The 57671-nt window shown below is 72.0% G+C and carries 43 protein-coding genes and 7 pseudogenes (2 of these 50 only partly in view); 19 read left to right on the top strand and 31 right to left on the bottom strand.

The annotated features are described in order from the left end of the window. Both E4N62_RS30410 and E4N62_RS30405 read left to right on the top strand, forming a co-directional pair. Positions 1-155, top strand: the final stretch of a protein-coding gene (locus E4N62_RS30410) for an alpha/beta hydrolase (RefSeq protein ID WP_230219630.1). Its footprint begins 751 nt before the window's first position; the window shows 155 of its 906 coding nt (coding positions 752-906); the start codon falls outside the window, past its left edge; the stop codon is at positions 153-155. A gap of 5 nt (positions 156-160) precedes the next feature. Further along, entirely contained in the window at positions 161-2359 is a 2199-nt protein-coding gene (locus tag E4N62_RS30405) for a glycosyltransferase family 4 protein (protein ID WP_230219629.1), read from the top strand. 28 nt (positions 2360-2387) lie between these two features. On the opposite strand, the gene E4N62_RS30400 is transcribed toward E4N62_RS30405, so the two are convergent. The 7 genes and pseudogenes from E4N62_RS30400 to E4N62_RS30370 form a co-directional block, all read right to left on the bottom strand. Next, the gene (locus tag E4N62_RS30400) at positions 2388-4190 is read right to left on the bottom strand and encodes a serine/threonine-protein kinase (RefSeq protein WP_230219628.1); all 1803 of its coding nucleotides are present in this window, start codon (positions 4188-4190) and stop codon (positions 2388-2390) included. Positions 4191-4282: 92 nt separating this feature from the next. Further along, the gene (locus tag E4N62_RS48880; RefSeq protein ID WP_230220343.1) at positions 4283-5050 is read right to left on the bottom strand and encodes a hypothetical protein; all 768 of its coding nucleotides are present in this window, start codon (positions 5048-5050) and stop codon (positions 4283-4285) included. A gap of 337 nt (positions 5051-5387) precedes the next feature. Beyond that, positions 5388-6050 (bottom strand): annotated as a pseudogene (locus E4N62_RS48875) (serine/threonine-protein kinase); the annotation flags it as partial. A 462-nt stretch (positions 6051-6512) separates the two neighbouring features. Next, positions 6513-8256: pseudogene (locus E4N62_RS30385) on the bottom strand (serine/threonine-protein kinase). Between the two features lie 218 nt (positions 8257-8474). After that, positions 8475-11297, bottom strand: coding sequence for a protein kinase (locus E4N62_RS30380; RefSeq protein WP_230219627.1), 2823 nt, complete (start codon positions 11295-11297; stop codon positions 8475-8477). 373 nt (positions 11298-11670) lie between these two features. Continuing rightward, the gene (locus tag E4N62_RS30375; RefSeq protein ID WP_230219626.1) at positions 11671-13863 is read right to left on the bottom strand and encodes a serine/threonine-protein kinase; all 2193 of its coding nucleotides are present in this window, start codon (positions 13861-13863) and stop codon (positions 11671-11673) included. A 181-nt stretch (positions 13864-14044) separates the two neighbouring features. Beyond that, positions 14045-15751: a glycerol-3-phosphate dehydrogenase/oxidase gene (locus E4N62_RS30370; RefSeq protein ID WP_230219625.1), complete on the bottom strand. Its 1707-nt coding sequence runs from the start codon at positions 15749-15751 to the stop codon at positions 14045-14047. A 291-nt stretch (positions 15752-16042) separates the two neighbouring features. On the opposite strand from E4N62_RS30370, the pseudogene E4N62_RS30365 reads away from it, so the two are divergent. Continuing rightward, positions 16043-17250 (top strand): annotated as a pseudogene (locus E4N62_RS30365) (nucleotide sugar dehydrogenase). A gap of 551 nt (positions 17251-17801) precedes the next feature. Here the strand turns inward: E4N62_RS30365 and E4N62_RS30360 are convergent. From E4N62_RS30360 to E4N62_RS30345, 4 genes are all read right to left on the bottom strand, one after another. Continuing rightward, positions 17802-18926: a GuaB3 family IMP dehydrogenase-related protein gene (locus E4N62_RS30360; protein WP_230219624.1), complete on the bottom strand. Its 1125-nt coding sequence runs from the start codon at positions 18924-18926 to the stop codon at positions 17802-17804. Between the two features lie 117 nt (positions 18927-19043). Beyond that, positions 19044-20546, bottom strand: coding sequence for an IMP dehydrogenase (guaB, locus tag E4N62_RS30355; RefSeq protein WP_230219623.1), 1503 nt, complete (start codon positions 20544-20546; stop codon positions 19044-19046). 162 nt (positions 20547-20708) lie between these two features. After that, a complete protein-coding gene (locus tag E4N62_RS30350; protein WP_005481141.1) occupies positions 20709-21284 on the bottom strand; it encodes a sigma-70 family RNA polymerase sigma factor in 576 nt (191 codons plus the stop codon). Between the two features lie 268 nt (positions 21285-21552). Further along, the gene (locus E4N62_RS30345) at positions 21553-22164 is read right to left on the bottom strand and encodes a response regulator transcription factor (RefSeq protein WP_003948568.1); all 612 of its coding nucleotides are present in this window, start codon (positions 22162-22164) and stop codon (positions 21553-21555) included. 392 nt (positions 22165-22556) lie between these two features. Here E4N62_RS30345 and E4N62_RS30340 point away from each other — a divergent pair, with 392 nt between their 5' ends. Continuing rightward, the gene (locus E4N62_RS30340; RefSeq protein ID WP_184904558.1) at positions 22557-22886 is read left to right on the top strand and encodes a WhiB family transcriptional regulator; all 330 of its coding nucleotides are present in this window, start codon (positions 22557-22559) and stop codon (positions 22884-22886) included. Positions 22887-22911: 25 nt separating this feature from the next. On the opposite strand, the gene E4N62_RS30335 is transcribed toward E4N62_RS30340, so the two are convergent. Then, positions 22912-23814 (bottom strand): LysR family transcriptional regulator, encoded by a 903-nt coding sequence (locus E4N62_RS30335; protein ID WP_230219622.1) that lies wholly within the window; start codon positions 23812-23814, stop codon positions 22912-22914. Positions 23815-23894: 80 nt separating this feature from the next. Between E4N62_RS30335 and E4N62_RS30330 the strand changes: the two genes are divergently transcribed. The 3 genes from E4N62_RS30330 (at position 23895) to E4N62_RS30320 (ending at position 26277) form a co-directional block, all read left to right on the top strand. Further along, positions 23895-24650: an MOSC domain-containing protein gene (locus tag E4N62_RS30330; RefSeq protein WP_230219621.1), complete on the top strand. Its 756-nt coding sequence runs from the start codon at positions 23895-23897 to the stop codon at positions 24648-24650. Between the two features lie 52 nt (positions 24651-24702). Continuing rightward, on the top strand, positions 24703-25476 hold the full coding sequence (locus tag E4N62_RS30325; RefSeq protein WP_230219620.1) for an SDR family oxidoreductase: 774 nt from the start codon (positions 24703-24705) through the stop codon (positions 25474-25476). 93 nt (positions 25477-25569) lie between these two features. Continuing rightward, positions 25570-26277 (top strand): ester cyclase, encoded by a 708-nt coding sequence (locus tag E4N62_RS30320; protein WP_230219619.1) that lies wholly within the window; start codon positions 25570-25572, stop codon positions 26275-26277. A 96-nt stretch (positions 26278-26373) separates the two neighbouring features. Here E4N62_RS30320 and groL read toward each other — a convergent pair whose 3' ends face one another. The 4 genes from groL to E4N62_RS30300 all read right to left on the bottom strand — a co-directional run bounded on the left by groL (position 26374) and on the right by E4N62_RS30300 (position 30894). After that, a complete protein-coding gene (gene groL / locus E4N62_RS30315; protein WP_184904568.1) occupies positions 26374-27999 on the bottom strand; it encodes a chaperonin GroEL in 1626 nt (541 codons plus the stop codon). A gap of 137 nt (positions 28000-28136) precedes the next feature. Further along, positions 28137-28445 carry a co-chaperone GroES gene (groES, locus tag E4N62_RS30310; protein WP_033527131.1) on the bottom strand — a complete coding sequence of 103 codons (309 nt, stop codon included), beginning with the start codon at positions 28443-28445 and terminating at the stop codon, positions 28137-28139. Between the two features lie 206 nt (positions 28446-28651). Beyond that, positions 28652-29413, bottom strand: coding sequence for a polysaccharide deacetylase family protein (locus E4N62_RS30305; protein ID WP_374117089.1), 762 nt, complete (start codon positions 29411-29413; stop codon positions 28652-28654). A gap of 443 nt (positions 29414-29856) precedes the next feature. After that, positions 29857-30894, bottom strand: coding sequence for a polysaccharide deacetylase family protein (locus tag E4N62_RS30300; RefSeq protein WP_374117088.1), 1038 nt, complete (start codon positions 30892-30894; stop codon positions 29857-29859). A 240-nt stretch (positions 30895-31134) separates the two neighbouring features. On the opposite strand from E4N62_RS30300, the gene E4N62_RS30295 reads away from it, so the two are divergent. Then, entirely contained in the window at positions 31135-32259 is a 1125-nt protein-coding gene (locus E4N62_RS30295) for a methyltransferase domain-containing protein (protein ID WP_374117087.1), read from the top strand. Between the two features lie 158 nt (positions 32260-32417). On the opposite strand, the gene E4N62_RS30290 is transcribed toward E4N62_RS30295, so the two are convergent. The 5 genes and pseudogenes from E4N62_RS30290 to E4N62_RS30270 all read right to left on the bottom strand — a co-directional run bounded on the left by E4N62_RS30290 (position 32418) and on the right by E4N62_RS30270 (position 37208). Then, complete coding sequence (locus E4N62_RS30290; protein WP_374117086.1) at positions 32418-33833, bottom strand: DUF6596 domain-containing protein; 1416 nt, start codon at positions 33831-33833, stop codon at positions 32418-32420. Between the two features lie 146 nt (positions 33834-33979). Further along, a complete protein-coding gene (locus E4N62_RS30285) occupies positions 33980-34336 on the bottom strand; it encodes a YciI family protein (protein WP_230219618.1) in 357 nt (118 codons plus the stop codon). Between the two features lie 136 nt (positions 34337-34472). Further along, positions 34473-35527, bottom strand: a pseudogene (locus tag E4N62_RS30280) (LCP family protein). 77 nt (positions 35528-35604) lie between these two features. Further along, positions 35605-35808: pseudogene (locus E4N62_RS30275) on the bottom strand (cellulose binding domain-containing protein); the annotation flags it as partial. Positions 35809-36143: 335 nt separating this feature from the next. Beyond that, the gene (locus tag E4N62_RS30270) at positions 36144-37208 is read right to left on the bottom strand and encodes a LacI family DNA-binding transcriptional regulator (RefSeq protein WP_230219617.1); all 1065 of its coding nucleotides are present in this window, start codon (positions 37206-37208) and stop codon (positions 36144-36146) included. A 121-nt stretch (positions 37209-37329) separates the two neighbouring features. Here E4N62_RS30270 and E4N62_RS30265 point away from each other — a divergent pair, with 121 nt between their 5' ends. From E4N62_RS30265 to E4N62_RS30250, 4 genes are read left to right on the top strand one after another with little or no spacing between them, the layout of a single operon-like run. Further along, positions 37330-38742, top strand: coding sequence for an ABC transporter substrate-binding protein (locus E4N62_RS30265; protein WP_230219616.1), 1413 nt, complete (start codon positions 37330-37332; stop codon positions 38740-38742). Next, positions 38739-39662, top strand: coding sequence for a carbohydrate ABC transporter permease (locus tag E4N62_RS30260; RefSeq protein WP_374117085.1), 924 nt, complete (start codon positions 38739-38741; stop codon positions 39660-39662). The genes E4N62_RS30265 and E4N62_RS30260 overlap by 4 nt, the downstream gene beginning before the upstream one ends. Before the next feature lie 4 nt (positions 39663-39666). Continuing rightward, positions 39667-40572: a carbohydrate ABC transporter permease gene (locus E4N62_RS30255; RefSeq protein ID WP_374117084.1), complete on the top strand. Its 906-nt coding sequence runs from the start codon at positions 39667-39669 to the stop codon at positions 40570-40572. A gap of 57 nt (positions 40573-40629) precedes the next feature. After that, complete coding sequence (locus tag E4N62_RS30250) at positions 40630-42915, top strand: glycoside hydrolase family 3 N-terminal domain-containing protein (protein ID WP_230219615.1); 2286 nt, start codon at positions 40630-40632, stop codon at positions 42913-42915. Positions 42916-42926: 11 nt separating this feature from the next. Here E4N62_RS30250 and E4N62_RS30245 read toward each other — a convergent pair whose 3' ends face one another. Further along, a complete protein-coding gene (locus E4N62_RS30245) occupies positions 42927-43178 on the bottom strand; it encodes a DUF397 domain-containing protein (RefSeq protein ID WP_230219614.1) in 252 nt (83 codons plus the stop codon). Continuing rightward, positions 43175-44023, bottom strand: a complete 849-nt coding sequence (locus tag E4N62_RS30240; protein ID WP_230219613.1) for a helix-turn-helix transcriptional regulator — start codon at positions 44021-44023, stop codon at positions 43175-43177. Before E4N62_RS30240 ends, E4N62_RS30245 begins: the two co-directional genes overlap by 4 nt. A 116-nt stretch (positions 44024-44139) precedes the next feature. Here E4N62_RS30240 and E4N62_RS30235 point away from each other — a divergent pair, with 116 nt between their 5' ends. Together E4N62_RS30235 and E4N62_RS30230 are read left to right on the top strand one after the other, a co-directional pair. Then, positions 44140-44277 (top strand): hypothetical protein, encoded by a 138-nt coding sequence (locus E4N62_RS30235; protein WP_230219612.1) that lies wholly within the window; start codon positions 44140-44142, stop codon positions 44275-44277. A gap of 4 nt (positions 44278-44281) precedes the next feature. Next, the gene (locus E4N62_RS30230; protein WP_230219610.1) at positions 44282-44881 is read left to right on the top strand and encodes a PH domain-containing protein; all 600 of its coding nucleotides are present in this window, start codon (positions 44282-44284) and stop codon (positions 44879-44881) included. Here the strand turns inward: E4N62_RS30230 and E4N62_RS30225 are convergent. Genes E4N62_RS30225 through tsaB form a run of 4 tightly spaced genes read right to left on the bottom strand, consistent with a single transcriptional unit; the run spans position 44835 to position 47396 of the window. After that, entirely contained in the window at positions 44835-45095 is a 261-nt protein-coding gene (locus tag E4N62_RS30225) for a hypothetical protein (RefSeq protein WP_230219608.1), read from the bottom strand. The two genes, E4N62_RS30230 and E4N62_RS30225, sit on opposite strands and share 47 nt — an antisense overlap. Further along, the gene (gene tsaD / locus E4N62_RS30220) at positions 45092-46207 is read right to left on the bottom strand and encodes a tRNA (adenosine(37)-N6)-threonylcarbamoyltransferase complex transferase subunit TsaD (RefSeq protein ID WP_374117083.1); all 1116 of its coding nucleotides are present in this window, start codon (positions 46205-46207) and stop codon (positions 45092-45094) included. Before tsaD ends, E4N62_RS30225 begins: the two co-directional genes overlap by 4 nt. A 14-nt stretch (positions 46208-46221) precedes the next feature. Next, positions 46222-46710, bottom strand: coding sequence for a ribosomal protein S18-alanine N-acetyltransferase (gene rimI / locus E4N62_RS30215; protein ID WP_230220261.1), 489 nt, complete (start codon positions 46708-46710; stop codon positions 46222-46224). A 20-nt stretch (positions 46711-46730) separates the two neighbouring features. After that, positions 46731-47396, bottom strand: coding sequence for a tRNA (adenosine(37)-N6)-threonylcarbamoyltransferase complex dimerization subunit type 1 TsaB (gene tsaB / locus E4N62_RS30210; RefSeq protein WP_230219604.1), 666 nt, complete (start codon positions 47394-47396; stop codon positions 46731-46733). A gap of 124 nt (positions 47397-47520) precedes the next feature. On the opposite strand from tsaB, the pseudogene E4N62_RS30205 reads away from it, so the two are divergent. After that, a pseudogene (locus tag E4N62_RS30205) lies at positions 47521-48080 on the top strand (hypothetical protein). A 428-nt stretch (positions 48081-48508) separates the two neighbouring features. Here the strand turns inward: E4N62_RS30205 and tsaE are convergent. The 3 genes from tsaE to alr form a co-directional block, all read right to left on the bottom strand. Beyond that, positions 48509-49033, bottom strand: a complete 525-nt coding sequence (tsaE, locus tag E4N62_RS30200; RefSeq protein ID WP_230219602.1) for a tRNA (adenosine(37)-N6)-threonylcarbamoyltransferase complex ATPase subunit type 1 TsaE — start codon at positions 49031-49033, stop codon at positions 48509-48511. Further along, on the bottom strand, positions 48999-50246 hold the full coding sequence (locus E4N62_RS30195) for an alpha/beta fold hydrolase (RefSeq protein ID WP_230219601.1): 1248 nt from the start codon (positions 50244-50246) through the stop codon (positions 48999-49001). Before E4N62_RS30195 ends, tsaE begins: the two co-directional genes overlap by 35 nt. 193 nt (positions 50247-50439) lie before the next feature. Beyond that, complete coding sequence (gene alr / locus E4N62_RS30190) at positions 50440-51600, bottom strand: alanine racemase (RefSeq protein ID WP_230219600.1); 1161 nt, start codon at positions 51598-51600, stop codon at positions 50440-50442. 233 nt (positions 51601-51833) lie between these two features. Between alr and glmS the strand changes: the two genes are divergently transcribed. From glmS to coaA, 4 genes and pseudogenes are all read left to right on the top strand, one after another. Continuing rightward, complete coding sequence (gene glmS, locus E4N62_RS30185) at positions 51834-53681, top strand: glutamine--fructose-6-phosphate transaminase (isomerizing) (protein ID WP_230219599.1); 1848 nt, start codon at positions 51834-51836, stop codon at positions 53679-53681. 39 nt (positions 53682-53720) lie between these two features. Continuing rightward, entirely contained in the window at positions 53721-54092 is a 372-nt protein-coding gene (locus E4N62_RS30180; RefSeq protein ID WP_230219598.1) for a holo-ACP synthase, read from the top strand. A gap of 110 nt (positions 54093-54202) precedes the next feature. Next, a pseudogene (locus E4N62_RS30175) lies at positions 54203-55637 on the top strand (NAD(P)H-hydrate dehydratase). Positions 55638-56118: 481 nt separating this feature from the next. Then, on the top strand, positions 56119-57108 hold the full coding sequence (gene coaA, locus E4N62_RS30170; RefSeq protein WP_230219597.1) for a type I pantothenate kinase: 990 nt from the start codon (positions 56119-56121) through the stop codon (positions 57106-57108). Between the two features lie 304 nt (positions 57109-57412). On the opposite strand, the gene glmM is transcribed toward coaA, so the two are convergent. Beyond that, positions 57413-57671, bottom strand: partial view of a phosphoglucosamine mutase gene (glmM, locus tag E4N62_RS30165; RefSeq protein ID WP_230219596.1) — the 3' portion only. Its footprint extends 1100 nt past the window's final position; 259 of the gene's 1359 nt are visible here — the last part of the coding sequence; the start codon falls outside the window, past its right edge; it ends in the stop codon at positions 57413-57415.

Raw genomic sequence — 57671 nt, 5'->3', positions numbered from 1 at the left:
TCGACCTGGAGGCCGCCGAGGAGAACGCCCACAACATGCCCGCCAACGGGGTCACAGTGGAGACGGTGGCCGGTTCCTCGCACGGCGGAGCGCTGTTGAAGGAGCCGGGGGTCGCCGACCGGGTCCTGGGTTGGATCGCTGAGAGGACGCACTGAGCGCCATGAAGATCACCTTTCTGCTCCACAACGCGTACGCCATCGGCGGCACCGTCCGCTCGACGCTGAACCTCGCCGGAGCCCTGGCGGCCCGTCACGACGTGGAGGTGGTCTCCGTCTTACGCACCGAGGACCGCCCTCTGCTCGGGGTGAGCGGCAAGGTCCGCCTGGTCCCGCTCGTCGACGAGCGCCCCGACGCCGAGTCCTACGACGGCGGCCACGAGCTGATGTCCCGGCCCTCCGCCGTGGTGCCGCCCTCAGAGGTGCTCGCCCACCGCTACACCGCCCTCACCGACGAACGTCTGCGCGCCTTCCTCGACACCACCGACGCCGATGTCGTCGTCGCGACCCGCCCGGCGCTCGTGGTGGCCCTGGCCGGACACGGCGCCGTCGGCTCGCGCCGCCCACCCGTCGCGTCCGGCGCTTCCGGTACGACCGGCGCGTCCCGCCGGGGCCCGCTGCTCATCGGGCAGGAGCACCTGTCGTACGACAACCACGTGCCCGGCGTACGCGAGGCGCAGAACGCGGCGATCAAGCGTCTGCACGCCTTCGTCACCGTCTCCGCGCGGGACGCCGCCGACCACCGTCTGCACCTGCCCGGCCTGCGCACCCGCATCACCGACATCGCCAACGCCGCGCCCCGGCCCGAGGCCGAACCCTCCGACCTGCGCGCGCCGTTGGTGGTCGCCGCCGGGCGTCTGTTCCCGGTCAAGCGGTACGACCTGCTCATCGAGGCCTTCGCCAAGGTCGTCGCCGAACGCCCCGAGTGGCGGCTGCGGATCTACGGCAAGGGCCCGGAGCGCGCGGACCTGCGCGCCACGATCGACAGACTCGGGCTGGGCGACCACGTCTTCCTCATGGGCGCCCGGGCCACGCTGGAGACCGAGTGGGCGAAGGCCTCCGTCGCCGCCGTCAGCTCCGAGTGGGAGTCCTTCGGCATGACCATCCTGGAGGCCATGCACGCCGGTGTCCCCGTGGTGGCCACCGACTGTCCGCACGGCCCCGGTGAGATCGTCACCGACGGCACCGACGGCCTCCTCGTCACCCCGGGCGACCCGAACGCCCTGGCCACGGGCCTGCTCCGGCTCATCGACGACGCGGACTTACGGCAGCGCGTCGGCACCGCCGGCCGCACGACCGTCCAGCGGTACGCCCCCCGCACGATCGCCGCGGAGTACGAACAGCTGATCGCCGGCCTCCAGGAGGCCCGCACCCCGGCCCCGGTGAAACTGGGCCGCCGCTTACGCCGGGCACTGGGGTGGCTCCCTTCGACCCCGGCCGAGCAGCCCGGGGCGACCGAGCCGACGACCAGGAACGCGAAGGCCGGGGCGGCGAAACCCTTACGTCCGAAGGCCGGCTGCCGCGTCGACCGGCATGGCGGTGTGCGGATCGCCGTCGCCGCGTCCGGCGTGTCGGGGACGGGCCTGACGCTCGTACTGCGCCGACGCCACGCCGGCGACGAGGTGCGCGTCCCCCTGCGGCAGGACACGCCGGACGACCCCAGGAGCCCGTGGACCGCCGCACTGAGCCGCGACGAGCCGGCCCTCGCGGAGGGCCGCTGGGACCTGCACGTCGAGCGGGGCGGGGACGGAGCCCGCCGCCGCGTGCGGGCGGGACTGGTCGAGCAGCGGGGCCTGTTGACCGCCGAGCTCCCGGACCGGTCGCCGGTCGCCTGGAGGATCCCGTACGCCACCAAGGACGGCTACCTGGCGCTGCGCACCTTCCACCGCACCGCGCATTCCGAGGTCACCGCACTGCCCGTCGACGACGGGTCGCTCGCCGTCGAGGGCGTCCTGCACGGGGCCGTGCTCGGCGAGGGCGCGACGCTGGTGGGCGTCGCCCGGGGCGAGGACGTGGCGGACTTCGAGACACCGGCGACACGCGCGGAGGAGACGGGCGCGGAGGGGAGAGGCACGGAAGGCACAGGCCCGGAAGGGACACGCGCGACCGGGCGACCCGGATTCCGCGCGCGGCTGACATCCCTCCCGGACCCCGCCGGCCCGGACAAGGTGATCTGGGACCTGTTCCTGCGCCCCGCCCCCGACGCCGAACTCATCCGGCTCGGCCGGTTGTTCGACGACATCGTGGACCGCAAGGACACCGACAAGTACCCGGCGGTCACCATGACCACACCGAACGGATCCGTGCCACAGGCCCGCTTCTTCTTCACCGTCACCAACGACCTGGCCCTCGCGCTGTCATGAGGTCCACGCATCAGGGGCGGAGGCGCGTCTACATCGTGTCGATCTTCAGGTTCGCGATGACCGTACGGGCGATCTCGCGGCCCTGCCCGGTGAAGTGCCCCTTGCCCGGATAGTCGATCCACAGCCGGTACATGTCACCGTTGCCGGCCCGGTAGTACAGGACCCGCGCCTCCCGCAGACGCGGGTCCTGGCTGTCGGTGGTCGTGTACCGGATGGTGTTCTCGGCGGCCTCGTGGTCCTGGAACCGGGCCTCCTGCGGCCGCCCCTTGGGCGCGGGGTCGTAGGCGACGTCCAGCGAGTACTCGCCGTCCTTGACCAGCTCCCAGTCGGCGTACGCCCTGTCCAGCGCGACGCCCGGGATCTCGTTCTTCTTGTCGTCCTTCTTGATGTCCCGGTCGACGTTGATCCGGATCAGCCCGCTCGGGTCGCTGTACTGCGCGAACGTTCCGTCGGTCTCGTCCGGCTCGAACCGGTCCTTCACGAAGTCGCCGGGCACGCCCACGCTCGCGGCGACCTTCGTACCGAGGTCCCGCTGCTTCCAGCCGTCCGGCAGCGGCCCCGCGAAGGGGTCGGCGATCACCACGTAGGCCGTCACCGCCGCCGCTACGACCGCCGCGCCGACCCCGGCGAGGGTCTTGGCGCCGATCCTGATGCCCTTGGGCTCCCCCGCCCGGGTCCCGGCGGTCGTCCGGACCACCTGGGTGAGCACGGGGGCCGGCGGGTTCGCGGCCGTCTCCAGCAACTCGCGGACACGGGCGGCGCTCGGACGGCGCGCCGGGTCCTTCTGCAGCAGGCCGTTGATGGCCTCGGCGAGCGGACCGGTGGCCGAGGCGGGCGCCGCGGGCGTGGCGTTGAGCACGGACTGCAGCGTCGCGGGCGTGTTGCTGCGCCGGAAGGGCGACACGCCCTCCGTGGCGGCGTAGAGGACGACGCCGAGCGACCAGAGGTCCGAGGCGGGCCCGGGGCGCTGGCCGAGCACGCGCTCGGGGGCGATGTACTCGGGCGAGCCGACGAAGCCGCCGGTGTCCGTCAGATTGGTCTCGCCCTCGATCTGGGCGATACCGAAGTCGGTGAGGACGACCCGGTCGTGCCGGCCGAGGAGGACGTTGTCGGGCTTGACGTCCCGGTGCAGGATGCCCGCCGCGTGCGCGGCCTCCAGCGCGCCGAGCACGTCGAGGCCGATTCTCGCCGCCTCACGGGTGCCGAGGGTGCCCTCCTGCAGCGCGTCGCCCAGCGAGCGCCCCCGCACCAGCTCCATGACGATCCACGGCCGGTCGTCGACGACCGCCACGTCGTGCACGTTGACGACCGACGGATGATCGAGCCGGGCGGCCGCGCGGGCCTCGCGGCGCATCCGCTCGAAGGCGTTGGCCCGTTCACGCTCGGGAAGGTGGTCGGGTACGCGGGGCTCCTTGACGGCGACCTCCCGGTCCACCGTCTCGTCCTGCGCCCGCCACACCGTGCCCATACCGCCGTGCCCGAGCTTGGCGAGCAGCCGATAGCGACCGGCGATCAGCCGCCCGGTACCGGGATCCTGCGCGGCGGGCGCGGGTTGCGCCGCGTGCGAGGGCGGTACGGGCCTAGCCTCCTGCGCGTGCTGCGCCTGCTGGTGTGACTGCGGCTGCGCCTGCGGTTGTGACTGGGCCTGCGGTTGTGACTGCGGCGCCGAGGGCGGCGCGGGCCGGTCCGCGGCCCGGGTCGGCTGCGCGTACGGGTTCCCGGGGTACGGCGCGCTCGGCTGCGGCGGTTGCAGTCCGAAACTCGTCGGCTCGTCGGCTCCGTAGCCGGGCCCAGGCCCTGTTCCGTAAGGGGCGCCCCCGTTGCTGCTCATACGTTCATCTGTATCGCGGCAAGCGCTTCGGCAGCCAGCCCCGCCGCTTTCCGGTCACAGACCCGTGACGCGGAACACCACTTATCTCCGCATTAGTTACGTACGAACGTGTCCACCGCCACGTCGAAGTACTCCTTCGCCTCGCTCACCCTCCCGACCGGCGCCGACACCCACACGTCGTACAGCCGCCCGTCCCGCTCCCAGCACAGGTCGTACGTGTGCCGGGATCCCTCCGCCGCGCTGAAACCGTCCCAGGTGAACTCCCAGAGCGCGGCCGGCCGCCCGTCGTGCGTGGTCTCGGTGACCCGGCCGTCGCGGTAACCGGGGTTCGTGGAGGGCCCCTTCGCATGGGCGCGCCGCATCACCCCGGTGGGCCCGCCCTCCTCCGGGTCGTCGACCTTGACGCCGATCCGGACCACCTGCCCCGGCGACATGTAGAAGACCCGCTCCCCCTGCGGCTCCCGGGTGAAGTCGTCCGGCACCGCGAGGCTGAAGCCCCGCTGGTCCCGGGCGAGCCGGTACCCCGAGGGCACGGTCGGCGCGGTGGCCGCCCGGGAGCGTGTCACGGTGGGTGTGGCGTCGCCCGACGGACCGGCTGTGCCGCCGGGCCCCCCGGACCCGCCCGAGGAGCTCGACGCGCCCGGCGTGTGCGGAGTACCGGGCGAGCCGGACTGTCCCGACTCGCCCGCCGACCCGGGCTCCCCTCGCCTCCCGAATCCCCGGCCGTGCTCGACACGCCCGGGGTCCGCGGTGCCGAACTGCCGGGCGTGCCGCCCCCACCGCCCCTCGCGCATCAGCAGTGCCGCCGCCGAGACGCCGGCCCCGGCCATCGCCGCCACCAGCGCGGCCGCGACGAGCACGCTCCGCGTGTGTGGCGGGCGCCCCTCCCGGGCCGCTCCCCGGAGCCACCGCACCGGGTCCGCCCGGGTCCGAGGGCGACTGTCCGCCCCCAGCGGCCGTCACATCCTGGGCGGCAGCACCTGCGTGCCCCGCGCCACCGGCGGCGGCCGTACGCCGCGCGTCGCGGCCCGGCCGAGGCACGTCACGCCGCGTCGGGGTGTAACCGTGCGACGCCCTCGGGTTCTTGGTCGTCCGCGGTGTCCGGCCCGTCTCCCGGAACGCCCGCAGCAGCCGCTCGGCCTCCGCCGCGTCGAGCCGCAGGTCCGGATCACGCTCCAGCAGCCCCCGTACGACGGGAAGCAGCGGCGTGGCCTGCGCGGGCGGCCGGATCTCGTCGACGACGACCGCGTGCAGGATCCCGCCCAACGAGTCACGCCGGAACGGCGATTCCCCGCTGAGCACGGCGCACAGCAGCGCGCCCAGCGACCACAGGTCGGACTCCGGGCCGGTGCGGACCCCGGACATCCGCTCCGGGGCGGTGTACTCGGGCGAGCCGACGAAGGACCCGCTCTCGGTGAGCGTGGTCGCGCCTGCTACCTGGGCGATACCGAAGTCGGTGAGGACGACCCGGTCGGTGCCGGTCTCGATCAGGACGTTCGCGGGCTTGAGGTCCCGGTGCAGAACTCCGGCGTCGTGCGCCCGGCGCAACGCGCCCAGCAGGGCGATCCCGATCCGCGCCGCCTCCCGCGCGTCGACGGGCCCTCGCTCCTCGATCCGCTCCGCGAGCGAGCTGCCGTCGATCAACTCCATGACGATGTACGGGCGTTCGTCCTGCTCGACGACGTCGTGCACGACGATGATGTGCGGGTGCCCGAGCCGGGCGACCGCGCGTGCCTCCCGCAGGGTGCGCTCGCGCCGCTCCCGGGACCGGTCCTCGGGGAGCGAGTCGTCCAGGGGGAGTTCCTTGACCGCCACCTGCCGACCGAGGAGCTGGTCGGTGGCGCGCCACACGATCCCCATACCGCCGCGGCCGATCCTGGCCTCCAGCCGGTAACGCCCGGCTATGACACGGACGCTCTCCCCCTCGGTCCCCATGCGCCCCATCATGCCGCACCGGACCCGAACCCTCCGGTGCCGTGCGACGGGCTGGCCGACAAGCGCCGCACACACGTCTCACGAGCACCTTGCGAGCGGCGCGCGAAGACCGAGAGCCGGCGGATTCAGGGAAGGGAAGGGGCACTGGGCCGGAGCGGCCCCGCCCTCGACGCGCTTCCGAGGGCCCGCGCTGACACCGCCACAGAGACCACGCCGGGCACCTACGCAGAGCCCGCTCCGGCGCTTACGCGGGCCCCCGCCGCACTTCCGTGGGGCCCTCGTGCGACCCGTCAACAGCCGGGGGCTGGTGTTTCCGGGCGCGAGTGTCCGCGGGTCAGGAGGGAGCGCCCCCGGCAGACTCGCTCGGTCGTGCCCGGTGGGTCGGGCTCACCGCCCCGTCGGCCGCCAGCTGCGCAGCACCGCGTAGAACTGCTCCTCGGCCGCCTTCCAGTCCCCCGCCGGCGCGGACATGTAGATCGTGTACTCGACGCCGTCCCGGGAGAGGTACATCTGCTCGATCGCCCGGCGCGGCCCGGGGAACTCCGCGTCCTTCGCCGACGCGGTCCACGTGAAGTCCCACAGCGCGCCCGGCCGGTCGCGGAAGATGTTCTCCTCCAGGCGCACCTGCCGGTAGTCCGACCGCGTCCGCACCTGCTCCTCCAGGTCGAGCTGGTGGTGGTACGGGCTGTCGAAGTCCGGCGAGTCGTCCACGGCGACGCGGAGGAAGTGCTCACCGCCGTCGGGCGTGTAGTCGATCTGCGAGCCCTCGACCTGCCGCTTCCACCCCTTGGGCAGCGCGAGGCTGAAACCCTCCGGGTCCTCGACCCGCTCCCACCCCTCGGGCACCCCGTCGGCCGACTGGTCCCCGTCCTCCGACCCGCCCGAACCGTCCGATCCGGCAGAGGTGCCGCTCCCGGCCCACCATCCGTCCGCGTACTGCAGCGCGACGGCCCCGCCGCCACCGGCCAGCACGGCCAGCGCCAGCACGAGCGCGACCGTACGGCCCCGACGGCGCCGCTTGCCGCTGGACGCGACGGGCGCCCCGGCGGAACCCGGCTGATAGGCCCCCGCGACCGGGGCCCCGGGTCCTCCGAACCCACCGGACCCGTCGCCCCAGCCGACCTGGGCGCCGGTGGTGTACTCCCGCGCGGGCGCACCGTGCGCGCCCAGCCCGCCCGCCATTCGTTCCACTCGCCCCATGAACGTGCGCGCGCCCCGAGCCCTCATCCCCGGCAGCCGCACCCCCCGTCTGCTGCCGATGCTCCCGATCCTCCCCATGCTCCCGAGTCGCCAGATACGCCTGCGCCTCCCGGGGCCGCCGCCCCTCCGCCGCCTCGGCGAGCATCTGCTCGGCCTCGTCGGGGCCGGGCCGTACGGCCGGGTCCTTGCACAGCAGCGCGGCGATGACGGGCCCCAACGCCCCGGCGCCCGCCGGTTCCTCGGCCTCCTCGCTCACCACGGCCTGCATCGTGGTGAGCGGAGTGGTGCGCCGGAACGGCGACTTGCCCTCCACCGCCGTGTACAGGGTGGCGCCCAGGGACCACAGGTCGGAGGCGGGTCCGGGCTCGTGCCCGCGCACCCGCTCGGGGGCGATGTAGTCGACGGAACCGACGATCTCCCCGGTGCGGGTGATGGTGGTGTCGCCCTCGACCTGCGCGATACCGAAGTCGGTCAGCATGACCCGACCGTCCTCGGCGAGCAGCACGTTCCCCGGCTTCACGTCGCGGTGCAGCACACCGGCACGGTGGGCGGCCCGCAGCGCGCGCAGCACCCACACACCGATCCGCGCCGCCTCGCGCGCCTCCACGCTGCCCCGGTCCCGCACGGCGTCGGCCAGCGAGACACCCTCGACCAACTCCATGACGATCCACGGCCGGTTGTCGTGCTCCAGCACGTCGTGCACGGTGACGACGGCCGAGTGGTTGATCCGCGCCGCCGCGCGTGCCTCGGCCCGGGTCCGCCGCAACAGGATGGCCTGCTCGCTCTCCGAGACGTAGAGCGCGGCCGTCAACTCCTTGACCGCGACCGCCCGGTGCAGCACCTCATCGTGCGCACGCCAGACCCGTCCCATGCCACCGCTGCCGATGGTGTCGACGAGCCGGTAGCGCCCCGCGAGGAGCTGGCCCTGCATCTGATTCACGTTGCCCCGCAATGCTCTTGACAGGGTCAGAGTAGGGAGCGGCCCACGGCCCGGGGAACCGGCCGGGCCGCACAGAGACCGCACTGTGACGGTTCTCGCTTCCGCGAACGGAGCGCAACCTTCCGCCGCCTTGCCGAACAGCGACCTCGCCGAACTCAGCCGGTCGCCTTGTACGTGGCCGCTCAGCCGCTCGTCTTGTACGTGGCCGCTCAGCCGGTCGCCTTGTACGTGGCCGCCGCCTGCTCGTACAGCCGGGTCACCTCGTCCCGCTCCGCCTCCGGCCCGCGCACCTGCACTACGTGGTACCGCCCGTCGAGCAGGATCGCGAGGTTCCGTACGAAGACACCGCGTCCCTCGGCGTCCTGCCAGGTGAACTGCCCCTCGGCCGACGTCACCCCGCCCACCTCGACCAGCCGCATACCGGTGGAGGTGGCCCAGGTCGAGTCACGGAAGGGCTGCAACTCGCGCTCGCCCTCCCGCTGGTACTTCAGCGGATCGCCGCCGTACGTCGCCGTGCTGTCCCGTCCGGGGACGACGATCAGCTCGAAGCCGCCCTGGGAGTAGACGATCTGGCCGCGCGCGTTCTTGCCGGCGCGGTTCCAACCGGTGGCGACGGCGACCTGGAACCCCTCGGGGTCCTTGCGCAGCGTGAACCCCTGGGCGACCTCGGGGTCACCGGTCTGCGTCTGCGTGGACCCGGACGACTCCGAGGGTGAGGGGCTCGCGTCGCTCTGGCCCTCCTCGCCTCCGTCGGGCGAACTCGAGTTCTGACCGGGCCGGGAGTCACCGCTCGCCTCCGGCGCAGAACTCGGCTGCCCGACACTGTCCGTACGGCTGCCGGTGTCACTGCCCTGGCTGCTCGGCGTGGCCTTCGGCATGAACACCATGGCGTACGTGATGGCGGCGGCCAGCGCGAGCAGGATCAGCAGGAGCAGGTTCCGGCCCAGTTTGCGGGGCTGGGGCCGCCTGTCCTGGCGGCTGCGCTTGTGGCGGGCGTGCGCGCTGGTCGCGGGCAACCCGGCCCGTCGTCTGCGGACGAGTTCGCCGCGCCGCCGTACGATCGGCAGCCGGCTCGCGTCGACGGGCGGGGCGGGCACCACGTGCGTACCGGCCTCGGGTTCGGGCGCCGACCGCACCAGGGAGCGCAGCCAGCCGCGCAGTTCCTCGAAGTCCAGCCGCTCGGTGGGGTCCTGCCGCAGCAGCGACTCCACGACCGGCCGCAGCGGTCCGCACTCCTCGGCGAACGCGGGCGGCTCGGCGCACACCATCTGCACCAGCTCGGCGGTGTTCTCCTCCGGGTACGGCGCGTGTCCCTGAACGGCCCGGAACAGCAGCGCGCCGAGCGCCCACAGGTCCGTGGCCGGTCCGATCGGCGCGGCCAACTGCCAGTTCTCATGCACCGGTCCGGCCTGCTCCGGCGCCCATCGCTCCGTGACCGGCCCCACCACGGCCATCCGCGCCTGCCGCGCGCGCTCGGCGGCGAGCGCGGTCGCGGGGCCTCGCCGAGGCGCGGTTCCGGCCCCGGCACCGCCCCACGGAACGGCATCCGTCACACCCACGGGAACCGGCGCGCCGGGCACGGCGTCGGAGTTGGCCCCACCGACCGTCGCCCCGCCGACCGACCCACCACCGTACGGCGCGTCGCTGGGAGCCCCGCCGCCGTACGACGCCTCACCGGCCGCGCTTCCGCCGGAACCGTCGGGGCCGCCAGAGCCGCCGGGGCCACCGGACGTGCCATGGGTGCCGCGAATGCCGCTGTCGTGCGTCCCGCCCGCGCCCGCGCCGGGCGTGGTCGTCCCGCCGCGCGGCAGGGCGCCGTGCCAGGCGCTCGTGGCGCCGCCGTTCGCGAGGACGCCGTAGGGGTCGGCGATCTGGTGGAGCGGCACCGGGCGCGTCGTCGCGCCGGACGTCGGACCGCTGTCCGGTCCTGCCGCGGGTGCCCGGTCCTGCGGCGCCGGCCGCTGGGCGGGCAACCCCGTGCCCGGCCCGCCGCGTTGGTCGTCCTGCACACGGGCCGCGGCCCGCGCACCGGCCCGGTACGCCGCGATGGCACCCGCCCGCGCCGCGCGCGCGTCCCCGCCTGCCTCCAGCGCGCGCTGTCCTCCGGAGGGATCCGCCCCCGGGGCCGCGCTCCCGGCCGCCCGCGCCTCTATCGCGGCCCGCCGAGCGGCCTCGGGATCCTCGACCGCGCCCCCGGGGACACCGCCCCGGGCACCGCCGAACGTACCGCCGCCGCTCCCGGGCAGCGCGCCACCACGGGCCCCGGGAACACCGCCGGGCGGCACCGGGCCACGCCGTGTGTCCCGCACCCCGCCGGGCGGCACCGGGACCTGTCGTGGCCCCTGTCCCGCACCGGACCCGGCGGGCGCTCCCGCGCCACCGCCGGGTGCCGGGGGCGGCCTGTCCTCGTACTCCCGCGCGGGCACCGGGTCGTACCCGCACAGTGCCTCTTCCGCCGCCCCGGCGGCCAGCCCGGTCAGCATCACCCGGCCGTCGTCGCAGACCAGCACCGTACGGGCGGTGATGTTCCGGTGGACCCAGCCGTGCGCGTGCAGCGCCCGCAGCGCGGTGAGCACGTCGGCGGCGACCTCGGCCGCGCGGTACGGCGTCAGCGGCTGCTCGGCGAGGAGCGCCTCCAGCGTGCGGGCGGACACCAGTTCGCTCACTATCCACAACGAGCCGCCCTCGGCGAACACGTCGAAGACCTGGTCGAGCCGGGGATGGTCGGGGATCTGCGCGGCGGCCTGCGCGGCCTCGACGGCCCGCCGTACGGCGGGGTCGGCGGACCCACGCGTGGCCCGTCCGGCGCCCCGGCGCGCCCCGCCGTCCCGCGCGACGTACCCCTCGGGCAGACCGTCGGAGTCGAGCACCTCGGCCTCGACCACCTCGGGCAGCGGCACCTGCCGGACCAGGACTTCCTGCCCGCTGTAGGTGTCGAAGGCGCGTATCTCGGCGGCGGGTTCGTACTCGTCGGAGGGCGGCAGCGGCAGGCGATAGCGGTCGGCGAGCACCCGCCCCGCGTATGCGTCCACAATGCCCTCCCCCGACCGCCCGGTTGGTCAATTCCGCTCGCCCAGCGACCCGTTCCGTGCTGGATGCGTACGATCCGCAGCCCTTCATGATACGTGCCGGAGGCAACTCACATTGACTCGATGCGATATCTCGTTCGTCTCGAATGCGCTCGAACGCATCCGATCTTCCCCGGAAGACCCGTCGCCGAACTCACCCGGCGGGCACAACTCCCGAAGCTGAGCTCATACGGAGCCGCCTCGCCCCGCCCCGCGCACCCGCACGCCCCCGTACGGCACCCCGAACCGAGGCACGGGCCCGCACAGCACCCTCACCCTCAACACACCGGCGCACACCGCCCACCGCCACGCGCCCCCACTCACCGGGCGCGAAGCCCTACGCCTTCGGCTCGAACGTCTTCGTGAAGGTCCGCCAGGTGTCCTTGCGCAGCTCACCGCTCCACTTCGCGGCCTTCGCGGTGTACATCAACGCGTATCCCTGCTGCGAGTCGACGACGAACCCCCGGTCGATCGACCGGTTCTTCGTCCCGCTCTCCATGTAGGTGAACTCCCAGTCGGCCGCGTTCCAGCCCCGGTAGTCCACCGACTCTATTCGGATCCGCTTGTACTGCGAGCGCGTCATGTAGCGCTCCTGGTTCTTCCAGTCCGCGACCGGGTCGCTCTTCGGCGTGGACGTCCACCCGACGAGCAGGCGCTGGCCGTCGGGGCCGGAGAACCGGGCACCCGCGTTGTCCGTGGACTGGTACTTCCACCCGTCGGGCAGCCCGATCGAGAACCCCTGAGCGCTCTTGTACGTCTCGGCCGCGATGTCGCCCGAGCCGGAGCCGGAGCCGTCACCGCTTCCGGCGCCGTTCGACCCGCCCGTAGGGCTCGGCGAGCTGCCGCCCGCCCCACCCGACCCGGTGGCCTCCTCCGTCGTCTCCCCGTCGGGGCTGGGGTCGGACCCCTTCTCCTTGCCGGTGTCCTCGTCCGTGCCCTTGTCCGCGTCCTTGCTGTCGGCGTCGCTCCCCGACGCCGACCCGCTGGACGCGGCCGCCTTGGTGTCGGCACCCTTGCTGCCGGTCGAACTGCCGTCGTCCCCACCGAGGGTGAGCACCAGGACGGTTCCGAGGACGGCGAGGGCCACGGCCACGGCGATGACCGCCAGCGTCCGCCGCGACACCACGTCCGTGATCGGCGCCCTGGGCACCGGCCGCGGCGGCAGATCCGGCGGCGTCATCTCGGGCCACCCCGAAGTCCGCCCCGCCGAGACGGAGTTCCCCGGGCCCGCGCCCTGACCGGTTCCGCCGGCCCGGGGGCCGGGCACCGCGGACGCCGGTTTGTCCGCCTGCGCCGCGCCCCCGCCCTTCGTCGCGCTGTCGGCCCCGGACGACACCCCGACGGAAGCAGACCGCGTCGTCACGGCCGCCGAGGCCGAGGACTTCGCACCGCGCCCACCGGAAACCGCGCCGGAGGCCCCTCCCGAAGTCCCACCGGAGGTACCCCGCGCGGCGCCGACGCCGGTGCCGGCTCCGCCGGCCGCTGCCCCACCGGCGGCCCCGGCCGCAGCCGCGGCCGGCCCCTTCCGCATGGACCACCGGGGCGCCCGAACCCGCTCGCCCGCACCGCCCTTGGCCCCGGCCCCACCGGAACCGCCCTTCTTCGCGCGCTCCTCCGGAGCCGGCGGCAACGGCACGACCCGGGTGGCGTCCACCGGATCGACGTCCTTCGGGTCGGGCGCGTGGATCACGCTGTTGAGCATGGCCCGTGCGCCGGCGTCGTCGAGACGTCGCTCGGGGTCCTTGGTGAGCAGGCCGAAGATGACGTCCTTGAGGGCCCCGGCGCGCTTCGGCTGCGGCACCGGCTCGGTCATCACCGCGGTCAGTGTCGCTATGGCGGAACCCTTGTCGTAGGGCGGCACCCCTTCGACCGCCGCGTAGAGCAGACCGCCGAGCGACCACAGGTCGGCGGCGGGCCCGGGCTTGTGCCCGCGCGCCCGCTCCGGCGAGATGTAGGAGGGAGCGCCCACGAGCATGCCGGTCGAGGTGATGGAGGGGTCGCCCTCGACCTGGGCGATACCGAAGTCGGTGAGGACGACCCGGCCGTCGTGCTTGTCGATGAGCACGTTGGACGGCTTCACGTCCCGGTGCAGGATGCCCTCGCGGTGCGCGGCGCGCAGCACGTCGAGGATGGCGAGCCCCACCTCGGCGGCGCGCCTCGGTTCGAGGACGCCGTCCTCCCGGATGACCTCGGCGAGCGACTTGCCCTCGACGAGCTCCATGACGATCCACGGCCGGTCGTCCTCGTGGACGACGTCGAACACCGTCACCGCGGCGTTGTTCCGAATCCGCGCGATCGCCTTGGCCTCGCGCAGCGTGCGTGTGATGAGCCGCCGTTTCTCGTCCTCGTCGATGCTCGACGGGAACCTCAACTCCTTGACGGCGACCGTACGGCCCAACGTCTCGTCCATGGCACGCCACACCGTGCCCATGCCGCCGCGACCGAGCACCCCTCCCAGCCGGTACCGCCCGGCGAGGAGACGTGCGTCCTTGTCCTGACGGGATTCCCCAGCCCGCTCCGCCTCCGACATGCGTCCCCTCATACAACCCGCCCTGACAGAGCCTCCATTGTCACCCACCCGCCAACCGCCCCACGCCCAGGGCCCCTCAACCGGCCACCCCACCTCCAAGCCCCTCACCACACCCACCCACACTTCACCACTGGCACCCCGTTTCTGAGCCCCGCCCAGAAACGGACCAGCCCGTGTCCGGCTACAGCGGCACGATGTCCGGCGCCCCCAACCGCGCCGCGTCCGCCGTCAGGTCGTCCGGCTGCCGCTGCGACTCCCGCTCCGCCTCCACCCTCTTCTCGTAGTGCTGAACCTCCCGTTCGATCTGGTCCTTGTCCCACCCGAGCACCGGAGCCATCAGCTCCGCCGCCTCCCGCGCACTGCGCGTCCCCCGGTCGAACGTCTCGATCGAGATCCGCGTCCGCCGCGTGAGCACGTCGTCGAGATGCCGCGCCCCCTCGTGCGAGGCCGCGTACACCACCTCGGCCCGCAGATAGTCGTCGGCCGCCCGCAGCGGCTCCCCCAGCGAAGGATCGGAGGCGATCAGTTCGAGCACCTCCTCGGTGGCCGACCCGTACCGGTTCAGCAGATGCTCCACCCGCACCACGTGCAGCCCGGTGCTCGCCGCGATCCGCGCCCGCGCGTTCCACAACGCCCGGTACCCCTCGGCGCCCAGCAGCGGCACGTCCTCGGTGACACACTCCGCGACCCGCTGGTCGAGCCCGTGCACGGCCGCGTCCACCGCGTCCTTGGCCATGACCCGGTACGTCGTGTACTTGCCCCCGGCCACCACGACCAGCCCCGGCACCGGATGCGCCACGATGTGCTCCCGCGAGAGCTTGCTGGTGGCGTCCGACTCCCCCGCGAGCAAGGGCCGCAGTCCGGCATACACCCCCTGGACGTCGTCCCGCGTCAGCGGCACCGCCAGGACCGAGTTCACATGCTCCAGCAGATAGTCGATGTCCGCGCTGGAGGCCGCCGGATGCGCCTTGTCGAGGTCCCAGTCGGTGTCAGTGGTGCCCACGATCCAGTGCCGCCCCCAGGGGATGACGAACAGCACGGACTTCTCGGTCCGCAGGATCAGCCCGGTCGTGGAGTGGATCCGGTCCTTCGGTACGACCAGATGGATGCCCTTGGAGGCCCGTACGTGGAACTGTCCGCGCTCGCCCACCATCGCCTGGGTGTCGTCGGTCCACACCCCGGTCGCGTTGACGACCTGTCGGGCGCGGACCTCGTACTCCCCGCCGCCCTCGACGTCCTGCACCCTGGCCCCGACGACCCGTTCGCCCTCCCGCAGGAATCCGGTCACCCGCGCGCGGTTGGCGACCTTCGCCCCGTACGACGCGGCCGTGCGCACCATGGTGGCGACGTACCGGGCGTCGTCCATCTGGGCGTCGTAGTACTGCAAGGCACCGACCAGCGCGTCCTTCTTCAAGCAGGGGGCGATCCGCAGGGCGTGGCGACGGGTCAGGTGACGATGGATCGGCAGCCCTCGCCCGTGCGCGCGCGCCATGGACATCCCGTCGTACAGCGCGACGCCCGAGCCCGCGTACCACCGCTCCCAGCCCTTGTGCTGCAGGGGATAGAGGAAGGGCACGGGCTTCACGAGGTGGGGGGCCAGCCGCTCCAGCAGCAGCCCCCGCTCCTTGAGGGCCTCCCGGACGAGGGCGAAGTCGAGCATCTCCAGATAGCGCAGACCGCCGTGGATCAGTTTGCTGGACCGGCTGGAGGTGCCCGACGCCCAGTCACGTGCCTCGACCAGGCCCGTGGACAGACCGCGGGTCACGGCGTCCAGGGCCGTGCCCGCACCGACCACGCCACCACCCACGACCAGTACGTCCAGCTCGCGCTCGGCCATACCCGCCAGTGACTCGGCGCGTTGCGCCGGTCCCAGTGCCGCTGTCCTCACCGCTGCCTCCCGCTGTCCGTCGCGTCGGCCTCATCCGTCCGTGCCCGTCGGCGAGACCCAGCTCTTTCGTCCCTCTCGCATCCCCTGCCCAAAATTCTGACCGTGTTGCCCGACTTCGGCCACCACCGGCCCCCGGCCTGTGGATAACTCCGCAGGACGCGCACAGAAAAACAACTCCCCAATCCCGCATATCGGTCATATTTCCGCCTAATGTGACATTGCGCTCGCTCATCCAGACCACCGGGCTTGCGCGTCTGTCCCGCTTCGGTTACTGGGAAGGACGGCCCCGCCATGCCCGCAGATCTCGCCGTGATCGGACTCGGCCAGTTGGGGCTGCCGCTGGCCCAGGCCGCCGTGGCCGCCGGCATCGCCACGCTCGGTTACCGCACCGGCCCCGACTCCGGCTCCCTCACACCCGGCGAGCTCCGCCGCATGCTGGCCCGCGGCTTCAAGCCCACCACCAGCCCCGCCGAACTCGGCCGCGTCCGTACGGCCGTCATCTGCGCCCCCGCCCCACTCGGCGCCGACGGCTCGCTCGACCTCACCCAGGTCGAGGAGGCCGCCCGCACACTGGCCGCCCGGCTGCGCCCGCACACCACGGTCATCCTGGAGTCCCCGGTCCCCCCGGGCACCACCGGGGACCTCCTGCGCCCCCTCCTCGAAGAGGGCTCAGGCCTCCGCGCGGGCCGCGACTTCCACCTCGCCTACTCCCCGGCCCGCGTCGACCCGGGCAACCGCGCCTACGGCCCCGCCAACATCCCCAAGGTGATCGGCGGCCTCACCCCCGCCTGCACGGAATCGGCGGCGGCGTTCTACGGCCGGCTCACCGACAAGGTGGTACGCGCGCGCGGCCTGCGCGAGGCGGAGACGGTCCACCTCCTGGAGACCAACTACCGTCACGTCAACATCGCCCTGGTCAACGAGATGGCGGCCCTCTGCCACGACCTGAACGTCGACCTCTGGGACGTCATCCGCTGTGCCGAGACCAAACCCTTCGGCTTCCAGGCGTTCCGCCCCGGCCCCGGCGTCGGCGGCCACGCCCTCCCCAGGACCTCGCGGGCCACGCCCCCCGCTCGCTCCGCATGGTCGAACTGGCCCAGCGCGTCAACCACCGCATGCCCCGGTACGTCGTCCAGCGCGCCGCCACCCTCCTCAACGAGCACGGCAAGTCGGCCCGGGGCGCCCGCGTCCTCCTCCTCGGCGTCACCTACAAGCCCGACGTCCCCGACCAACAGGGCACCCCCGCCGACGAGATCGCCCGCCGTCTCATCGAACTCGGCGCCCACGTCAGCTACCACGACCCGCACGTCCCGACCTGGAGCGTCCTCGACCGCCCCATCCCCCGCGCCGACTCCCTCTACGAGGCCACCGCCGACGCCGACCTGACGATCCTCCTCCAGCAACACCGCACCTACGACCTCCAGGGCCTGTCGGTGAAGGCGCAACTGCTGCTGGACACCCGGGGCGCTACGCCCACGGGGGCGGCGCACAGGTTGTGAGAGGGGGCGCCCGACACAGCCCTGGCTTCCGGAGCTGGTGGCATACACCGCCCCACCCCGGTACCGTACGAAACAGGTGGAGCCCACCGCAGTGGCTGCTGCGGCAGGCTCCTGGATGGTTCACGGAGTGTCCGCCCCTAGTTGGCGCGGGGGCGGCCGCTCACCATCCGAAAATCCGCAAGATCCACCTCCTCCGGCACTGCACCATCCGAAGACGGAGCCGGTCCCAGCGGGTGGGCTTGCGGTGACGTCCCATGGGCGCCCCCTTCCACGACACCGCCCATTAGCCCGGTGGACGGTCCGTCGGAATCGGGCCGGGCCCCGAGGGCGGGGTCCGGACCAGGTCCTTGGAAGGGGGCTCCCAGCCGAACTGGGGCGCCGGACACGAACGCTATCGCCCGGCTACGCCCATTCGGCCCACATTCGTCCCCAACACCCCCACGCGCCCCCACCCCACAACGCACGCCCCCACCACCCCACTTGGGCACACAAAAGGGCCCGGCCACCCGAAGGCAACCGAGCCCCAAGCCCTGCTCAAGCCAAGCGCAGCGTCACCGCATGTGCGGCGAATCCGCCACCGTCACCTCGACCCGCTGGAACTCCTTCAGCTCGCTGTACCCGGTCGTGGCCATCGCCCGCCGCAGCGCGCCGAAGAGGTTCATGGAACCGTCGGGCGTGTGGGACGGCCCCGTGAGGACCTCCTCGATCGTCCCCACGGTCCCCAGGTCGACCTTCATGCCGCGCGGCAGCTCCTCGTTCACCGCCTCCATGCCCCAGTGGTTGCCCTTGCCGGGCGCGTCCGTCGCGCGGGCCAGCGGCGAGCCCATCATCACCGCGTCCGCGCCGCAGGCGATCGCCTTGGGGATGTCGCCGGACCAGCCCACGCCACCGTCGGCGATGACGTGCACGTACCGGCCGCCGGACTCGTCCATGTAGTCCCGACGGGCCGCGGCGACGTCGGCCACCGCCGTCGCCATCGGGACCCGAATGCCGAGGACGTTGCGCGTGGTGTGCGCGGCGCCGCCGCCGAAGCCGACGAGGACACCGGCCGCGCCGGTGCGCATCAGGTGCAGGGCGGCCGTGTAGGTGGCGCAGCCGCCGACGATCACGGGGACGTCCAGCTCGTAGATGAACTGCTTCAGGTTCAGCGGCTCGTGCGAACCGGAGACGTGCTCCGCCGACACGGTCGTGCCGCGGATGACGAAGATGTCGACGCCCGCGTCCACGACGGCCTTGGAGAACTGGGCGGTGCGCTGCGGGGAGAGCGCGGCGGCGGTCACGACGCCCGAGTCGCGCACCTCCTTGATGCGCTGCCCGATCAGCTCCTCCTTGATGGGAGCGGCGTAGATCTCCTGGAGGCGACGGGTCGCGGCCTCGACGGGCAGGCCGGTGATCTCGTCGAGCAGCGGCTGCGGGTCCTCGTACCGGGTCCAGAGACCTTCCAGGTTCAGGACGCCGAGGCCGCCCATCTCTCCGATGCGGATCGCGGTGGCCGGGGAGACGACCGAGTCCATGGGGGCGGCCAGGAACGGCAGCTCGAAGCGGTAGGCGTCGATCTGCCAGGCGATCGAGACCTCCTTCGGGTCCCGCGTACGGCGGCTGGGGACGACGGCGATGTCGTCGAAGGCGTACGCCCGGCGGCCGCGCTTGCCGCGCCCGATCTCGATCTCAGTCACGTCTGTGGCCTTTCCCTGATGCGTTCAGCGTCTACCAGTATCGCCGACGGGCACGCCGAGGGCGGTTCCGGAGTCCCCGGAACCGCCCTGGAGCAGGGTGCCGACTGCTTGCGGCTGTTACTTACGGCTGTAGTTCGGCGCCTCGACCGTCATCTGGATGTCGTGCGGGTGGCTCTCCTTGAGGCCCGCGGAGGTGATCCGGACGAACCGGCCCTTGGTCTCCATCTCCTCGATGGTGGCAGCGCCCACATAGCCCATGGTCTGGCGCAGACCGCCGACGAGCTGGTGCAGGACGTTCGCCAGCGGACCGCGGTAGGGCACCTGGCCCTCGATGCCCTCGGGCACGAGCTTGTCGTCGGCGGCGACCTCGGCCTGGAAGTAGCGGTCCTTCGAGTACGACCGGCCCTGGCCGCGGGACTGCATCGCGCCCAGCGAACCCATGCCCCGGTACGACTTGAACTGCTTGCCGTTGATGAACTGCAGCTCGCCGGGCGACTCCTCGCAGCCGGCGAGGAGGCTGCCCAGCATCACGGTGTCGGCGCCGGCGGCGAGCGCCTTGCCGATGTCGCCGGAGTACTGCAGACCGCCGTCGCCGATCAGCGGGACCCCGGCCGGGCGGGCGGCGAGGGACGCCTCGTAGATGGCGGTGACCTGCGGGACGCCGATACCGGCGACCACCCGAGTCGTACAGATCGAGCCGGGGCCGACGCCGACCTTGATGCCGTCGACACCGGCGTCGATCAGGGCTTGGGCGCCGTCGCGGGTGGCGACGTTGCCGCCGATCACGTCGACGCCGACGCTGGACTTGATCTTCGACATCCAACTGAGGGCGTTGCTGTTGTGGCCGTGCGAGGTGTCGACGACCAGGAAGTCCACCCCCGCCTCGGCGAGCGCCTGGGCCCGCTCCAGCGCCTCGGGGCTGGCGCCCACGGCGGCGCCGACGATCAGACGGCCCTCGGCGTCCTTGGCCGCGTTCGGGTACTGCTCGGCCTTGACGAAGTCCTTGACCGTGATGAGGCCCTTGAGGACGCCTGCCTCGTCGACCAGCGGAAGCTTCTCGATCTTGTGGCGGCGCAGCAGCTCCATGGCGTCGGTGCCGGAGATGCCGACATGGCCGGTGACCAGCGGCATCGGGGTCATGACCTCACGCACCTGACGGGAGCGGTCGGTCTCGAAGGCCATGTCGCGGTTGGTGACGATGCCGAGAAGCTTCTTGTTGCCGTCGGTGACGGGCACGCCGCTGATGCGGAACTTGGCGCACAGCGCGTCGGCCTCGGCCAGCGTCGCGTCCGGGTTGACCGTGATCGGGTCGGTGACCATCCCGGACTCGGAGCGCTTCACGAGGTCGACCTGGTTGACCTGGTCCTCGACGGAGAGGTTGCGGTGCAGCACACCGACGCCGCCCTGGCGGGCCATCGCGATCGCCATACGGGACTCGGTGACCTTGTCCATGGCGGCGGAGAGCAGCGGGATGTTCACGCGGACGTTGCGGGAGATCCGGGACGAGGTGTCGACCGCGTTCGGGAGCACCTCGGATGCACCCGGCAGCAGCAGCACGTCGTCGTAGGTGAGCCCGAGAGTCGCGAACTTTCCGGGCACTCCGTCGACGTTGGCAGTCATGACACCTTCCCCAAATGGCCTTGATCGGTGCGGATGTCCATGCTAACGGGAAGCGCGGGGCACACATTCCACGGTACGAAGTACTGCCGGGCTTCGTATGTTCGTACGGAAAAGGCGCCCCGCGTGTTCATACGGGGCGCCCCGAGGCCCGTGCGACCGCGGCTACTGCTCCGCCAGCGCCCGGAGTCTGCTCAGTGCCCGGTGCTGGGCGACCCGGACCGCACCCGGTGACATCCCCAGCATCTGTCCGGTCTCCTCGGCCGTGAGCCCCACCGCGATCCTCAGCAGCAGCAGCTCCCGCTGGTTCTCGGGGAGGTTGGCCAGGAGCTTCTTGGCCCACTCGGCGTCGCTGCTGAGCAGGGCGCGCTCCTCGGGGCCGAGGGAGTCGTCGGGGCGCTCCGGCATCTCGTCCGAGGGGACGGCCGTCGATCCGGGGTGGCGCATCGCGGCCCGCTGGAGGTCGGCGACCTTGTGGCCGGCGATGGCGAAGACGAACGCCTCGAACGGCCTTCCGGTGTCCTTGTAGCGCGGCAGCGCGAGGAGGACGGCGACACAGACCTCCTGGGCCAGGTCCTCCACGAAGTGCCGTGCGTCGCCCGGCAGCCGGGACAGACGGGTGCGGCAGTAGCGCAGCGCCAACGGGTGGACATGGGCGAGCAGATCGTGCGTGGCCTGCTCGTCCCCGTCGACCGCGCGATGCACGAGCGCACCGATCACTGTCGTCTCGTCGTCGCGCATCGGTCCATGGTGCCTTGCGGCCGTCCGGTCCGTGGCGCCACGTCCATGGTTGTGCACCGAAGCGTTATGAGCAGGCGCGCCGGAACTCATCTCCTGCGCCCTCCCCTCCCGCTCGTTCGACTGCTCCCCTAGGGACTCCACACCTCAAGGATGCGGCATCCGCGGCGAAACGAGCAGCGGGCACCCGGCGGATCGTCTCGTCACCCCCGCCGGCCGTGCGGCAGGCGGGGCTCCTTCCTCGTGGGGGACCACCCCCGGCACGGTCCACTCAGCGGACCAGACCCCAGCGGAAGCCGAGCGCCACCGCGTGCGCGCGGTCCGAGGCGCCGAGCTTCTTGAACAGGCGCCGGGCGTGGGTCTTGACCGTGTCCTCGGAGAGGAACAGCTCGCGACCGATCTCGGCGTTGGAGCGGCCGTGACTCATGCCCTCCAGGACCTGGATCTCCCGCGCGGTGAGCGTCGGCGCGGCCCCCATCTCGGCGGAGCGCAGCCGGCGCGGGGCGAGCCGCCAGGTCGGGTCGGCGAGGGCCTGCGTCACCGTGGCGCGCAGCTCCGCGCGGGAGGCGTCCTTGTGCAGATAGCCCCGTGCGCCGGCGGCAACCGCGAGGGCCACGCCGTCCAGGTCCTCGGCGACGGTCAGCATGATGATGCGCGCCCCGGGGTCGGCGGACAGCAGCCGCCGTACGGTCTCGACGCCGCCCAGACCGGGCATGCGTACGTCCATCAGAATCAGGTCCGAGCGGTCGGCCCCCCAGCGGCGGAGGACTTCCTCGCCGTTGGCCGCCGTGGTCACGCGCTCGACGCCGGGCACGGTCGCCACCGCGCGGCGCAGCGCCTCTCGGGCAAGCGGGGAGTCGTCGCAGACGAGGACGGATGTCATGGCCGCCCTCCGCAGCTGATGCGCGTCACCTTGAGCCTCCAGGCTGGTACGAAATCGTCACCTGTGCGGTCGACACTCACGAGCGGACACGAACGCCTGCCCGAGCGCTTGTTCTCTCAACCGCCTCCGCCCGTCTCAACGACGGTCACTCGAAAGAGTTACGGGATGGCTGGTCACCTTCGGCACTCTACGTGAGGGGGCGGACACGGTGCAGACATGCGCGGCGGACCCTCAACGTTTCATCACAACCTATGCCCCATTTAGACGTTTTTGTTCCCATTTATTGGTGTTTGAGGCTAGATTCGCAATGAGTCATATTTTCATCTTCTTAGATAGTCGATGTACGGTCATGGGCACTATCTCCTCCCAGAACGGCAACAAGGGGACACGCAATGGCAGATTTCTCCCGCCTTCCCGGACCGAACGCTGATCTGTGGGACTGGCAGCTCCTCGCGGCCTGCCGTGGGGTCGACAGCTCGCTCTTCTTCCATCCCGAAGGAGAACGCGGTGCGGCACGGAGCGCTCGTGAGAACTCGGCCAAAGAGGTCTGCATGCGATGCCCGGTACGCGCGCAGTGCGCGGCCCACGCCCTGGCGGTGCGCGAGCCGTACGGCGTGTGGGGCGGGCTGACCGAGGACGAGCGCGAGGAGCTCATGGGCAGGGCCAGGCACCGACTGGTGACGGCGTCCGCGTCCGGGAGCGACAGCGGTTCGGATACATGAAAGAACGTTTCTTCAGCGCATGGCGCTAGCGCGCGGCCGCTCCGGCCAGCCGGTCCAGCGTCGCCGCGACCGTGGGCACGAGGGCCAGGTCGGGCAGGGTGAGCGCCACGATCTCCCGGTGCACCGCCGGCTCGACCGACACCGTGCGCACGCCCTTGGGGCGTACGGACTCCACGGCCAGCTCCGGCAGCACGGCCACGCCCAGCCCCGCGCCCACCAGTCCGACCACCGCCGGGTAGTCGTCGGTCGCGAAGTCGATACGGGGCGTGAAGCCCGCGCTCTCGCAGACCCGGACCAGTTGCCCCCGGCAGCGCGGGCAGCCGGCGATCCAGGATTCCCCGGCTAGTTCGCCGATGCCGATGGAGCGCGCCCGGGCCAGCCGGTGCCGCTGCGGGACGAGCCCGACGAGCCGGTCGGTGAGCAGGGGGCGCACGACCAGGTCGTCCCACTCCCCCTCCTCTGCTCCCAGGGCGCCCTCGTAGCGGAAGGCGAGCGCGATGTCGCAGTCGCCGTCGCGCAGCATCTCGACCGACCGCGGCGGCTCGGCCTCCTCCAGGGAGACCCGGGTTCCGGGGTGATCGGCGCGCAGGGCCGCCAGGGCGGTGGGCACCAGGGTGGAGCTGCCGCTGGGGAAGGAGACCAGGCGGACCCGTCCGGCGCGCAGCCCGGCGATGGCGGCGACCTCCTCCTCCGCCGCGGTGAGCCCGGCGAGGATGCCGGCCGCGTGCCGTACCAGCGCCTCGCCCGCCTGGGTCAGCCGCATCTTCCGGCCGGTGCGGACCAGCAGCGGGGTGCCGACAGAGGCTTCGAGCGCCTTCATCTGCTGGCTGACGGCGGGCTGGGTGCAGCCGAGTTCCCGGCCGGCGGCGGAGAACGAGCCGGTGGTGGCGACGGCGCGCAGGACGCGGAGATGACGGGCCTCGATCACGCGGTCGAGCATAAGCGGGGCTTGGACCGCGTGCCGGATATTGCGTCGACGCTTTGACCGTGCGCGCCTACGGTGCCGGTATGAAGCTTCTGTCACTGAATGTGGGCCGGGCCAGAGCCGTCGACGTCGTGGAGGAGTCGAAGAAGGTCTCGGGCATCGACAAGCGGCCGGTGGACGGGCCGGTGCGGGTGGCGGCGCCCGGACCGAAGGGGGTAGGCGCCAGCGGCGTGGCCGGGGACGCGGTGTGCAACACCCGGCATCACGGCGGCGACGACCAGGCGGTCTACGCCTTCGCCCGGGAGGACCTGGACGGCTGGGAACGCGAACTGGGCCGCACCCTGCCCAGCGGGGTGTTCGGCGAGAACCTCACCACTCAGGGCCTCGACGTCTCCGGCGCCCTCGTCGGCGAACGCTGGCGGATCGGCTCCGAGGTGGTCCTGGAGGTCACCTCCGGTCGCGTCCCCTGTCTCAACTTCCAGCGCCACCTGGGCGAACGGGGCTGGGTCAAGCGCTTCACGCGCCAGGGCGCGCCCGGCGCGTATCTGCGGGTGATCCGGCCGGGCGAGATCAGCGCGGGCGATCCGATCGAGATCGTCCACCGGCCCGACCACGATGTCACCGTGGCGCTCGTCTTCCGCGCCATGATGGATCAACACTCCCTGCTGCCGAGGCTGTTGGCGGCGGACGAGGCCTTGCATCCGGAAGTGCTGGAGATCGCGCGGAGGCACGTGGCGGCGCGGGGTGACGGGCCGGTGCGGGCGGTGCGGGGCGGGGTGCCGGTGAAGGTGGCACAGCGGTGCGGGTGTTCACCGAGGTGTCGGCGAAGTCGCTGGTGAACGTGCGGTGGAGCAATCGGACCCGCGCGGTCCCGGTCACTACGCTTGGGCCATGACAACGGCTCTGATTACGGGATCGACCGCGGGGATCGGTGCCGCCTTCGCGCGGCGGCTGGCGGCGGACGGGCACAACCTGGTGCTGGTGGCGCGGGACACCAAGCGGCTGCGGGAGCAGGCGACCGAGCTGCACGACCGGCACGGCATCGAGGCGGAGGTGCTGACGGCGGACCTCGCGGAGGACGACGGCATCGAGACGGTGGCGCGGCGGCTGGCGGACCGCAAGAACCCGGTCGACCTGCTGATCAACAACGCCGGCTTCGGCAACAAGGGCCGCTTCCTCGACGTCGCCATGGCCGACGAGCTGCGGATGCTCAAGGTCCACTGCGAGGCGGTCCTGCGTCTGACCTCGGCGGCCACCGAGGCCATGCGCGAGCGAGGCCGGGGCGGTGTGGTGAACGTGGCGTCCGTGGCGGCCTTCGTGCCGCGCGGCACGTACGGGGCGTCGAAGGCGTGGGTCGTGCAGTTCACTCAGGGTGCCGCGCGTGATCTGGCCGGGACCGGGGTGCGGCTGATGGCTCTCTGCCCCGGCTTCGTCCGGACCGAGTTCCACGAGCGGGCCGGCATGGGCACCGACAGCATCCCCTCCTGGATGTGGCTCGACGCCGACAAGCTCGTCACCGCCGCGCTCGCCGACCTCTCCCGCGGCAGGTCCGTCTCCATCCCGGACCCCCGCTACAAGGCGCTGATGGGTGTGGTGAAGGTGGTGCCGCGCGGGCTGCTGGGCGGGATCAGCTCGAAGACGGGACGGAAGTACGGGCCGCAGTAGCCGTCCCCCGGACGGCCCGGCGGGTGGGGGCGGCGGCCCGGCGCGACAATGGAGCTGTTCATCCGGACACAGGGGGGTCGGAGGCGGTGTGTCATGACATTCGTGCAACTCATCGACTGCAGGACCAGCAGGTTCGACGAGATGAACCGGCTGATGGACACCTGGGTGGAGCAGACCAAGGGGAAGCGGACCGCGACACACAGTGTGGTCGGGAAGGACCGCTCGGACGGCTCGCACTTCGTGGAGATCGTGGAGTTCCCCTCGTACGAGGAGGCGATGCGGAACTCCGGGCTGCCGGAGACGGAGCGGATCTTCCAGGAGATGGTGGCGCTGTGCGACGAGATGCCCACGTTCACCGATCTGGACGTGGTGCGCGACGAGCAGTTGTACGCGGCGAACGCGCGCAGGTTCTTCGAGACGATCGGGACCGAGGGCGAACTGCCGCCGCTCGACGATCTGTTGGTCGAGGACTACCACGACCACGATCCGGCCAACCCGCAGGACGCCATCGGCATGGACGCGGTCAGGCGCGAGGTCGGCATGTGGCGGGCCGCCTTCGACTTCTCGTTCGCGATCGGTGACCAGATCGCGCAGGGTGACCGGGTGTGCACGCGCTGGACGTGGAACGGCACGCACCAGGGCGACTTCCTCGGGATCGCGGCCACCGGGCGGGAGGTCACCATGACCGGCACGACGATCCACCGCTTCTCGCCGGACGGGAAGATCGTCGAGGGCTGGTGGCAGTACGACCGGCTCGGGCTGATGGGGCAGCTGGGCGCGCTCGACGCGCTGGAGCGGTAGGCGGCGCCGGGAGCGGGGGCGAGAGCGGGGACACGGGAAGGGCCCGGCACCCCTCGGGGTGCCGGGCCTTCGCCTACGGCTTACCGACGTCGTACGTCAGTGGGCGTGGCCGTGGCCGCCGTGGCCCGCGTCGGCCGGCTCCTCTTCCTTCTTCTCGACGACCAGGGTCTCGGTCGTCAGGAGGAGGGAGGCGATGGAGGCGGCGTTCTCCAGGGCGGAGCGGGTGACCTTGACCGGGTCGATGACGCCGGCCTTGACCAGGTCGCCGTACTCGCCGGTGGCGGCGTTGAAGCCCTGGCCCTTGTCGAGTTCGGCGACCTTGGAGGTGATGACGTAGCCCTCCAGGCCGGCGTTCTCGGCGATCCAGCGCAGCGGCTCGACGGCGGCCTTGCGGACGACCGCGACACCGGTGGCCTCGTCGCCGGTCTTGCCGAGGTTGCCCTCCAGGACCTTCACGGCGTGGACGAGCGCGGAGCCACCACCGGAGACGATGCCCTCCTCGACCGCGGCGCGGGTCGCGGAGATGGCGTCCTCCAGACGGTGCTTCTTCTCCTTCAGCTCCACCTCGGTGGCGGCGCCGACCTTGATGACGCACACGCCGCCGGCCAGCTTCGCGAGGCGCTCCTGGAGCTTCTCGCGGTCCCAGTCGGAGTCCGTGTTCTCGATCTCGGCCTTGATCTGGGCGACGCGGCCCTGGACCGCACCGGAGTCACCGGCGCCGTCGACGATCGTGGTGTCGTCCTTGGTGACGGTGACGCGGCGGGCGGAGCCGAGCACGTCGAGACCGACCTGGTCGAGCTTGAGGCCGACCTCCTCGGAGATGACCTCGGCGCCGGTCAGCGTCGCCATGTCCTGCAGCATCGCCTTGCGACGGTCGCCGAAGCCGGGGGCCTTGACGGCGACCGCGTTGAAGGTGCCGCGGATCTTGTTGACGACCAGGGTCGACAGGGCCTCGCCCTCGACGTCCTCGGCGATGATCAGCAGCGGCTTGGAGGCGTTGGCCTGGATGACCTTCTCCAGCAGCGGCAGCAGGTCGGCGATGGCGCCGATCTTGCCCTGGTGGATGAGGATGTACGGGTCGTCGAGGACGGCCTCCATACGCTCCTGGTCGGTGACGAAGTACGGCGAGAGGTAGCCCTTGTCGAAGGCCATGCCCTCGGTGAAGTCCAGCTCCAGACCGAAGGTGTTGGACTCCTCGACGGTGATGACACCGTCCTTGCCGACCTTGTCCATCGCCTCGGCGATGAGCTCGCCGACCTGCTGGTCCTGGGCGGACAGACCGGCGACGGCGGCGATGTCGGACTTCTCGTCGATCGGACGGGCGGTCGCGAGGAGTTCCTCGGACACGGCCTTGACCGCGGCGTCGATGCCCTTCTTCAGGGCGGCCGGGGAGGCACCGGCGGCGACGTTCTTCAGGCCCTCGCGCACCAGCGCCTGGGCGAGCACGGTGGCGGTGGTGGTGCCGTCACCCGCGATGTCGTTGGTCTTGGTCGCCACCTCCTTCACCAGCTGGGCGCCGAGGTTCTCGTACGGGTCCTCGACCTCGACCTCGCGGGCGATGGTCACACCGTCGTTGGTGATGGTGGGGGCGCCGAACTTCTTGTCGATGACGACGTTGCGGCCCTTGGGGCCGATCGTCACCTTGACCGTGTCGGCAAGCTTGTTGACGCCGCGCTCGAGGGCGCGACGGGCGTCCTCGTCGAACTTCAGGATCTTCGCCATGGGAGCGGTTCAGCCCTCTCGGAAAACGTGGGTGAAACGAACTGCGCCCCCGACGCCCGGCTTGTTAGTGGTCGCGGGGGCCAAGGGCGCAGCTCAAAAGCAAGGTGCTTCGGTGAGGAAGCGGTGAAGCGGGTGAACTACTTCTCGACGATCGCGAGCACGTCGCGAGCCGAGAGGACGAGGTACTCCTCGCCGTTGTACTTCACCTCGGTGCCGCCGTACTTGCTGTACAGCACGATGTCGCCGACGGAGACGTCGAGCGGCAGGCGCTGGCCGTCCTCGAAGCGGCCCGGACCGACGGCGAGGACGACGCCCTCCTGGGGCTTCTCCTTCGCGGTGTCCGGGATGACCAGGCCAGAGGCGGTGGTCTGCTCGGCGTCGAGCGGCTGGACCACGATGCGGTCCTCGAGCGGCTTGATGGCAACCTTGGAGCTGGTGGTCGTCACGATCCGACCTCCCCCTTCGGAGATCTCACGGGGTTAACTGTCTGAGGTGGCGACCAGGTGGATCCGTCGTCGCGGGTGCCGGACCTGCCCGTCGCGTTGTTGGCACTCTCCAGGGGGGAGTGCCAGACCTGAGACTATGACCGCGATTAGCACTCGGTCAAGCGGACTGCTAATCGAGCGGGTTGCGGCGGTCGGTCGTCACGGTGTCAGAGGTAGTCCTCCAGGCGGCCGACCGTCAGTCCCTGCTCCTGGACGCGGCGCAGCAGCCGGGTCGTCATCTCCGTGAGGGTGGTGCCCTTGAGCTGGTCAGGGCCCCGGAATCCGGCGAGGACGATGTCGCCCGGGCGGAGGCGGTCGCCGACGGCGTAGCGGAGGTCGTGGATCTGCATGGACGCGCGCCACAGGACCACCGCGGAGAGGCCGCAGTCGGCTGCGGCGCGGAGCGTGGTGGTGTCGTAGACGCCGTAGGGCGGGCGGAAGAGGGTCGGCCGGACGCCGAAGCGCTGTTTGAGCTTGTTCTGCTGGCCGCAGATCTCGGCGCGCTGCCCGGCGTAGGGCAGGCCGCGCAGGGCGGTGTGGTCGAGCGTGTGGTTCTGCACGGTGGCGCCGACCGCTCGCAGCCGTGCGAAGTGGCCGTATCCCGGCCCCACGACGCTGTCCGTCAGGAACATGCTCACCGGCAGCCGCAGTTCGCGCACCATGTCCACGAACCGGGGGTCCTTCTCGGCCCCGTCGTCGTACGTCAGGAAGACGACCTTGTCCCGGGTCGGCACCCGGTCGACGACCGGCGGCAGCCCCGGCCCCGCCGCGCGGGGCGCCGGGGCCGGTCGGGCTTCTCGGGCGCGGGGGCGAGGGGGCGGGAGGCCCCAGCGACGGTAGGGGGCGACGACGGGTGGAGGTGGGGGCGTGCGGGGAGTGCGCGCCGGAGTGGGGAGGTGCGGGACGCGGCTGCATCGCCCCGCCCACACCCGGGCGCGGGGCGACGGGGCCGGGCTTCATGGGTCCGTTCGCACCCAGGCTCGGGGCGACGGGGCCCGGGTGCGCCGGGGCGGCAGCGCACCCGGTGAAGCAGCGCGGCCAGGGCCGCGAGGGCTGCGACGGCGGCGAGGGCGGTCGTGGTCAGGGGCGGGGCTGACGTCCGGGCGTCGTTGGCGCCCGCGCACGGCCGCCCCATCCACGGCCTGCGCCCCGCGCACGGCCTATGCTCCACCCATGGGCGGCGCTCCCCACGCGGCCGTCACGCCCCCCACAGGCCGCGCTCCCCTCGCGGCCTGCGCCCTGCCCACGACGTGCACCCCACCCACGGCGTACGCCCAGCGCAAGACGTACGCCCAGCGCACCCGGACCGTGCCCCCGCCCCGAACAGGCCTCCACCCGCCCCGGACCGGTCCCCGTCCGCCCCCGTCGGCCCTCACAGGTAGTCCTCCAGCCTTGCCACGGCGTAGCCCTCGGCGGTGACCAGGTTCAGGAAGCGGCGGATCATGTCGGGCATGGTGCCCTTCCAGTCCGAGGTGCCCCGGAAGTGGCTGAGGACGATGTCGCCGGGGCGGAGTTCGCGGTCCGACTCGCGGTAGTCCCAGCGGTCGACGAAGACCTCCTCGTTCCAGAGCGGGACGGCCTTGACCCCGCAGGTCGCGGCGGCGCGCAGGGTGTCCCGGTCGTAGCTGCCGTACGGCGGCCGGAAGAGGGTCGGCCGGGTGCCGTACCGCTTCTCCATCACGTCCTGCATGCCGCAGATCTCGTGCTTCTGGGCGGCGTAGGAGAGCGGGGGCAGGTGGCGATGGCGGAGGGTGTGGTTGTGGAGGGCGACGCCACGGTCCCGCATCCGCGCGAAGTAGCCGTAGTCCTCCTTGATCAGGTAGTCGCTGAGGAAGGCGGTGTACGGGATCCGCAGGTCGGTCATCATCCGCAGGAACGCGGGGTCCTTCTCGGCGCCGTCGTCGATGGTGAGGAAGACGACCTTGTGGCGGGTGGGGACGGTGGTGAAGACCGGGGGAAGGCCGTCCTCCGTGTGCCCGTCGACCTCGAACCCCTCGCGGGTCCTGAGCTCCGGCTTCCGCACCGGCGGCGCGGGCGCGCTCAGCGGCACCTTCGCCAGCCCCCAGCGCTTCGCGGCGGCGACCCGCGCGGCGTGCGCTCGGCGCACCTTCCCGGCGTACGCGTCGAGGGCGCGTGCGGCGGGCGCGTCGAGGCGCTGCTGTCCGTGCTGCCGCGCCCCGCGCGGCTGGCCGTGGGCGGGTTCGCCGGTCCCGGCGGCCGCCCCGGCCTCGGCGGCACCTCGCCGCCCGGCGGAGCCCCGCTCCAAGGCCTCCTCGGAGCCTTCCCCGCCGCATCCGGACACCACGGCCGCGACGGCGAGCAGCGCGATGCAGCCCCGGACACCGCCCCGCCCCCTTCGGAGACCCGTCCGCTTCACGGTCTTTACATCATTTTGTCGTACGAATCGCATGGCGCCGCATCCTCGCAGGGCGGCCCGCCTCCACCGCCCCGACACCGCCACGGTCCCCGACCATCCACCGACTGGCCCACACCACCCTCCCCTCGCCCCGCACCTCCCTCCCTCGGCCCGGACCGCCCTCCCCTGGCCCCGGCCCCGTCCCCTGACCGACAATGACCCGGTGAACGACCTCGACCCCGCCACCTTCCTGGCCCCCTCCTCACCTCCGAGGGCCGCGCCCTCCTCGACGAGGTGCGCGACACCGAGCCGGCCCGGGAGCTGGCCGTGGCGACCCGGCTGCGCCGCGACCACCCTGCCGAACTGGTCTCGGCGGCGCTGGCCCAGGCCCGGCTGCGGCAGCGGGCGGCGGCGAAGTTCGGCGCGGCGGACGCGGGGCGGATGTTCTTCACGCCGAACGGGGTCGAGCAGTCGACCAGGACGAGCGTGGCGACGTACCGGGCCGAGTGCCTCCGGGCGCTGGGCGTGCGGTCGGTGGCCGATCTGTGCTGCGGAATCGGCGGGGACGCGATCGCGATCGCGCGCGCCGGGATCCGGGTGCTGGCCGTCGACCGCGACCCGCTGACCGTGGCGGTGGCCCGCGCCAACGCCGACGCGCTCGGGCTAGCCGAGCTGATCAAGGTGCGTGAGGCGGATGTGACGGAGGTGGACACGGACGGGTACGACGCCGTCTTCGTCGACCCGGCCCGGCGTTCCTCCAAGCGCGGCCGGATCTTCGACCCGGAGGCCTACTCCCCGCCCCTGTCCTGGGCCGTGTCGGCCGCGCTGAAGGCGCCGCTCGGCGCGCTGAAGATCGCGCCGGGCATCCCGCACGAGGCGATCCCGCCGGAGGCCGAGGCCGAGTGGATCTCCGACGGCGGGGACGTGAAGGAGGCCGTGCTCTGGTTCCGGGCGGACGGGACGCCGGGGGCGCGGCGGGCGATGCTGCTGCCCGCCGGGGCGGGTGTCCACGCCACCCCCGCGACGATGCTGCCCGATCCGCCGGTCCGTCCGGTGGGCCGGTATCTGTACGAGCCCGACGGCGCCGTCATCCGCGCCCATCTGGTCGCCGAGGTCGCCGAGGAACTGGAGGGCGGGCTGATCGACCCCACGATCGCCTACGTCACGGCCGACGAGCACCGTGTCACCCCGTACGCGGCGGCGTACGAGATCACCGACCAACTGCCCTTCAACGTGAAGAAGTTGAAGGCCCTGCTGCGCGAGCGGGAGGTCGGCATCCTCACGGTGAAGAAGCGGGGGTCGGCCGTCGAGCCGGAGGAACTGCGCAGGAAGGTCAAGCCGCAGGGCCGCAACTCGGCCACGGTCTTCCTGACCCGGGTGGCCGGAGCCCCCACCATGCTGATCGGCCACCCGGCGTAGGGGGCGGGTGCCGCCGGGGGTACCGCCGACGGGTTCCGCCAGGGGGTACCGCGCCGTGCCGTCGCCGCCCGTGGGGCTGCCGGTCGCACGGCTGTCCCGGCCCAGTCCTCAGGGCGCGGCCCAACCGCTCCTCTTCCCGCCTCTCAGCCCCCTGTCAGTCAGCCCTCTTCACCGGCCCCTCGGTCGTCCTCCTCCGCTCGTGCCAGCAGCAGTTCGCGCTCGCGTTCGTTGCGGGTCAGGCCCGCCGCCCGTAGGAACTCCGCTCTGGCCTCCTCCGTGCGGCCCAGGCGGCGGAGCAGGTCTCCTCGGACACTCGGCAGCAAGTGGTAGTCGCGCAGGGCCGGTTCGGCGGTGAGGCCGTCCACGATCTCCAGGGCGGCACCGGGGCCCTCGGCCATCGAGACGGCGACCGCGCGGTTCAGTTCGACCACGGGCGACGGGGCTCGGGCGGCCAGCAGGGCGTAGAGGGTGGCGATTCTCGGCCAGTCCGTCTCCTCGTAGGTGTGCGCCTGCGCGTGGCACGCGGCGATGGCCGCCTGGAGGGCGTACGGGCCCGGCGCGCCGTGCGCGGCGGCCGTGGCGCGGCCGAGCGCGGTGAAGCCCCGGGCGATGAGGAGGCGGTTCCAGCGGCGGCGGTCCTGGTCCCGCAGCAGGACCGGCTCCCCGGCGGGCCCCGTGCGGGTCGCCGCCCGCGACTCCTGAAGCTCCAGCAGGGCCACCAGGCCGTGCACTTCGGGCTCCTTGGGCATCAACTGGGCGAGGACGCGCGCCAGTCGGAGGGCGTCCTCGCAGAGCGCCGGGCGCAGCAGGTCGTCGCCGGCGGTGGCCGCGTACCCCTCGTTGAAGATCAGGTAGATGACTTCGAGCACCGAGTCGAGGCGAGCCTCGCGGTCGGGGCCGTACGGCACTTCGAAGGCGACGTTCTTCGTGGCCAGCGTGCGCTTGGCGCGGACGACGCGCTGGGCGATCGTCGGCTCGGGGGTCAGGAAGGCGCGGGCGATCTCGGTGGTGGTCAGGCCGCCGAGGAGGCGCAGGGTGAGGGCGATGCGGGCCTCGGCGGACAGCACCGGGTGGCAGGCCGTGAAGACCAGGCGGAGCAGGTCGTCGTCGATGTCGTCCGGGTCGGACGGCTGGTCGAGGTAGGGCCCCGCCGCCTCCAGGTCCCGCCCCACCTCGGCGAGCTTGCGCGCGTACCGCTCCCGGCGGCGCACGAGGTCGATCGCCCGGTGCTTGGCCGTGGCCGTCAGCCAGGCCCCCGGGTTGTCCGGCACCCCGTCCCTCGGCCACTGCTCCAGCGCCGCGACCAGCGCGTCCTGCGCCAGCTCCTCCGCGATGCCGACGTCCCGCACGATCCGTGCGACACCGGCGATGACTCTGGGCGACTCGATCCGGAAGACGGTCTCGATGGCCGTGTCCGGGTTCTTCTCCGTGTCCGGGTTCTTCTCCGAGGCCGGATCCCTTTCCGAGACCGGGCCCCTCTCCGGGTCCGGGCCTCCCTCCGGGGCCGGGTCCGGGCCTCCCTCCGGGGCCGGGTCCGGGTCGGGCGTGCTGTCCGTGGTGGGCTGTGGAGTCACAGCCCACCATCAGACACGACATCCCCGGCGCCCGAGAAGCGGCGGCCCCGCCGGCGGGCTCAACCGGACAGACCCGACCGCACAGACCAGACCCGACCGGCGGACCCGGCCGGACAAGTTCACCCGGCGGACCCGGCCGGACGGGCTCAGCCCTCCGCGATCTCCCGCACCTCGCACGTCACCGTCCAGTGCTCCTCGTGCACCTTCAGGAACCGCTGGGTCCACTCGATCGCCTCGGCCATGTCCTTGCACTGCATCAGCGCGTAGCCGCCGACGACCTCCTTGGACTCGGTGAACGGCCCGTCCGTGACGGAGAGCTTCCCGCCCTCCCAGCGCACCCTCTTGCCCTGGGCGGTCGGCGTCAGGCCGGCGGTGTCGAGCATGACCCCGGCCTTGGTGATCTCCTCCAGCAGCTCCCCCATCCGCTGCATCAGCTCGGGGCTGGGCCCCTCGGCGGGGGCGGTCTTCTCGTCGATCCGAACCAGCGACAGATAGCGCGGCATGGTGGCTCCTACGACATCGGCGGGCGGGGGCTTTCCCCGACTCTCACCCCTACGTCGAACGACCGCACCCCGGATCGACACGGCCGGCGAACTTCTTCAAAACTTTCTCGCCGCCGCCTCGGCGATCCCTTCGCCCCTACTTCAGCGACTCCCACAGCCGCCCCGCCTCCGGCTCGTCCGCCACGACCCGGTTGCGGTCGTACGGGGCCGTGACCACCGGCATCATCACGGTCCTCGTGCCGGCCGAGGACAGCCCCCGCACACTCTCGCCCAGCCTCGTCAGTTCGGTGAGGGAGTCCAGGCCGGTGTCCGTCGTCAGGCTTCCGGTGATCGCGTCGGCGGCCCGGTAGAGCTGGGCCGGGTTGGTCAGGAGGTCGGTCGAGGAGATCTGGTCCAGGAGGGCCTTGACCAGTTTCTGCTGGAGACCGATACGGCCGAGGTCGCTGCCGTCGCCGATGCCGTGCCGGGTGCGGGCGAGGGCGAGGGCCTGCTCGCCGTCCAGGTGGTGGGTGCCGGCCCGCAGGCTCAGATGGCTGTCCTCGTCGTCGATGTCCTCCTCCGTCGTCACCGTGACGCCGCCGAGGGCGTCGACGAGCTTCGCGAAGCCGGCGAAGTCGATCTCGACGTAGTGGTCCATGCGGACGTCCGTCACCGACTCGACGGTCTTCACCGCGCAGACCGGGCCGCCGACCGCGTACGCGCTGTTGAACATCACGTTGTACGCCACCGCCGTCGAACCGCCCGACTCCAGCGGGCAGGACGGGCGGGTGACGAGGGTGTCGCGGGGGATGCTGACGACCGTCGCGCCGGTGCGACCCTCGTCGAGGTGGACGACCATCGCCGTGTCCGAGCGGGCCCCCGCCCCCTCACCGCCGCCGCCGAGCTTCGCGTTCTCCTTGCCGCTGCGGGAGTCGGAGCCGAGGACGAGGATGTTCAGGGCACCGCTCGGCAGAGCCTCGGCGGTGGCCGACGCGGACGGCTCCGGGGTGGAACGGACCTTCGCGGGGCGGTTGTCGCCGAGGGCGGCGTCGATGTCGACGCTCTGGATGTTGTCGTTCAGCCGCCAGAAGGCCCAGCCCGTCCCGCCCGCGCCGACCACGAGGATCCCGGCGAGCAGTCCCCGGCGATCTTCAGCCGGCGCCGCCGTCCCCGGGTCCCCGCTGCCGCCCCCGAACGCGCTTTCTTCACCATTCACGCACAGGAACTTACGTCCGAATTGTTACGGGCAGAACCTCATGCCGCCTTTCCTTCGGAAATTCTCAGACTTCTCAGCCCTCTGCGGTCCCGCTCAGCCCAGCGTCACCGTTCGGTGCGGGATTGCTCCCGCTCCAGGTGCCGTTGAAGCCGAAGGCCACCGAACCGCCGCTCAGGACACTCCCGTTCCAGGAGGCGTTGGAGCAACTGACCGCCGCACCGGTCTGGGCGCAGCTCGCGTTCCAGACCTGGCCGACCTGCTGCCCCGCCCCGAACGTACGGGGTCGGCGGAGTGGGCGGTGGGGGCCGCGACCAACAGGGCTGCGAGGGCCACGGTGCCGGTGAGCAGCGAGGTGAGGGATAAGCCGGTTCTCAGCGATCTCGTGCGGGCGCCTCCGAAAGTTTCGGTTATGCAACCGATTGGCTTCGGAGGAGTGTGAGGCGGCTCGGCTCGGCCGTCAACACATCAACTTCCGGACACCCGTCTGCCGCGACGGGTTCCAGGCCGCCAACGCGCCGTCGTGGCTTGTCGCGCCCACGCGGCGGAGCCGCACATGGATGCAGCCCCGCGCCCCTGAAAGGCGGCTTCGCCGGCCTTTCAGGACTGAAGGGGCTACTGAAGCGGCGGCACCCCCGTGCTGCTGCGCACCACCAGGCTCGTCGCCAGTTCCACTCTCGTCGCCGCCGACGGGCCCCCGTCCTGGCGGCCCAGGTCCAGCACCAGGCGGGCCGCGGCCTCGGCCATCTCCATCAGGGGCTGTCGCACGGTCGTCAGCGGCGGTCCCACCCAGCGGGCCACCGGCAGGTCGTCGAAGCCGACGACGCTGAGGTCCTCAGGGATGCGCAGGCCCAGTTCCCGGGCCGCCTCGTAGAGACCGAGGGCCTGGAGGTCGTTGCCGGCGAAGACGGCGGTCGGGCGGTCGGGGCGGCGCAGCAGGTCCAGCCCCAGCCGGTAGCCCGTCTCGTGGTGGAAGTCCCCGGCCTTGATCAGGTCGGCCACGACCGGCAGCCCGGCGGTCTCCAGCGCGGCCCGGTAGCCGTCGACCCGGGCGCGGCTGCAGATCATCCGCGAGGGCCCGCTGATGGCGCCGATCCGCCGGTGGCCGAGTTCGACGAGGTGGCGGGTGGCGGCCAGGCCGCCCTGCCAGTTGGTGGCGCCGATCGAGGGCACGTCGTCGCCGGGGTCACCCGCCGGGTCCATCACCACGAACGGGATGGAGCGGCTGGTGAGCAGCGCGCGCTGGGACTCGTCCAGCCCCGACAGGACGAGCACGACGCCGTGCGGGCGCCGGGCTGCCACCTGGTCGGCCCAGGTACGGCCGGGGGTGAGCCGCCCCGCGCTCTCGGAGAGGACGACGCTCAGGCCCTCCTCCCGCGCGATGTTCTCCACGCCCCGGATGACCTCCATGGCCCAGGCGCTCTCCAGCTCGTGGAAGACCAGGTCGATGAGGGGGGACCGCGTCGCCTCGGCGCGTCGGCGACGGTAGCCGTACTCGCGCAGCAGGTCCTCGACGCGGGTGCGGGTCGCGGGCGCGACGTCCGCGCGGCCGTTGAGCACCTTCGAAACAGTCGGAGCCGAGACGCCGGCCTGGCGGGCGATCTCGGCGAGCGTCGCGGTCTGCGTGGACTGCGACGAACGCGCTCTTGTCTGGATTTCCTCGGGCTTCGCGGGCTTCATGTGCGAGATCGTATCCCTGCGCGCCCCCTTGACGAACCCTTTCGGCGGCCTTACGTTCCCGGAACATTCGAAGTGACATCCGAAACATTCGCACATCCGAACATTCGCGAAGGGTGCTGTCATGGAGTCGAGCAGAGGCCGGTCCACCGGGGCGACCGCAGGCCGGTCCACCGGAAGCGGCGCGGGCGGGTCCACCGGAAGCGGCGTGGGCGGCCGGCCGTTCAGCAGGCGCTGGTTCCTCGGCGCGGGGTCCGCCTCGCTGCTCACCGCCGGGCTCGGCGCCGGTCTCACCGGCTGTGGCTCCGGCGGCGGCGCGGGCGGCGGGGACGGCAAGACGCTCACCGCGTTCGTGTACGGCGACGACGCGGTGAAGGTCCAGCAGGCGAGCGTCGACCGGTTCAACAAGTCGGCCGCGGCGAAGAAGGCCGGCGGCACCATCAAGCTCCAGAAGGTCCCCGGCTCCGACTACTCCCCCAAGCTCCGCACGGCCATGGGCTCGCCCAGCGCCCCGGACATCTTCTTCAACTGGGGCGGCGGCTCGATCAAGCCGTACGAGGACGCGGGCAAGCTCGTCGACCTCACCGACATCATCGACGACGACCCGGTGCTCAAGGACGGCTTCCTGCCTTCGGTCCTGTCCGCCGGCGATCTGAAGGGCCGCCACTACGGCATCCCCATGCGCGGCATGCAGCCGGTGATCCTCTTCTACAACAAGTCCGTCTTCGCCGAGCACAAGCTCCAGCCGCCCACCACCTGGGACCAGTTGCTCGACAACAACGCGAAGCTGAAGAAGGCCGGGATCACCCCCTTCGCCCTCGGCGGCTCCGACCTCTGGCCCAACCTGATGTGGCTGGAGTACCTGGTCGACCGGCTCGGCGGCCCCGAGGTCTTCAAGCGCATCCAGGACGGCGACTTCGAGGGCTGGGGCGACCCCGCGATGCTCAGGGCCGCCGAACTGGTCAAGGAACTCGTCGACGACGGTGCCTTCGGCTCCAAGTTCACCTCGGTGTCGTACGTCAACGGCGGCGCCCCCGCGGTCTTCGCGCGCGGCAAGGCCGCCATGCACCTGATGGGCTCCTGGGAGTACTCGACCCAGCTCGGCAAGTTCCCGGACTTCGCCAAGGGCAACCTCGGCTGGGCCCCCTTCCCGACGGTCGAGGGCGGCACCGGCGATGTCCGCAACGTCGTCGGCAACCCCACCAACTACTGGTCCATCAACGCCCGTACGAAGAACAAGGACCTGGCCGTCGGCTTCCTCAAGGACTGCGCCTCGGAGGCGTACGCGAAGGCCCTCGTCGACAACGGCGACGTACCGACCACCTCGAACGCGGCCGCGCTCCTCGCCTCCGCGCCGAACCCCGAGTACGCGAAGTTCCAGTACGACATGGTGCAGAAGGCCCCCGCCTTCACGCTCTCCTGGGACCAGGCGCTCGGCGACGGGATCGGCACCAAGATGCACACGGAGATAGGCAAGCTGTTCGCGGGCAAGTCCTCGCCGAGCGAGTTCGTGACGGCGTGCAAGGGGCTGAAGTGACCGTCACGGTCGACAAGGCCCCGGCGCCGGGAAAGGGACCGACGGCGCGGAAGGGGCCGGAGCACCGCGCGAGCCGCGCCGGCCGTCCGCACGCCGCCTGGGCCCTTCCCGGTGTCCTGTTCTTCACGTTCTTCGCGGTCGTCCCGATGGCCCTCGCCCTCTACCTCTCCTTCACCAGCTGGGACGGCCTCGGCGATCCGCGGCCGGTCGGCCTGGACAACTGGCGAAAGCTCCTCGACGACCCGCGGATGACCCAGTCGCTGTGGCTGACCGTCGTCCTGACGGTCGCCAGCTGGGTCTTCCAGACGGTCATCGCCCTGCTGCTCGGCGTCTGGGCGGCGGGCCGGCAGCGCAACCGCGCGATCCTCTCCGCGGTCTTCTTCGTGCCGTTCCTGCTCTCCTCGACCGCCATCGCGATCCTGTTCTACGCCCTGCTCGACCCGAACTTCGGCATCATCCAGGCGGACACCCTGGGCTCGCAGAGCGGCGCGTTCCTCGCGATCGTCTTCGTCGGCGGCTGGCAGTTCATCCCCTTCCACACCTTGATCTACCAGGGCGGGGCCCGTCAGATCCCCGAGGTCCTCTATCAGGCCGCCGCCATCGACGGCGCCGGCCGCTACCGCCAGTTCTTCTCGATCACGCTGCCGCAGCTACGGCACACGATCACCACGTCCACGGTCCTGATGGTCGTCGGCTCACTGACGTACTTCGAGACGGTCCTGATCCTCACCAAGGGCGGCCCCGGCACGGACACCGCGATCCTGCCGTACCTGATGTACGAGGCCGGCTTCAAGACGTACGACTTCGGCTACGCGAGCGCCATCGCGTCGTTCCTGGTCATCGCCGCGACGGGCCTCTCGCTGGTCCTGGTCCGGCTGACGGGCTTCGGCGCCATGCGCAGCACCCGCGAAGGGATGTGACGGAGTGTCACACGACACGTTGGCGCGCCCCACGAGCACCCGGCAGCCGGACGGGAGCCCGTCCACTCAGTCACCCCGGCGCCGCCGGCACTGGACCCGGCGGCCCAACCCGGTCGCGGGACTCGGCGCGTTCGTCTGGCTGGTCGTCGTCCTGATCCCGATCTACGCGATGCTGTCGGCGTCGCTCACGGGCGCGGACAAGGCCCTGACGGGCAACCCCCTCAAGCCTCCCACGGACCCGACCCTCGACAACTACAACACCGTCCTCACCAGCGGCTTCGGTCATCTGCTGAGCAACACGGCGATCGTCGCGGTGTCGGTCGTGGGCATCGTCCTGGCCCTGTCCATCCCGCTCGCGTACGTGGCCGTCCGCACCCGCGACCGCTGGTCGAACATGGCCTTCCGCCTCTTCCTCCTGGGCGTGGCGATCCCGGCCCAGGCCGTGGTCGTCCCGTTGTATTTGCTGATCGCCAAACTCGACCTCTACGACACCCTCCTGGCCGTCATCCTCCCGACGGCGGCCTTCGCGATGCCCGTCTCGGTCCTGGTCCTGGTGGGCACGCTCCGGGACGTCTCCGAGGACCTGTACGAGGCGATGGCCCTGGACGGCGCGTCCCCGCTGCGGGTGCTCTTCCAGCTGACGATCCCGCTCGCCAAGGGCGGCATCAGCACGGTCGTCATCTTCTCGGCGCTCCAGGCCTGGAACGGCTTCCTCTTCCCGCTGATCTTCACCCAGTCCGACGGCCCCCGGGTCCTCACCCTCGGACTGTTCAACTACGTCAGCCAGTTCGGCGTGAACATCCCCGCCCTGCTCGCCTCGGTCGTCCTCTCCGGCATCCCGATCTTCGCCGTGTATCTGGTGGCGCGACGGGCCCTGGTGGGCGGGTTGATGGGCGTGGGCGGCAAGTGACCCACCTGCTTCGGCACCCGCGACCTTCTGAAACTCGCCGACCCCTGAAGGAGTTTCATGACAACCCCTTGGCGTGACCCGGCCCTGCCCGCAGCGGCCCGGGTCGACGACCTGCTCTCCAGGATGACCTTGGAGGAAAAGACCGCGCAGCTGTACGGCGTGTGGGTGAAGAACGACGCGAACGGTGAGGACATCGCCCCCGACGAGGCGGGCATGACGGAGGCGTTCGACTTCGACGAGCTGATCACCCGGGGCCTCGGGCAGCTCACCCGCGTCTTCGGCACGGCCCCCCTCGACCCGGCCGAGGGCGCCAAGGTGCTGGCCCGCTTCCAGCGCCGCATCATGGCCGCGAGCCGTTTCGGCATCCCGGCCGTCGCCCACGAGGAGTGCCTGGCCGGTTTCACCAGCTGGCGCGCGACGGCATACCCGGTCCCCCTCGCCTGGGGCGCGACCTTCGACCCCTCGCTCGTCGAGGAGATGGCCCGCAACATCGGCCACGACATGGCGTCGGTCGGTGTCCACCAGGGCCTGTCCCCCGTCCTGGACGTCGTCCGCGACCCGCGCTGGGGGCGGGTCGAGGAGACCGTGGGCGAGGACCCGTACCTGGTGGGCACCATCGGCTCCGCGTACGTACGGGGCCTGGAGTCGGCCGGGATCGTGGCCACGCTGAAGCATTTCGCCGGGTACGCCGCCTCGGTGGGCGCCCGCAACCACGCGCCCGTGCGCGCGGGCGTCCGCGAGTTCGGCGACGTGGTCCTGCCGCCCTTCGAGATGGCGCTGCGGGAGGGCGGCGCCCGCTCGGTGATGGCGGCCTACACGGAGACCGACGGCATCCCCGTGTCGGCCGACCGGGCCCTGCTCACGGAACTCCTCCGCGACGACTGGGGCTTCACCGGCACGGTCGTCTCCGACTACTTCGGTATCGGCTTCCTGGAGACCAACCACCGCGTGGCGGGCAGCCGCGCCGAGGCCGCCCATGCCGCGCTGGCCGCCGGCGTCGACGTGGAGCTGCCGAGCCTGCGCTGCTACGGCGAGCCCCTGATCGAGGCCGTGAAGGCGGGCGAGATCCCCGAGTCCCTGGTGGACGTGGCCGCCCGCCGCGTCCTGCTCCAGAAGTGCGAACTGGGCCTCCTGGACGAGGACTGGAGTCCCGAGCCGGCCGCCCCCGCCGCCGACCTGGACCCCCCGCGCAACCGCGCCCTGGCCCGTCGCCTGGCCGAGGAGTCGGTGGTCCTGCTGGACAACCCCGACGCCGTGCTGCCGCTCGCGCCCGACCTAAGGATCGCGGTCGTGGGCCCCCGCGCCGACGACCCGCTGGCCATGCTGGGCTGCTACTCCTTCCCGTCCCACGTCCTGCCCGCCCACCCCGGCACCGCGCTCGGCATCGAGATCCCGACGGTCCTGGACTCCCTGCGCACGGAACTCCCCGACGCGAAGATCACGTACGCCGCCGGCAGCACGGTCGACGGCGCCGACACCGGCGGGTTCCCCGAGGCGGTCGCCCGTGCCTCCGAGGCCGACGTCTGCGTGGCGGTCCTCGGCGACCGCGCCGCGCTCTTCGGCCGGGGCACCTCCGGCGAGGGCTGCGACGCGGAGGACCTCCGGCTGCCGGGCGTCCAGGGGAAGCTGCTGGACTCGCTGGTCGCCACGGGCACGCCGGTGGTCCTGCTCCTGCTGACCGGCCGCCCCTACGCGCTGGGCCGCTGGAACGGCCGGCTGGCGGCCACCGTCCAGGCGTTCTTCCCCGGGGAGGAGGGCGGCCCGTCGGTGGCGGGAGTGCTGTCGGGCCGCATCTCCCCCTCCGGCCGCCTCCCGGTCAGCGTCCCCGACCGCCCCGGCGGCCAGCCGTGGACGTACCTCCAGCCGCCCATGGGCCTGCTCGGCGGCGCGAGCAACATCGACCCGACCCCGCTGTACCCCTTCGGGCACGGCCGCTCGTACACGACGTTCGCGTGGACGGACTTCGAGGACGAGGGGTACGACGTGTCGGTGACCGTGCGCAACACGGGCGACCGCGCGGGCGCGGAGGTCGTGCAGCTGTACCTGCACGACCCGGTGGCCTCGGTGACGCGCCCCGACATCCGCCTGATCGCCTATCAGCGGCTGGAGTTGGGGCCGGGGGATGCCTCGCGCGTCACGTTCCGCTTCCACCCCGACGTCTCGTGCTTCACGGACCGCTCAGGACGGCTTGTGGTGGAACCGGGCGCCCTGGAACTGCGCCTGGGCGCGTCGAGCACGGACATCCGCCACCGGGTGCGGCTGACGCTGGAGGGCCCGGTACGGGAGGTCGGCCCGGACCGCCGGCTGCATTGCGAGACGGAGGTCCGGACCGTGGAGAGCTGAAGTCCGCGGTTTCAGTCCGCCTGGGCCGCCGCGTGCACGACGAACGCGGCCCAGGCGGCGGGGCCGAGACCGAGGTGGGGGCGGGTGGTGTCTTTGGAGTCGCGGACGTGGATAGTGGTGGGGGTGGGGGCGACCTCTACGCAGCTGTCGGCCTGCGGGCTGCTGTAGGTGGACCTGTGCCACTCCAGGGCGACTTCGATGCAGCTGTCACCCTGGTCCGTGCTGTAGCTGGACTTGAACCAAGCGAGTTCGGCGGTAGTCATAGGGTTCCTCGCAGTCGCTCCAGCAAGCTCACGGAGTCCTCCGGAGTGAGAGCCTGCGACCGCAGTTTCGCATAACGCTGGTTGAGGAGAGCCACGTCCTTCGCGTCAGCGATGAGCCGACCGTTCATGTGCCCTTCGGCGTAGGCGAGCCGCCGCCCGTCCGGTGTCTCCACCAGCTGGAGCGGCCCCGACAGGCTGGCATGCTGCGTGCGCTTCAGCGGCGTGATCTGAAGGCTCGCGTTACGCAACTCGGCGCACTCCAGCAAGTAGTTCAACAGGCAGCGCGTCACCTCCTGGCCGCCCAACTCCCGCAGGAGCACGCTCTCTTCGACAATAAAGCTGAACGAGGTGTTGGGGCGCTCCCGCAACAGTTGCTGTCGCTCCATCCGGACAGCCACCTGCATGTCCAACTCACCATCGGTGAGCGGCGGGACCGCGTTCTCGAAGACCGCCCGGACGTACGACTCCGGCTGCAACAGGCCCGGCACAAGCCTGCACTCGTACGTATCCAGAACGGCCGCCTCCCTCTCCAGCCTCGCCCACGTCCTGAACCACGCCGCCAACCCCGGCTGTCGAGCCATATGCCGAAACGCGCCCCGCACCGCCCCCGTGTTCCCCGTGGCCTCCTCCGCCAGTTCGACGAACCGCTGATCCGCCAGCCGTCGCCCCAACTCGATCGAAGCCACCGAGTGTTTGGACAGATGAACGCGCGCCCCGAACTCCTCCCGGCTCAACCCCGCATGCTCCCGCAGCGCCTGGACGACCGCCCCGAACGCCCGCATGCTGTCCGACGACTCGGGCTCACCACCCGGCCCCTGCGCAGCCCACTCCACACCGTGCACCATCAACCCAGAGTGACGGTCCGCTCACGGTACTGTCCATCGAACGGCCGCGTACTCCCCCCTCAGTACACGCGGACCCCCCTTGCCCGGCATTCACGGCGACGGGCTATAACGACCCGATGAGCAACGAAATCGACCGGGAGTACCGAAGACGGAGAGGCATACACCCCGCCCTCCTCGTCACCATGGCCGCGGCAGCCTTCATCATCGCGCTGTCGGTGAACTCGATGATGACGCTGGACCCCGTCGAGCAGTAGCGCGATGGCCGTGGCGGCCTGGCTGTTCGTCGTCACCCGCACGGTGCTGGAGCAGTTCAGGGCCCGTACGTCCGTCACGGCCGAAGGCGTCACCGTACGCGGAGCGATCCGGACCCGCAGCTGGGCCTGGTCCGAGATCCACGGCATCCGGGTCGAGGACAACAGGTGGGGCAGCCCTCGCTGGTCGGGATACCTCTACGCGACCGACGGAACCCGGGTCCGCCTCCTCCACGTCGACGAGTACCAGATGACCGACCCGATCGCGGAGATCGCCGACCTGGGCGCCACGGCCCTGCGACTCGGGCTGACCTCCATGGACCCACGGCCCGAGGTGGAGGAACGCATCGCACGCGGGGCGCGGCGCCGCAAGGCGTGGCAGCGGGCCGCCATCGCGAGCACAGTGGTCATGGCAGCCATGTTCGTCGGCGACCTCTGGCTGGGCTTCACCGACCGGCCGACGCACCTGTACGCCCTGGTCCTGGGCGTCCCGCCGGCCTGCCTCCCGGTCCTCTTCTACGCCTTCGACCGCCTCGGCGAACGCCGGCACCGACGCGGACTCACGCCCCCAGCGACTCGAACCGCCACCGATGCACGGCCCGACTGACCAACTCCCGGTCCGGCTCCGGCAGTTCGGGCAGCTCGGCGTCGTACGCCGCGTCCCACCAGGTGATGACCAGCACCCGGTCCTGCGGCGCCCGGAAGGTCTCGCGCCGCAGCGGCCGTACGGGAAGCTCCTGGACCTGCTCACGCGCCCAGGCGAGGAGTTCCTCCCCCCGCCCGGCCACCGCCCGCGCCTCCCACATCAGCGCGACCGTCACGAGTAAAGGTTCTCCTTGCTGACCTCGTGAACGTGATCGTGCCCGTGGTCATGCGCGTGCCCGGAAGCGACCCCCGGCACATGAGGATCCGTCACCGGCAGCGACGAGTCCGCCGACAGGTCCCAGTCCGAAGCGGAGCGCCCCCGCGCGACCATCTCGGCGCCCAGCGCGGCCACCATCGCCCCGTTGTCCGTGCACAGCTTGGGCCGGGGCACCCGGAGTCGGATGCCGGCGGCCTCGCAGCGCTCCTGGGCGAGGGCGCGGAGCCGGGAGTTGGCGGCGACACCGCCGCCGATCATCAGGTGGTCGACGCCCTCGTCCCGGCAGGCCCGCACGGCCTTCCTGGTCAGCACGTCCACCACGGCCTCCTGGAAGGACGCGGCGACGTCCCGCACCGGAACGTCCTCCCCGGCCGCCCGCTTGGCCTCGATCCAGCGGGCCACGGCGGTCTTCAACCCGGAGAAGGAGAAGTCGTAGGCGGGATCGCGGGGGCCGGTCAGCCCGCGCGGGAAGGCGATGGCCGTAGGGTCCCCCTCCTTCGCGTACCGGTCGATGACCGGCCCGCCCGGGAACCCGAGATTGAGCACGCGCGCGATCTTGTCGAAGGCCTCGCCCGCCGCGTCGTCGATGGTCGCGCCCATCGGCCGGACGTCCGAGGTGATGTCCGTCGACAGCAGCAGCGACGAGTGGCCGCCGGACACCAGCAGCGCCATCGTCGGCTCGGGCAGCGCCCCGTGCTCCAGCTGGTCGACGCAGATGTGGGAGGCCAGGTGGTTCACCCCGTAGAGCGGCTTGCCCAGCGCGTACGCGTACGCCTTCGCGGCCGAGACGCCCACCAGGAGCGCGCCCGCGAGCCCCGGCCCGGCGGTGACGGCGATCCCGTCCAGGTCCTTCGCGCTCACCCCCGCTTCCTTCAGCGCGCGGTCGATGGTCGGGACCATCGCCTCCAGGTGCGCCCGGGAGGCGACCTCGGGCACCACGCCACCGAACCGGGCGTGCTCGTCGACGCTCGACGCGATCGCGTCGGCCAGCAGGGTCGTCCCGCGCACGATGCCGACACCGGTCTCGTCGCAGGAGGTCTCGATCCCCAGGACCAGCGGTTCGTCAGCCATTGACCTTGCCATCCCTAGCCATTGATCTCGGTTCCTCGTACGGATGTGGAAGGGTCGTTGAGGCGCATGACCAGCGCGTCCACGTTCCCCGGCTGGTAGTAGCCGCGGCGGAAGCCGATCGCCTCGAAGCCGAAGCGTTCGTAGAGCTTCTGGGCGCGGACGTTGTCGACCCGGCATTCGAGCATCACCTGGGCGCACTCGAAGGCGGTGGCGGCCCGCAGCAGCTCGGTGAGGATCAGCGCGCCGAGGCCGGTGCCCCAGTGCTCCCGGGCGACGGCGATGGTCTGGACGTCGGCGGTGTCACCGGCGGAGGCGAGCCCTCCGTAGCCGACGATCCGCTCGTCCCCGTTCTCGTCCGGGGCCACCGCCACGACGTACCGCCGGGTGGCGTGCGGGCCCCGCGCGTGGGCGAGGTCCGACCAGAACATGCCCCGGGACCAGGCGTCCTCGGGGAAGAGGTCCTTCTCCAGCTCCAGGACGGGCTCGATGTCCCACCAGCGCATCTCGCGCAACACCGCGGTCGTCACTTGGGGGTGACCACCTTGTAGTTCTTGGGGACCTGCGCGTCGGGCCGGCGCAGGTACAGCGGCCGGGGCGCCGGCAGCTCCTCGCCGGCCGCGAGCCGTTCGGCGGCGAGCGCGGCGAGGGCGGCGGCGCTGACGTGCTCGGGCGCGCGGGCGTCGGTGAAGGTGTCGGGGTAGAGCAGCGCGCCCGCCCCCACGGCGGGGAGGCCGGCGACCGCGTCCGCGATCTCGGCGGGCCGGTCGACGGCCGGCTCGGTCGCTCTCGTCCGCGCGTCCTCGTACCGCGCCCAGTACACCTCCTTGCGCCGGGCGTCGGTGGCGACCACGAACGGTCCCTCGACCGTGTCCTCGGCCCCGGCCGCGTAGGCGAGCCCGTCGAGGGTGCACAGGCCGTGGACGGGGACCCCGAGGGCGAGGCCGAAGGTGTCGGCGGTCATGAGGCCGACGCGCAGCCCCGTGTACGGGCCGGGACCGATGCCCACGACGATGCCGGTGACGGCGTCGAGGCGGGTGCCCGCCTCGGCGAGGACCCGGTCGACGGCGGGCAGCAGCAGTTCTCCGTGGCGTCGCGCGTCCACCTGGCTCGACGCGGCGACGACATCCGTCCCGTCGTGCAGCGCGACGGTGACGGCGGGAGTGGCGGTATCCAGAGCGAGCAAGAGCACGCAAACAGCCTACGGCGCTTCGGCCCGGGCCACGGCCGACCCGGTGCACGGTCCCCCTGCTGCTACCGTCACAGCACAGACGTACTTCAAGGGCGTACGTGGGTACGAGAGGTGGGCGCAGAAGGTGGCCAGTAGCAGCTCGGTATTCGTGGCCGGGCTCACCGCGGCGGCCATCGCCGCAGTCGGTTTCCTCACCTACCAGGCGTCGGCGAAATCGCCGGACGACCTGGGGAAACCGTCCGCATCGGAGTCTCCGAAGGCCAAGCAGTCCAAGGCTCCCGGCAAGGCGGAGAAGGACACCGACGAGGCCCTCCCCGAGAACTCGGGCAGCGGCGAGCGGGTCGTCTACTCCCTCGACGAGGACCGTGTCTGGCTGGTCGGCGCCAACGAGAAGGTCACCCGCACGTTCGAGGTCACCCCGAGCACGGTCGACCCCACCCCCGCCACGTACACGGTCTCGTCCCGCTCGGCCGCCATCACCGGTTCGGACGGCACCCCGATCGAACACGTCGTCCGTTTCGCCTCGGTCGACGGCATCTCGGTGGGCTTCAGCGCGGCGGTCGACGGCTCCACCCCCGCCCCGACCCCACCACGAAGACGGGCGGCATCCGGGAGTCCCGCAAGGACGGCAAGGCCATGTGGCTCTTCGCAGGCATCGGCACGAAGGTGGTCGTCGTGGAGTAGGGGCCCTTTCAGCCGCCGCTCCACTCAGGGGCGCGGGGAACTGCGCGACGAGCCCCCACCCACCCGCAGCCGCGACGACCGCTCCACCCACCCGGGGCGCAGACGTCTACGCAGCCTTGGGGGCCGTCGACCCCAGACCCCCGCCCCTCCCGCTTGACCGGCGGAGCCGCCGGCGGCGTGAGACCGCCTTCGCCGCCGCACAGGCGGCCAAGAGGTCCCGCATCGACACCCCGCCCGCCCCGGAGGGAACCCGCTCTGCTGTAGGCATGGACGCCTCCTGGTGCCACGGCAACCAAGTTAGGTACACCTAACCAAGGACTGGTTACCATGTGACCACGCCGAGGACGACCAACGCAACATCTTGCCGACGGCTTGTCGGAACAGACGGCAGCCGGACCGACGGCCGGTGACGGCACGTCCACCAGCCGTTACGCGGACAGCACCCCGAGCTCCACGGCCGCCCACCGTTCACCCAGTCCGGTGACCGTCACATGCCGTACCTCGTCCGTCGTGTCCCCGACCGCCCGGTGGATGACGACATTCAGCCGGTCGTCGGTCAGCTCCTCGACCTTGCCCTCGCCCCACTCCACGACGATCACCGAATCCGGCAGCGAGACATCGAGATCGAGGTCCTCCATCTCGTCCAGTCCGCCGCCCAGGCGGTACGCGTCGACATGGACGAGCGGCGGCCCCTCCCCGAGCGACGGATGGACCCGGGCGATGACGAAGGTCGGCGAGGTGACGGCGCCGCGCACCCCGAGCCCTTCGCCGAGCCCTCGGGTGAGCGTCGTCTTCCCGGCACCCAACTCCCCGTTGAGCATCACGAGATCACCCGCACGCAGGAGCTTGGCCAGGCGACGGCCCAGCTCCAGCATCTGCCCGGGCGACTGGACGGTGATCTGTAGAGAGGCCCCGGACTCACCCGGGACGTGCGGTGCTGCTGGCGCTTCCATAACCACTTACGGTAGCCCCCGCCGGCACGGCCCCCGCGCGGGTGAGCAGGTCGGCCAGCCGGTCGGTCACCACCTCGGGGTGCTCCAGCATCACCAGATGTCCCGCGTCCGGCACGAGCACCAGCTCCGCGTCCGGCAGCAGATCGGCGATCGCCTCGCTGTGCTCGCTCGGTGTGACCAGGTCCTTGACCCCGGCCAGTACGAGCACCGGCAGTTCGGTGAAGGTCGCGAGCGCATCGGTCTTGTCGTGCTCGGTGAACGCCGGATAGAACTCGGCGACGACGTCGATGGGGGTGCCCTCGATCATCCGTTCGGCGAACCGCGCGACCGCCGGGTCGACGTCCCGCGACGCGAACGAGTACCGCTTGATGATCCCGGCGAACAGATCGGCGGTCGCCCGCCGCCCCCGTTCCACCAGCGCGGCCTGCTGCCCGAGCGCCCTCAGCACCCCCGGCAGCACCCGCCGCACCGCGTTGACGCCGGCGACGGGCAGCCCGAAGTTGACCTCGCCGAGCCGCCCCGACGACGTACCGACCAGCGCGACGGCGACGACCCGCTCGCTGATCAGCTCCGGGTAGTGCGCGGCCAGCGCCATGACGGTCATGCCGCCCATGGAGTGCCCGACGAGCACGATCGGCCCCTGGGGCACGGCCGCGTCGATCACGGCCTTCAGGTCTCGCCCGAGCTGGTCGATGGTGACCGGCCGCCCCTCCTCCGCCTGCCCGGCCCCGCGCCCGGAGCGGCCGTGGCTGCGCTGATCCCAGTGCACGGTCCGCACGACACCGCGCAGCGCGGCCCGCTGGAAGTGCCAGGAGTCCTGGTTGAGGCAGTAGCCGTGGCTGAAGACGACGGTGACGGGGGCCGGGGCCTTGCGGCCGAACAGGCGGCGCCTGCGGGGCGAGAGACCCGCCTCGGGCTCGACGTCGTCGACCTCGTAGTACAGCTCGGTGCCGTCGTCGGCGACCGCCTTGCCGGGGATGCCGCGCAGCGCCCCGTACGGGCCGGTGGAGTCGAGCGCCAGACGGGCCTTCCGGCGCATGCCGCGCCCGACGGTGAGCCGCTCTATGGCGACACCGGCCGCCGCGCCCGCCGCGACGACGCCTATCGCCGCCCCCGCGACCCCGGCTCTGCGCCAGATCCCGTCGCCGGAAGCGGCCGTGGCGGCGGCCGCGCTCGCGACGGCCTCCACGGCCTCGGCGCTGCTCTCGCTCACATCCCACTCCTCTTCGCCGACCTGTTCGGTACCACTCTCGCTCCGCACGCCTGTACGGAGTTACCCGTCTCGTTCGTCTTTCACTTACTCATGTACCTGCTCATGCACTTACTCGTGCGCTTGCTCGTGCCCTTACTTGCTGCTCAGCTACCCGGGATCCCCATCCTCACGGGCCCCGGTCCTCCGCGCCCGCTCACTCACCCGTGTTGACGTAGACGCGCGGGACGCGGGTTCCGATGCGCGTGACGATCTCGTACGCGATGGTCCCGGCCGCCTTCGCCCAGTCCTCGGCGGTCGGTTCGCCGCCGTCCCCGGAGCCGAACAGCACGACCTCGTCCCCGGCGGCGGGTTCGTCCCCGCCGAGGTCGACGACGAACTGGTCCATGGCCACCCGGCCCGCGACCGTCCGCCACTTGCCGCCGACCAGGACGGGCCCGCTGCCGGAGGCGTGCCGGGGGATGCCGTCCGCGTAGCCGACCGGGACCAGACCGAGGGTCGTGGCGCCGGGAGTGACGTAGTGGTGCCCGTAGCTGACGCCGTGCCCGGCGGTGACGTGCTTGACCAGCGCGAGCGAGGCGCTGAGCCGCATCACCGGCCGCAGCCCGAGGTCGGCGGAGCTGCCCAGCTCCGGGCTGGGCGAGATGCCGTAGACCGCGATGCCCGTCCGTACGAGGTCGAAGTGCGCGTCCGGCCGGGTGAGCGTGGCGGGCGAGTTGGCGATGTGCCGCACCTCGGGGCGGACGCCCCGGCCCTCCGCGTACGCGACCATCTCGCGGAAGCGGGTGAGCTGGGCGTCGATGGAGGGGTGCCCCGGCTCGTCGGCGCACGCGAGGTGCGACCAGAGTCCGGTGACCTTCACCAGGCCCTCGGCCTCCGCGCGCAGCGCCTCGGCGACCAACTCCGGCCAGTCCTCGGGCTGGCAGCCGTTGCGTCCGAGCCCCGTGTCGGCCTTGAGCTGCACCCGGGCGCGCAGACCCGCCCGCCGCGCCGCGTCGGTGACCTCCCGCAGCGCCCACAACCCGCTGACCGCGACATCGAGATCCGCCTCGACCGCCTCGCGCCAGGGCCCGCCCGGCGCCCACAGCCAGCACATCAGCCGCCCCGACAGCCCGGCCGCGCGCAGCGCCAACGCCTCCTCGGGCGTGGCCGTCCCCAGCCAGGTGGCCCCCGCCTCGACCGCGGCCCGCGCACAGCGCACCGCGCCGTGGCCGTAGGCGTCCGACTTGACCACGGCCATCAGCGCGGCGCCCGGGGCGGACGCGCGCAACGTCCGCACATTGGCCCGCAGGGCATCCAGATCGATCTCCGCCCGGGCCCGAAGGGGCGCGTGCGGCACAGGTGCTGTCTCACTCATGTCAGCCCCAGTGTCGCATTGGGCACCGAAGCGCCCGCCAGGGGCGCGAGGCTGTATCGATGTGCGGCTCCGCCGCGTGGGCGCGACACGCCATGAAGCACGTGCAGCCCGCGATCGACGCAGCCCCCGTCCCGAACCCGCCTCATTCACCCGCCACCCCCTTGTCACGTACAGTCACCCACGACACACGACAGGTCGCAAACGGCACAACACGGCACAACACAGGGGTTGCTATGTGCGGAATCGTGGGATACGTCGGCTCGCAGTCCGCCCTCGACGTGGTCCTCGCCGGACTGAAGCGGCTGGAGTACCGCGGGTACGACTCCGCCGGCGTGGCGGTGCTCGCCGACGGGGGCCTCGCCGCCGCGAAGAAGGCCGGGAAGCTGGTCAACCTGGAGAAGGAGCTGGTCGGCCGCCCGCTGCCGACGGGCTCGACCGGCATCGGCCACACCCGCTGGGCCACCCACGGCGGCCCCACGGACGCCAACGCCCACCCGCACCTCGACAACGCGGGCCGGGTCGCCGTCGTCCACAACGGCATCATCGAGAACTTCGCCGCGCTGCGCGCCGAACTGGCCGAGCGGGGCCACACCCTCACCTCCGAGACGGACACCGAGGTCGTCGCGCACCTCCTCGCCGAGGAGTTCTCCTCCTGCGAGGACCTCGCGGAGGCGATGCGGCTGGTGTGCCGCCGTCTGGAGGGCGCGTTCACCCTGGTCGCGGTGCACGCGGACGCGCCGGACGTGGTCGTGGGCGCCCGCCGCAACTCGCCGCTGGTGGTCGGCGTCGGCGAGGGCGAGGCCTTCCTCGCCTCGGACGTGGCCGCGTTCATCGCCCACACCCGCTCGGCGATCGAGCTGGGCCAGGACCAGGTGGTCGAACTGCGCCGCGACGGTGTGACGGTGACCACCTTCGACGGCCGCCCCGCCGACGTCCGCTCGTACCACGTCGACTGGGACGCGTCGGCGGCGGAGAAGGGCGGCTACGACTACTTCATGCTCAAGGAGATCGCCGAGCAGCCCAAGGCCGTCGCCGACACGCTGCTCGGCCGGATCGACGCGGCGGGCTCGCTGTCCCTGGACGAGGTCCGCATCCCCGACCGGGAACTGCGCGAGCTGGACAAGGTGGTCATCGTCGCGTGCGGTACGGCGTTCCACGCGGGCCTCATCGCCAAGTACGCCATCGAGCACTGGACCCGTATCCCGTGCGAGGTGGAGCTGGCCAGCGAGTTCCGCTACCGGGACCCGATCCTCGGCCCGCGCACCCTGGTCATCGCCATCTCCCAGTCCGGCGAGACCATGGACACGCTGATGGCGCTGCGGCACGCCCGCGAACAGGGCGCCCGGGTCCTCGCCATCTGCAACACCAACGGCTCGACGATCCCCCGCGAGTCCGACGCGGTCCTCTACACCCACGCGGGCCCGGAGGTGGCGGTCGCCTCGACGAAGGCGTTCCTCACGCAGTTGGTGGCGTGCTACCTGGTGGCGCTGTATCTCGGGCAGGTACGGGGGACCAAGTGGGGCGACGAGATCCGCGCCGTGATCCGCGACCTCTCCCGCATCTCGTGCGAGGTGGAGCGGGTGCTCGAAACGATGGAGCCGGTACGGGAGTTGGCCCGCACCCTGGCCGACAAGAACACGGTGCTGTTCCTGGGCCGCCACGTGGGGTATCCGGTCGCCCTGGAAGGCGCCCTGAAACTCAAGGAGTTGGCCTACATGCACGCGGAGGGCTTCGCGGCGGGCGAGCTGAAGCACGGTCCGATCGCCCTGATCGAGGAGGACCTCCCGGTGGTCGTCGTGGTCCCCTCCCCGGCGGGCCGCTCCCTCCTCCACGACAAGATCGTCTCCAACATCCAGGAGATCCGCGCGCGGGGCGCCCGCACGATCGTCATCGCTGAGGAGGGTGACGAGGCGGTCGTCCCCTACGCCGACCACCTGATCCGCGTCCCGGCGACCCCGACGCTCCTCCAGCCCCTGGTCGCCACGGTCCCTCTCCAGGTCTTCGCCTGCGAACTGGCCACGGCCCGCGGCAACGAGGTGGACCAGCCGCGCAACCTGGCGAAGTCGGTGACGGTGGAGTGAGCGGCCGCGGCCGGCGCCGCTGGGGCTAGGGTGCGGATCATGCCCATCATCGGAGTCGGCATCGACGTCGCCGAGATCGACCGTTTCGGTGCCGCGCTGGAGCGCACGCCCAGCATGGCCGACCGCCTCTTCCTCCCCAGCGAACTGCTCCTCCCCAGCGGCGAACGCCGGGGCATCGCCTCCCTGGCGGCCCGGTTCGCCGCGAAGGAGGCCCTCGCCAAGGCCCTCGGCGCGCCGAGCGGCCTGCGCTGGACGGACGCGGAGGTGTACGTCGAGCCGTCCGGCCAGCCCCGTCTCCGCGTCACCGGAACGGTCGCGTCCCGCGCCTCCGAGCTGGGCGTCCAGTCCTGGCACATCTCCCTGAGCCACGACGCGGGCGTGGCCTCGGCGGTGGTGATCGCGGAGGGGTAGGGAGGGTGGGGGCTCCTTATGGCTCGGGGTCGCCTCGCCGTCCTGCGCCTCGTAACCGCCGAGCAGCGGACCCCACCCCCGCCGCCCCAAGAACAAGGCACACTCGTCGCATGCGCTCAGCCCACCGCGTAGAAACCGTCCGCACAGCCGAACGCACCCTCATGGCCCGCCTCCCCGACGGCGCCCTGATGCAACGCGCCGCCGCCGGCCTGGCCACCGCCTGCGCCGACCTCCTCGGCCGGGTCTACGGAACCCGCGTCGTCGTCCTCACCGGCAGCGGCGACAACGGCGGCGACGCCCTGTACGCCGCCGCCTGGCAAGGCGCGGCGCGGGCGTCACCGCCGTACTCCTCGCCCCCGACCACACCCACCCCGCCGCCCTGACGGCCCTGCGCCGAGCGGGCGGCACCGTGCTCCCGCCTCACGCGGCGGCCCACGCCATCCACCGGGCCGACCTGATCCTGGACGGCATCGTCGGCATCGGCGGCAAGGGCGGCCTCCGCCCCGACGCCGCGCCGCTCGCCGAACTCGCCGCCACCGCACGGGCGCTGGTCGTCGCCGTCGACCTCCCGTCCGGCATCGAGCCCGACACCGGCGAGGTGCGCGGCGCAGCCGTCCGCGCCGACCTCACCGTGACCTTCGGGACCCACAAACCGGGCCTCCTCATCGACCCGGCCCGCGAGTACGCCGGCTCGGTCCGTCTGATCGACATCGGCCTGGCGGAGACGCTCCCGCCCGCCCCGGCCCTGGAGTCCCTCCAGCACGCCGACGTGGCCGCCCTCCTCCCCGCCCCACCGGCGAGAGCGACAAGTACCGCAGGGGAGTCGTGGGCATCGCGGCGGGCTCGGCCCGCTACCCGGGCGCGGCGGTCCTCGCGGTCGCGGGCGCCCTGCGGGGTGGCGCGGGCGCCGTCCGCTACGTGGGCGCCGCCACCGAAGCGGTCCTCGCCCGCTACCCGGAGACTCTCGTGTCGAACACGGGCCCGAAGAAGGCGGGCCGGGTCCAGGCCTGGGTCGCGGGCCCCGGCGCGGGCGACGACCCGGCGCCGGTCGCCGAGGCCCTGGCCTCGAACGTCCCGGTCCTGCTGGACGCGGACGGCCTCCGCCTGGCCGACCGCGACACGGTCCGCACCCGCAGGGCCCCGACCCTGATGACCCCGCACGCGGGTGAGGCGGCCGCGCTCCTGGGCGTCACCCGGGAGGAGGTCGAGTCCGCCCGCCTCACCGCCGTACGCGACCTGGCCCGCGCCTACGACGCCACGGTGCTCCTCAAAGGCTCCACCACCCTCGTCGCCGACCCGGATCCCACATCCCCGGTCCGCGCCAACCCCACCGGCACCCCGTGGCTGGCGACGGCGGGCAGCGGCGATGTCCTCTCGGGCCTGGCCGGCTCCCTCCTGGCGGCCGGCCTCTCCCCCCTGGACGCGGCGAGCACGGCGGCCTACCTCCACGGCCTGGCGGGCCGCTACGCCGCGAACGGCGCCCCGACAGGAGCCCACGACGTGGCGGAGTCGATCCCGTCGGCCTGGCGGGACGTCACCTCCTGACCGCCACCCACCCCACGACCACCCCAGCCCCGAGATTCACTCCCCTCCTCGATCCGGTCGATCGCCTCCCGCACCATCCCCAGATACTCGACCTCCTCGCACCGCGGCTTACTGCCCATCCGGTACATGTCGATCGCGTCATCGAGGTACTCGCCCAGATCCTCGTCCGGCAGGTCCGCCGAGAGGTCGCTGCACACCCGTCCGGCGAGCTCCGCATCACCGCGTGTAGACCCCCGTCGAACGGCGCCCCGTAATGTCAGGCGCCCGCCGAAAGCCACCCCAATCCCCCATTTCCCCTGGCCGACCGGGAGGCGGCTCCCTCCCGACCGCCCGGACGCTAGCCCTCCCCCACCCGAGGTCCATACCTTCGTCACAGTTCACGCACAGCGAAGGGAGAACGCCCCACCGCGCCCCGCCCGGCGTGACGCAACCCACCGGCCCCCGCCCCGCCACCCCGTTCGAACTCCGTTAACAATGGACTGTGATCTCACCGGTCTCCTCGTTGCCGCGGAGCGCCCACCGGCCCAGGCCGGAGGCGACTCCCTACGTCGACCTCACCCGTGCCGAGTGGAGCGCGCTGCGCGAAAAGACGCCGCTCCCGCTGAACGCCGAGGAGGTCGAGAAGCTGCGCGGTCTGGGCGATGTCATCGACCTCGACGAGGTACGGGACATCTATCTGCCGCTGTCCCGGCTCCTCAACCTCTACGTGGGCGCCACCAACGGCCTGCGCGGCGCCCTGAACACCTTCCTGGGTGAGCAGGGCTCCCAGTCCGGCACCCCGTTCGTCATAGGCGTCGCCGGCTCCGTGGCCGTCGGCAAGTCGACGGTCGCCCGCCTCCTCCAGGCTCTCCTGGCCCGCTGGCCCGAACACCCGCGCGTGGAACTGGTCACCACCGACGGCTTCCTGCTCCCCATGAAGGACCTCCAGGAGCGCGGCCTGGTCTCCCGCAAGGGCTTCCCCGAGTCGTACGACCGCCGGGCCCTGACCCGTTTCGTCGCCGACATCAAGGCCGGCAAGGACGAGGTGACGGCCCCCGTCTACTCCCACCTCATCTACGACATCGTCCCCGACCGGAAGCTGACCGTCCGCCGCCCCGACATCCTCATCGTCGAGGGCCTGAACGTCCTCCAGCCCGCCCTCCCCGGCCAGGACGGCCGCACCCGCGTCGGTCTCGCCGACTACTTCGACTTCAGCGTGTACGTCGACGCCGGCGCCGACGACATCGAGCGCTGGTACCTCAACCGCTTCAAGAAGCTCCGCCAGACCGCGTTCCAGAACCCCGACTCGTACTTCCGCAAGTACACCCAGGTCTCCGAGGACGACGCCCTCGACTACGCCCGCACTCTCTGGCGCACCATCAACAAGCCCAACCTGGTGGAGAACATCGCCCCCACCCGCGGCCGCGCCACCCTCATCATCCGCAAGGGCGCCGACCACAAGGTCCGCCGCCTGAGCCTGCGCAAGCTGTAGGGAGTATTTCGGCAGTCCCTGGCCCCGTCACCGGCCCCGCCCACCCTGCGGGCATGCCGCATCTGCGCCTGATCACCCCGGCCGACCGTACCGACGACGTGGCGCGCCTGATCGAGGGCCTCCGCGAGAAGTGGCTGTGGCCAAGCCTCGACAGGGGCGCGGGGCTGTGCCGAAAGTACGGCCACCGCCGCCTGTGCGCGACAAGCCACGACCCGCAGCCCGCAACGCACAGAACCACGCACAGAACCCCGCGCCCCTACCCGGAACGAACCCCGGACCTACCCGGAACGCACACGCCCGGGACCTACCCGAGCGCAGACTTCACCACATCGGCCAACCGCCCGGCAACAGCCCGAGCCTGCTCGATATCGGCCGCCTCCACCATCACCCGCACCAACGGCTCGGTCCCGGAAGACCGCAGCAACACCCGCCCCGTAGAGCCCAGTTCGGCCTCGGCCTCCCCCACCGCCGCCGCCAGCTCCGCGGACGTGGACACCCGCGACCGGTCCACGTCCGGCACGTTGACGAGCACCTGCGGCAGCCGCTCCATCACCCCGGCCAGT

This window comes from Streptomyces sp. MNU76 (assembly GCF_020982545.1).
Taxonomy (GTDB): domain Bacteria; phylum Actinomycetota; class Actinomycetes; order Streptomycetales; family Streptomycetaceae; genus Streptomyces.
This window is presented reverse-complemented; position numbering and strand designations above follow the sequence as displayed.

Excerpts from the sequence above, each read along its gene's own strand:
- E4N62_RS30270 (WP_230219617.1), bottom strand. The coding sequence starts at position 37,208 with ATGAAGCCCGCGAAGCCCGAGGAAATCCAGACAAGAGCGCGTTCGTCG.
- E4N62_RS30350 (WP_005481141.1), bottom strand. The coding sequence starts at position 21,284 with ATGCGCGACGACGAGACGACAGTGATCGGTGCGCTCGTGCATCGCGCG.
- E4N62_RS30245 (WP_230219614.1), bottom strand. The coding sequence starts at position 43,178 with ATGACTACCGCCGAACTCGCTTGGTTCAAGTCCAGCTACAGCACGGAC.
- E4N62_RS30375 (WP_230219626.1), bottom strand. The coding sequence starts at position 13,863 with ATGTCGGAGGCGGAGCGGGCTGGGGAATCCCGTCAGGACAAGGACGCA.
- E4N62_RS30265 (WP_230219616.1), top strand. The coding sequence starts at position 37,330 with ATGGAGTCGAGCAGAGGCCGGTCCACCGGGGCGACCGCAGGCCGGTCC.
- E4N62_RS30250 (WP_230219615.1), top strand. The coding sequence starts at position 40,630 with ATGACAACCCCTTGGCGTGACCCGGCCCTGCCCGCAGCGGCCCGGGTC.
- E4N62_RS30240 (WP_230219613.1), bottom strand. The coding sequence starts at position 44,023 with ATGGTGCACGGTGTGGAGTGGGCTGCGCAGGGGCCGGGTGGTGAGCCC.
- E4N62_RS30180 (WP_230219598.1), top strand. The coding sequence starts at position 53,721 with ATGCCCATCATCGGAGTCGGCATCGACGTCGCCGAGATCGACCGTTTC.
- E4N62_RS30285 (WP_230219618.1), bottom strand. The coding sequence starts at position 34,336 with ATGCCGCGCTATCTGTCGCTGGTTCGGATCGACGAGAAGACCGCCCCC.
- E4N62_RS30330 (WP_230219621.1), top strand. The coding sequence starts at position 23,895 with ATGAAGCTTCTGTCACTGAATGTGGGCCGGGCCAGAGCCGTCGACGTC.
- E4N62_RS30340 (WP_184904558.1), top strand. The coding sequence starts at position 22,557 with ATGGCAGATTTCTCCCGCCTTCCCGGACCGAACGCTGATCTGTGGGAC.
- tsaD (WP_374117083.1), bottom strand. The coding sequence starts at position 46,207 with ATGGCTGACGAACCGCTGGTCCTGGGGATCGAGACCTCCTGCGACGAG.
- E4N62_RS30300 (WP_374117088.1), bottom strand. The coding sequence starts at position 30,894 with ATGCGATTCGTACGACAAAATGATGTAAAGACCGTGAAGCGGACGGGT.
- E4N62_RS30320 (WP_230219619.1), top strand. The coding sequence starts at position 25,570 with ATGACATTCGTGCAACTCATCGACTGCAGGACCAGCAGGTTCGACGAG.
- glmS (WP_230219599.1), top strand. The coding sequence starts at position 51,834 with ATGTGCGGAATCGTGGGATACGTCGGCTCGCAGTCCGCCCTCGACGTG.
- rimI (WP_230220261.1), bottom strand. The coding sequence starts at position 46,710 with ATGCGCTGGTGGGACATCGAGCCCGTCCTGGAGCTGGAGAAGGACCTC.
- alr (WP_230219600.1), bottom strand. The coding sequence starts at position 51,600 with ATGAGTGAGACAGCACCTGTGCCGCACGCGCCCCTTCGGGCCCGGGCG.
- groL (WP_184904568.1), bottom strand. The coding sequence starts at position 27,999 with ATGGCGAAGATCCTGAAGTTCGACGAGGACGCCCGTCGCGCCCTCGAG.
- E4N62_RS30325 (WP_230219620.1), top strand. The coding sequence starts at position 24,703 with ATGACAACGGCTCTGATTACGGGATCGACCGCGGGGATCGGTGCCGCC.
- E4N62_RS30400 (WP_230219628.1), bottom strand. The coding sequence starts at position 4,190 with ATGAGCAGCAACGGGGGCGCCCCTTACGGAACAGGGCCTGGGCCCGGC.
- E4N62_RS30230 (WP_230219610.1), top strand. The coding sequence starts at position 44,282 with ATGGCCGTGGCGGCCTGGCTGTTCGTCGTCACCCGCACGGTGCTGGAG.
- E4N62_RS30235 (WP_230219612.1), top strand. The coding sequence starts at position 44,140 with ATGAGCAACGAAATCGACCGGGAGTACCGAAGACGGAGAGGCATACAC.
- E4N62_RS30345 (WP_003948568.1), bottom strand. The coding sequence starts at position 22,164 with ATGACATCCGTCCTCGTCTGCGACGACTCCCCGCTTGCCCGAGAGGCG.
- tsaE (WP_230219602.1), bottom strand. The coding sequence starts at position 49,033 with ATGGAAGCGCCAGCAGCACCGCACGTCCCGGGTGAGTCCGGGGCCTCT.
- E4N62_RS30405 (WP_230219629.1), top strand. The coding sequence starts at position 161 with ATGAAGATCACCTTTCTGCTCCACAACGCGTACGCCATCGGCGGCACC.
- guaB (WP_230219623.1), bottom strand. The coding sequence starts at position 20,546 with ATGACTGCCAACGTCGACGGAGTGCCCGGAAAGTTCGCGACTCTCGGG.